Source organism: Methylopila turkensis, from assembly GCF_027922325.1.
GTDB lineage: Bacteria > Pseudomonadota > Alphaproteobacteria > Rhizobiales > Methylopilaceae > Methylopila > Methylopila turkensis.
On sequence record NZ_BSFL01000002.1, the window covers coordinates 1 to 55,899 of the forward strand.

53 protein-coding genes, 1 tRNA gene and 1 riboswitch (1 of these 55 only partly in view) are annotated in these 55,899 nt (G+C 70.2%); of the genes, 25 read left to right on the top strand and 29 right to left on the bottom strand.

Annotated elements, in window-relative coordinates:
- Positions 1–226: 226 nt before the first annotated feature.
- Positions 227–1,633, top strand: coding sequence for an allophanate hydrolase (locus PKE78_RS06625; protein WP_271200092.1), 1,407 nt, complete (start codon positions 227–229; stop codon positions 1,631–1,633).
- A 76-nt stretch (positions 1,634–1,709) separates the two neighbouring features.
- Here the strand turns inward: PKE78_RS06625 and PKE78_RS06630 are convergent, their stop codons facing one another.
- A complete protein-coding gene (locus PKE78_RS06630; RefSeq protein WP_271200093.1) occupies positions 1,710–1,982 on the bottom strand; it encodes a hypothetical protein in 273 nt (90 codons plus the stop codon).
- Positions 1,983–2,859: 877 nt separating this feature from the next.
- Here PKE78_RS06630 and PKE78_RS06635 point away from each other — a divergent pair.
- Positions 2,860–3,051 carry a hypothetical protein gene (locus tag PKE78_RS06635; protein ID WP_271200094.1) on the top strand — a complete coding sequence of 64 codons (192 nt, stop codon included), beginning with the start codon at positions 2,860–2,862 and terminating at the stop codon, positions 3,049–3,051.
- Between the two features lie 70 nt (positions 3,052–3,121).
- Here PKE78_RS06635 and PKE78_RS06640 read toward each other — a convergent pair whose 3' ends face one another.
- From PKE78_RS06640 to coxB, 5 genes are all read right to left on the bottom strand, one after another.
- Complete coding sequence (locus PKE78_RS06640) at positions 3,122–4,276, bottom strand: c-type cytochrome (RefSeq protein ID WP_271200095.1); 1,155 nt, start codon at positions 4,274–4,276, stop codon at positions 3,122–3,124.
- A complete protein-coding gene (locus PKE78_RS06645) occupies positions 4,273–4,899 on the bottom strand; it encodes a cytochrome c oxidase assembly protein (protein WP_271200096.1) in 627 nt (208 codons plus the stop codon). Before PKE78_RS06645 ends, PKE78_RS06640 begins: the two co-directional genes overlap by 4 nt.
- Positions 4,896–5,291 (bottom strand): hypothetical protein, encoded by a 396-nt coding sequence (locus PKE78_RS06650; RefSeq protein ID WP_271200097.1) that lies wholly within the window; start codon positions 5,289–5,291, stop codon positions 4,896–4,898. Before PKE78_RS06650 ends, PKE78_RS06645 begins: the two co-directional genes overlap by 4 nt.
- A complete protein-coding gene (gene ctaD / locus PKE78_RS06655) occupies positions 5,288–7,825 on the bottom strand; it encodes a cytochrome c oxidase subunit I (RefSeq protein ID WP_271200098.1) in 2,538 nt (845 codons plus the stop codon). Before ctaD ends, PKE78_RS06650 begins: the two co-directional genes overlap by 4 nt.
- A gap of 184 nt (positions 7,826–8,009) precedes the next feature.
- The gene (gene coxB / locus PKE78_RS06660; RefSeq protein ID WP_271200099.1) at positions 8,010–9,020 is read right to left on the bottom strand and encodes a cytochrome c oxidase subunit II; all 1,011 of its coding nucleotides are present in this window, start codon (positions 9,018–9,020) and stop codon (positions 8,010–8,012) included.
- 55 nt (positions 9,021–9,075) lie between these two features.
- On the opposite strand from coxB, the gene PKE78_RS06665 reads away from it, so the two are divergent.
- The 3 genes from PKE78_RS06665 to PKE78_RS06675 all read left to right on the top strand — a co-directional run bounded on the left by PKE78_RS06665 (position 9,076) and on the right by PKE78_RS06675 (position 11,477).
- Positions 9,076–9,990, top strand: coding sequence for a TIGR02587 family membrane protein (locus PKE78_RS06665; RefSeq protein ID WP_271200100.1), 915 nt, complete (start codon positions 9,076–9,078; stop codon positions 9,988–9,990).
- A complete protein-coding gene (locus PKE78_RS06670; RefSeq protein WP_271200101.1) occupies positions 9,990–10,394 on the top strand; it encodes a TIGR02588 family protein in 405 nt (134 codons plus the stop codon). The genes PKE78_RS06665 and PKE78_RS06670 overlap by 1 nt, the downstream gene beginning before the upstream one ends.
- A gap of 81 nt (positions 10,395–10,475) precedes the next feature.
- Positions 10,476–11,477, top strand: a complete 1,002-nt coding sequence (locus tag PKE78_RS06675; protein WP_271200102.1) for a GlxA family transcriptional regulator — start codon at positions 10,476–10,478, stop codon at positions 11,475–11,477.
- Positions 11,478–11,489: 12 nt separating this feature from the next.
- On the opposite strand, the gene PKE78_RS06680 is transcribed toward PKE78_RS06675, so the two are convergent.
- The 11 genes from PKE78_RS06680 to PKE78_RS06730 form a co-directional block, all read right to left on the bottom strand.
- On the bottom strand, positions 11,490–12,623 hold the full coding sequence (locus PKE78_RS06680; RefSeq protein WP_271200103.1) for a carboxylate-amine ligase: 1,134 nt from the start codon (positions 12,621–12,623) through the stop codon (positions 11,490–11,492).
- A 57-nt stretch (positions 12,624–12,680) separates the two neighbouring features.
- Positions 12,681–13,385: an ABC transporter ATP-binding protein gene (locus PKE78_RS06685; protein WP_271200104.1), complete on the bottom strand. Its 705-nt coding sequence runs from the start codon at positions 13,383–13,385 to the stop codon at positions 12,681–12,683.
- Positions 13,378–14,187, bottom strand: coding sequence for an ABC transporter ATP-binding protein (locus tag PKE78_RS06690; RefSeq protein ID WP_271200105.1), 810 nt, complete (start codon positions 14,185–14,187; stop codon positions 13,378–13,380). Before PKE78_RS06690 ends, PKE78_RS06685 begins: the two co-directional genes overlap by 8 nt.
- The gene (locus tag PKE78_RS06695) at positions 14,184–15,227 is read right to left on the bottom strand and encodes a branched-chain amino acid ABC transporter permease (RefSeq protein ID WP_271200106.1); all 1,044 of its coding nucleotides are present in this window, start codon (positions 15,225–15,227) and stop codon (positions 14,184–14,186) included. The genes PKE78_RS06690 and PKE78_RS06695 overlap by 4 nt, the downstream gene beginning before the upstream one ends.
- Complete coding sequence (locus tag PKE78_RS06700) at positions 15,224–16,096, bottom strand: branched-chain amino acid ABC transporter permease (RefSeq protein WP_271200107.1); 873 nt, start codon at positions 16,094–16,096, stop codon at positions 15,224–15,226. The genes PKE78_RS06695 and PKE78_RS06700 overlap by 4 nt, the downstream gene beginning before the upstream one ends.
- A 144-nt stretch (positions 16,097–16,240) precedes the next feature.
- Positions 16,241–17,347 (bottom strand): ABC transporter substrate-binding protein, encoded by a 1,107-nt coding sequence (locus tag PKE78_RS06705; RefSeq protein WP_271200942.1) that lies wholly within the window; start codon positions 17,345–17,347, stop codon positions 16,241–16,243.
- 77 nt (positions 17,348–17,424) lie between these two features.
- The gene (locus tag PKE78_RS06710; RefSeq protein ID WP_271200108.1) at positions 17,425–18,630 is read right to left on the bottom strand and encodes a xanthine dehydrogenase family Fe-S subunit; all 1,206 of its coding nucleotides are present in this window, start codon (positions 18,628–18,630) and stop codon (positions 17,425–17,427) included.
- The gene (locus PKE78_RS06715) at positions 18,627–19,475 is read right to left on the bottom strand and encodes an FAD binding domain-containing protein (RefSeq protein ID WP_271200109.1); all 849 of its coding nucleotides are present in this window, start codon (positions 19,473–19,475) and stop codon (positions 18,627–18,629) included. The genes PKE78_RS06710 and PKE78_RS06715 overlap by 4 nt, the downstream gene beginning before the upstream one ends.
- Positions 19,472–21,856: a xanthine dehydrogenase family protein molybdopterin-binding subunit gene (locus tag PKE78_RS06720; protein WP_271200110.1), complete on the bottom strand. Its 2,385-nt coding sequence runs from the start codon at positions 21,854–21,856 to the stop codon at positions 19,472–19,474. The genes PKE78_RS06715 and PKE78_RS06720 overlap by 4 nt, the downstream gene beginning before the upstream one ends.
- Positions 21,853–22,716: an alpha/beta hydrolase gene (locus PKE78_RS06725; protein WP_271200943.1), complete on the bottom strand. Its 864-nt coding sequence runs from the start codon at positions 22,714–22,716 to the stop codon at positions 21,853–21,855. The genes PKE78_RS06720 and PKE78_RS06725 overlap by 4 nt, the downstream gene beginning before the upstream one ends.
- Before the next feature lie 17 nt (positions 22,717–22,733).
- A complete protein-coding gene (locus tag PKE78_RS06730) occupies positions 22,734–24,020 on the bottom strand; it encodes an amidohydrolase/deacetylase family metallohydrolase (RefSeq protein WP_271200111.1) in 1,287 nt (428 codons plus the stop codon).
- Between PKE78_RS06730 and PKE78_RS06735 the strand changes: the two genes are divergently transcribed.
- Positions 23,986–24,660 carry a MarR family winged helix-turn-helix transcriptional regulator gene (locus PKE78_RS06735; protein WP_309299095.1) on the top strand — a complete coding sequence of 225 codons (675 nt, stop codon included), beginning with the start codon at positions 23,986–23,988 and terminating at the stop codon, positions 24,658–24,660. The genes PKE78_RS06730 and PKE78_RS06735 overlap by 35 nt on opposite strands.
- A gap of 28 nt (positions 24,661–24,688) precedes the next feature.
- Here PKE78_RS06735 and PKE78_RS06740 read toward each other — a convergent pair whose 3' ends face one another.
- On the bottom strand, positions 24,689–26,080 hold the full coding sequence (locus tag PKE78_RS06740; RefSeq protein WP_271200112.1) for an aminotransferase-like domain-containing protein: 1,392 nt from the start codon (positions 26,078–26,080) through the stop codon (positions 24,689–24,691).
- Between the two features lie 128 nt (positions 26,081–26,208).
- Here PKE78_RS06740 and PKE78_RS06745 point away from each other — a divergent pair, with 128 nt between their 5' ends.
- The 15 genes from PKE78_RS06745 to PKE78_RS06815 all read left to right on the top strand — a co-directional run bounded on the left by PKE78_RS06745 (position 26,209) and on the right by PKE78_RS06815 (position 42,013).
- Positions 26,209–27,069, top strand: coding sequence for a DMT family transporter (locus tag PKE78_RS06745; RefSeq protein WP_271200113.1), 861 nt, complete (start codon positions 26,209–26,211; stop codon positions 27,067–27,069).
- 85 nt (positions 27,070–27,154) lie between these two features.
- Positions 27,155–27,526 carry a DUF971 domain-containing protein gene (locus PKE78_RS06750; protein ID WP_271200114.1) on the top strand — a complete coding sequence of 124 codons (372 nt, stop codon included), beginning with the start codon at positions 27,155–27,157 and terminating at the stop codon, positions 27,524–27,526.
- 31 nt (positions 27,527–27,557) lie between these two features.
- The gene (locus tag PKE78_RS06755; protein WP_271200115.1) at positions 27,558–29,297 is read left to right on the top strand and encodes a fumarate reductase/succinate dehydrogenase flavoprotein subunit; all 1,740 of its coding nucleotides are present in this window, start codon (positions 27,558–27,560) and stop codon (positions 29,295–29,297) included.
- 12 nt (positions 29,298–29,309) lie between these two features.
- Entirely contained in the window at positions 29,310–29,543 is a 234-nt protein-coding gene (locus tag PKE78_RS06760) for a 4Fe-4S dicluster domain-containing protein (RefSeq protein ID WP_271200116.1), read from the top strand.
- Positions 29,544–29,691: 148 nt separating this feature from the next.
- Positions 29,692–30,654 (top strand): HEAT repeat domain-containing protein, encoded by a 963-nt coding sequence (locus tag PKE78_RS06765; RefSeq protein WP_271200117.1) that lies wholly within the window; start codon positions 29,692–29,694, stop codon positions 30,652–30,654.
- Between the two features lie 244 nt (positions 30,655–30,898).
- The gene (locus PKE78_RS06770; protein ID WP_428981241.1) at positions 30,899–31,693 is read left to right on the top strand and encodes a Crp/Fnr family transcriptional regulator; all 795 of its coding nucleotides are present in this window, start codon (positions 30,899–30,901) and stop codon (positions 31,691–31,693) included.
- A 434-nt stretch (positions 31,694–32,127) separates the two neighbouring features.
- Complete coding sequence (locus tag PKE78_RS06775) at positions 32,128–33,489, top strand: nitrous oxide reductase accessory protein NosL (RefSeq protein WP_271200118.1); 1,362 nt, start codon at positions 32,128–32,130, stop codon at positions 33,487–33,489.
- 4 nt (positions 33,490–33,493) lie between these two features.
- On the top strand, positions 33,494–34,384 hold the full coding sequence (locus PKE78_RS06780; protein ID WP_271200119.1) for an ABC transporter permease: 891 nt from the start codon (positions 33,494–33,496) through the stop codon (positions 34,382–34,384).
- Entirely contained in the window at positions 34,381–35,289 is a 909-nt protein-coding gene (locus PKE78_RS06785) for an ABC transporter ATP-binding protein (RefSeq protein ID WP_271200120.1), read from the top strand. The genes PKE78_RS06780 and PKE78_RS06785 overlap by 4 nt, the downstream gene beginning before the upstream one ends.
- 48 nt (positions 35,290–35,337) lie before the next feature.
- Positions 35,338–35,676 (top strand): ferredoxin FdxA, encoded by a 339-nt coding sequence (gene fdxA, locus PKE78_RS06790; protein ID WP_271200121.1) that lies wholly within the window; start codon positions 35,338–35,340, stop codon positions 35,674–35,676.
- A 206-nt stretch (positions 35,677–35,882) separates the two neighbouring features.
- The gene (locus PKE78_RS06795; RefSeq protein WP_271200122.1) at positions 35,883–36,656 is read left to right on the top strand and encodes a ferredoxin--NADP reductase; all 774 of its coding nucleotides are present in this window, start codon (positions 35,883–35,885) and stop codon (positions 36,654–36,656) included.
- 58 nt (positions 36,657–36,714) lie between these two features.
- A riboswitch (cobalamin riboswitch) is annotated at positions 36,715–36,916 on the top strand.
- 110 nt (positions 36,917–37,026) lie between these two features.
- Positions 37,027–39,249, top strand: coding sequence for a TonB-dependent receptor (locus PKE78_RS06800; RefSeq protein ID WP_271200123.1), 2,223 nt, complete (start codon positions 37,027–37,029; stop codon positions 39,247–39,249).
- A 4-nt stretch (positions 39,250–39,253) separates the two neighbouring features.
- A complete protein-coding gene (locus PKE78_RS06805; protein ID WP_271200124.1) occupies positions 39,254–40,036 on the top strand; it encodes an ABC transporter ATP-binding protein in 783 nt (260 codons plus the stop codon).
- Positions 40,033–40,980 (top strand): ABC transporter substrate-binding protein, encoded by a 948-nt coding sequence (locus tag PKE78_RS06810; protein ID WP_271200125.1) that lies wholly within the window; start codon positions 40,033–40,035, stop codon positions 40,978–40,980. Before PKE78_RS06805 ends, PKE78_RS06810 begins: the two co-directional genes overlap by 4 nt.
- Positions 40,967–42,013, top strand: coding sequence for a FecCD family ABC transporter permease (locus PKE78_RS06815; protein WP_271200126.1), 1,047 nt, complete (start codon positions 40,967–40,969; stop codon positions 42,011–42,013). Before PKE78_RS06810 ends, PKE78_RS06815 begins: the two co-directional genes overlap by 14 nt.
- A 28-nt stretch (positions 42,014–42,041) precedes the next feature.
- On the opposite strand, the gene PKE78_RS06820 is transcribed toward PKE78_RS06815, so the two are convergent.
- The 4 genes from PKE78_RS06820 to PKE78_RS06835 form a co-directional block, all read right to left on the bottom strand.
- Positions 42,042–42,548, bottom strand: a complete 507-nt coding sequence (locus PKE78_RS06820; RefSeq protein WP_271200127.1) for a DUF2059 domain-containing protein — start codon at positions 42,546–42,548, stop codon at positions 42,042–42,044.
- Positions 42,545–43,276, bottom strand: coding sequence for a ribose-5-phosphate isomerase RpiA (gene rpiA, locus PKE78_RS06825; RefSeq protein ID WP_271200128.1), 732 nt, complete (start codon positions 43,274–43,276; stop codon positions 42,545–42,547). The genes PKE78_RS06820 and rpiA overlap by 4 nt, the downstream gene beginning before the upstream one ends.
- A 53-nt stretch (positions 43,277–43,329) precedes the next feature.
- Positions 43,330–44,781: an NAD-dependent succinate-semialdehyde dehydrogenase gene (locus PKE78_RS06830; RefSeq protein WP_271200129.1), complete on the bottom strand. Its 1,452-nt coding sequence runs from the start codon at positions 44,779–44,781 to the stop codon at positions 43,330–43,332.
- Positions 44,782–44,857: 76 nt separating this feature from the next.
- Entirely contained in the window at positions 44,858–45,220 is a 363-nt protein-coding gene (locus tag PKE78_RS06835) for a hypothetical protein (RefSeq protein WP_271200130.1), read from the bottom strand.
- A 179-nt stretch (positions 45,221–45,399) separates the two neighbouring features.
- On the opposite strand from PKE78_RS06835, the gene gph reads away from it, so the two are divergent.
- Both gph and PKE78_RS06845 read left to right on the top strand, forming a co-directional pair.
- Positions 45,400–46,092 carry a phosphoglycolate phosphatase gene (gene gph, locus PKE78_RS06840; RefSeq protein WP_271200131.1) on the top strand — a complete coding sequence of 231 codons (693 nt, stop codon included), beginning with the start codon at positions 45,400–45,402 and terminating at the stop codon, positions 46,090–46,092.
- 80 nt (positions 46,093–46,172) lie between these two features.
- A tRNA-Val gene (locus PKE78_RS06845) sits at positions 46,173–46,247 on the top strand.
- An 86-nt stretch (positions 46,248–46,333) separates the two neighbouring features.
- Here the strand turns inward: PKE78_RS06845 and PKE78_RS06850 are convergent.
- The 6 genes from PKE78_RS06850 to PKE78_RS06875 form a co-directional block, all read right to left on the bottom strand.
- Positions 46,334–47,164 carry an SDR family NAD(P)-dependent oxidoreductase gene (locus PKE78_RS06850; protein WP_271200132.1) on the bottom strand — a complete coding sequence of 277 codons (831 nt, stop codon included), beginning with the start codon at positions 47,162–47,164 and terminating at the stop codon, positions 46,334–46,336.
- Positions 47,165–47,204: 40 nt separating this feature from the next.
- A complete protein-coding gene (locus PKE78_RS06855; RefSeq protein ID WP_271200133.1) occupies positions 47,205–50,306 on the bottom strand; it encodes an efflux RND transporter permease subunit in 3,102 nt (1,033 codons plus the stop codon).
- Positions 50,303–51,388, bottom strand: coding sequence for an efflux RND transporter periplasmic adaptor subunit (locus PKE78_RS06860; protein ID WP_271200134.1), 1,086 nt, complete (start codon positions 51,386–51,388; stop codon positions 50,303–50,305). Before PKE78_RS06860 ends, PKE78_RS06855 begins: the two co-directional genes overlap by 4 nt.
- Before the next feature lie 277 nt (positions 51,389–51,665).
- Positions 51,666–53,051, bottom strand: a complete 1,386-nt coding sequence (locus PKE78_RS06865) for an MATE family efflux transporter (protein ID WP_271200135.1) — start codon at positions 53,049–53,051, stop codon at positions 51,666–51,668.
- Positions 53,048–53,632 carry a TetR/AcrR family transcriptional regulator gene (locus PKE78_RS06870; RefSeq protein WP_271200136.1) on the bottom strand — a complete coding sequence of 195 codons (585 nt, stop codon included), beginning with the start codon at positions 53,630–53,632 and terminating at the stop codon, positions 53,048–53,050. The genes PKE78_RS06865 and PKE78_RS06870 overlap by 4 nt, the downstream gene beginning before the upstream one ends.
- A gap of 311 nt (positions 53,633–53,943) precedes the next feature.
- Positions 53,944–54,267, bottom strand: coding sequence for a hypothetical protein (locus tag PKE78_RS06875; RefSeq protein WP_271200137.1), 324 nt, complete (start codon positions 54,265–54,267; stop codon positions 53,944–53,946).
- A gap of 301 nt (positions 54,268–54,568) precedes the next feature.
- On the opposite strand from PKE78_RS06875, the gene PKE78_RS06880 reads away from it, so the two are divergent.
- Together PKE78_RS06880 and yddG are read left to right on the top strand one after the other, a co-directional pair.
- Positions 54,569–54,718, top strand: a complete 150-nt coding sequence (locus tag PKE78_RS06880) for a lmo0937 family membrane protein (protein WP_271200138.1) — start codon at positions 54,569–54,571, stop codon at positions 54,716–54,718.
- A gap of 100 nt (positions 54,719–54,818) precedes the next feature.
- A complete protein-coding gene (gene yddG / locus PKE78_RS06885; protein ID WP_271200139.1) occupies positions 54,819–55,712 on the top strand; it encodes an aromatic amino acid exporter YddG in 894 nt (297 codons plus the stop codon).
- Here the strand turns inward: yddG and PKE78_RS06890 are convergent.
- On the bottom strand, positions 55,698–55,899 hold the final stretch of the coding sequence (locus PKE78_RS06890) for a cupin domain-containing protein (protein WP_271200140.1). Its footprint extends 260 nt past the window's final position; 202 of the gene's 462 nt are visible here — the last part of the coding sequence; its start codon lies off the right edge, out of view; it ends in the stop codon at positions 55,698–55,700. The genes yddG and PKE78_RS06890 overlap by 15 nt on opposite strands.

The window sequence follows — 55,899 nt, forward strand, 5'->3', positions numbered from 1 at the left end:
ACGGCCGCCCAAACAGGCGGCCGTTTTGCTTTGACCACGCCAGCAGGAACAGCGCCGACGGAGGTCTAAATCCGTCTCCCCTCGCCTCGCCCAACGCGGCAAAGCCCCGCAATTAGTTGCTTCGCCGGCAGGCTCCCTGCGGGACAATGGCTTAAGACCGCCGGCCCCGATCGGGCGCCGGCGCGCGGCCCATGCGCCGCCGGTCATGCGCGTTGGGAGCAAAAGTTTGGACATCGGTTCTGTCGCGTTCGACTTCGCGTCCGTCCGGGCGAGGCTGGCTGAAGGAGCCGATCCCGTCGCGCTGGTCGCGGAGAGCTGCCGCCGCGCCTCGGCCGTCGCCGACGCCGGCATCTTCACCGCGCTGACGCCGCCGGAGACCGCGCTCGAAAACGCCCTCCGGCTGGCGGCGGAGGCGCGCGCCGGACGCGACCTGCCGCTGCTCGGCCTGACCTTCTCGGTCAAGGACAACATCCATGTGGCCGGGATGGTCACCACGTCGAACTGTCCGGTGTTCGCGATCGATCCGCAGGAGAGCGCGCCGACGGTGACCGCGCTCGAACAGGCTGGCGCGGTGCTGATCGGCAAAAACACCATGGACCAGTTCGCGACCGGGCTGAACGGCACCCGTTCGCCCGATCCGCTGTGCCGCAACGCCGTCGACCCGGTCTACATCCCCGGCGGATCGAGCTCGGGCTCGGCGGTCGCGGTGGCGCGCGACATCGTCTCGTTCGCGCTCGGGAGCGACACCGGCGGCTCGGGCCGCGTGCCCGCCGCCTGCAACGGCGTCGTCGGGGTGAAGCCGACGATCGGTCTCGTCAGCATGCGCGGCCTCGTGTTCAACAGCCGCTTCTTTGACTGCGTGCCGGTGTTCGCGCGCAGCGTCGCGGACGGCGCCGAGATCCTGCGCCTGATCGCCGGCTTCGATCCGCTCGACCCCTGGAGCCGGACCGACGCCGGCGCGATCGACCTTAAGCCCCTGCCCCCGGCTTCCGCCCGACTCGCGGTTCCGCGGGCCGACCAGCTCCGGTTCTTCGGCGACGCCGCGTCCAAAGCCGCCTTCGCCGCGAACCTCGCGGCGCTGCGCGGCCTCGGGCACGAGCTGGTCGAGATCGACTTCGCGCCGTTCGAGGAGGCCGGGCGTCTCGTGTTCCAGTCCGCCATGGTGGCGGAGCGTCTGGTGGACTATGGCGCGGTCGTCGCCGAGCGGCCGGAGGGCGTGCACCCGGCGGTGCGCGCGGCGATCGAGCCCGGGCTCTCCTATTCGGCGCGCGACGCCTTCGAGGCGCTCTACCGCATGCGGGAGCTCAAGCGGGTCGCGGAGATCGCGCTCGCCGACGTCGCCGCGCTGGTGGTCCCGACCGTGCCGACGATCTTCACGATCGACGAGATGCTGGCCGAACCGATCGCCCGCAACACGATCATGGGGACCTACACCTATTTCGTGAACCCCATGGATCTCTGCGCCGTCGCGACGCCGGGGGCGCCGCGCGCGGACGGATTGCCGTCGTCGGTGAGCTTCGTCGGTCTCGCGGGACGAGACGGCGTGGTCGCCGGCCTCGCCGCAGGGTTCGAGCGCACGATGGCTGGAGCGCTGAAGCAACCGTCGGCCGGTCTGCGCCGCATACGGGACTGACGACGCCATCTGGGAACCAGGCCCCGCCTTCCGCGAACCGCGCGCCGTGAATTCACGCCCGGCCCGCAAAGCAGCTTCAGCGATCGCAATACGTAATCAAGCTGAAGTCCGAATCCTGCAACGCCTGATTGCCGCTCCTGTACGAGTAAACCGTCAGCGTATTCTGATATGTGGTGATGGTGTAATTGATGTCGAATGCATTCGTGGAGGTCGCGACGCTCGCGCAACCTGTCACATCGCGCCCGAACGTGACGTAGTAGATGCCGACCGCGGCTCTCGTAGACGAAACGACGCCGGCTCCCCCGAGCGACTCCCCTGAGATCGCCACGCGGGCGCTCATCAGCGCCATGCCGCGATCGGTCGAAGACGGCGTGGTGGCCGCTCGCGCTCCGCCCGACGCGGAGGGAGGGTTGACGCCCGGGGGCTCCGATTTCGTCTGCCCATAGACAGGGCCCGTAAGGCTCACGATCGCGAGCGCCGCGAAAAGTCTGTTCATACGTTTCCCCCGTACGTTTGGGCGCAGGATCGGGGGAAGCCTCACGTCATGCAAGCCAAAAGATGGCCAAAGATCGCCGACGCCCAGATAAGACGGCGTAGCCTTCGGGCGGAACGTCGAACGACGAAAGCCGATCGTGAGCGGGCGGCGAAGGCTGACGCGACGCCGGCGGACACCGCCCACGCGCTCCGCAAAAACATGCCGCCTATCGGGAAGTAGTTCCCTGGCGAAGCAGGCGGCGACGCGCTAGCAGCGGTCTCCTCCTGCCGCTTCGGGCTCCATGATCGCGACCGTTACCCTGCTGGATGGCGAAAGTCCGCCTGAGGGCGAAAGCTACCTTGTCGTCGAGTGGCGCACGAGCGGCGCCGGCGTGCAGATCGTCCGGGAGCCGCACGGCCTTCGCTATCTCGTGGCGCCCGACAAACACGCCTTCTGGACGGTCGAGGCCCGGCATCTCGCCAAAAGAATGAAGCTCGGGCGCCTCTACTATGTTGGTTATCCTCGCTCGCCGAGCCGGAGCGCAGGCGCGGGCGATCGGGGCTCCGCCTCGGAACGCCCAGCGGACCTTCGCGTTAGCGTACGACAACCATAAACCGACGACGCCGCTGAGCGTCGTGCAGGGCTCGTCGCGCGCGGCCGGCTGTCGCCGCGTCCAGATCAAAGGCTCGCTCGACGTCGCGATCGTCAAAATCGGAGAGCAAGCGCCCTCCGCCCACAGGAGCGACGACCTATGCGACAACCTCAAAAGCCGTACCGCATCCGGAAGCTTCACGATTTTGGCGACCGGTGCTGGGGCGTTGTCGACGCCAACGGCGCTCTCGTCGATGTCGACGGGCTGTCGATGAAGCTGCAGCGGGAGGAAGCCGAGATCCTCGCCGCGAGGCTCAACGACCCCGAGGACGTCGCGCCGCTCGAAACCTAGCAGACGCTTCGGATCGCTCCCCGAGCGCGTATCGCCGGCGTGTCACGGCCGGCGGCTTCCCGAGCGTAACTCAGCGTGACGGCGCCTCCGGCGGCTGCGACGCGTAATAGGCCGCGACCGCCTTGATGTCGGCCTTGGTCATCCCGAAGGCGATCTTGCGCATGATCTCGCGGAACGGTCCGCCGCCGCGGGAGTCGTCCTCCTTCTCCCAGAGCAGAAGCTGCGATTCCAGATAGCTCGCATGCTGTCCGGCGAGCCTGGGATAGGCCGGGTTGCGGGCCGAGGCCGAAGGCCCGTGGCAGGAGGAGCAAGCCGGCGTGCCGGTGTCCCGCACGCCCTCGCGCGCGATTTTTTCGCCGCGCGCGACGAGCGCGGGGTCGGGCGATCCAGCTCCCTCCGGCCGTCCCGGCGTCTGCGCGGCGTAATGCTCGGCGAGCGCCGCGATCTCGGCGTAAGGGATGCGCGCGGCGGCGGTCTGCATGATCCCGCTGTGGCGCGTCCCTTGCGCGTAAGCCGACAGGGCGTCGTACAGATAGTCTTCGCTCTGGCCGGCGATGATGGGGAAGGCGTCGCCGTCGCGCCCCATGCCGTCGCGGCCGTGGCAGCGCGCGCAGTCCGCGAGCACGTCAGGCCGCGGCGCCGGCCCCTGAGGGCCGTGGGCGATCGCGACCAGTCCGCCGACCGCCCCGTCATTCTCCTCGCCCATGGCGAGCCGGGCGTAATCCTGGTCGGACATGCCCGGAAGCTTGCGCAAGAAGGCGACCACCGCCCAGGCTTCGTCCTCGCGCTCCTCGCTCGAGACCCAGGCCGGCATGCCGCTGAACTTCACGCCGTGCTTCACGATCCAGAACAGATGCTTGGGCTCCCAGGTCGGGACCTTCTTCTCGAGATCGGGCGCGACCGGCGACATTTCGTGGATGATCGGCGAGCGCGGCCGCCCCGGCGCGCCGTGGCAGCTCGCGCAGCCGCTCGCGTAATGCCCGGCGCCGCGGGCGATCAACGCGGGCGAATCGAGATTGTCCGGGGTCTCCACGGCGATGGTGCGCGTCTTGACCGAGTTGATCATGACGTAGTGCAGGAACCAGTCCGTGATCGCCCAGTGCGGCGTGGTCGCCGCAACGTTGAACAGGCCGGACCATGCGAAGGCGAGCGCGCCGACCGCGACCGCGCACGCCGCGAGCGCGGCGCGCAGGGGCGTGACGAGGACGTTGATGCGCCACTTCATCGGCCCGCTCCCGGTTCGGCGGCCCGGTCCTCGCGTAGCAGCCGGGCCGCGAGCGCGAGCCCGCCGGCGAGATAGACCCCGCCGCCGACCAGCAGCATCACGATTCCGCCGAGATGCTGCTGGTGCAGCGCCTCCGCCGCGCCGCCGTGGTGGGCGGCGTAGAGCGGGACGGTGGTGGTCGACAGCAGCACGCCGAGCAGCGTCATGTGGATCGAGGTCAACAGCATGCCGATTGTCCCTTGCGCCGCGGCGGGCCGGGAGCCGCCGTGGCCCAGGCATGCGATCCAGAGCCAGAGTCCGGCCAGCAGAAACGACCCCTGCTCGGCGACATAAAGCAGGCCGTGCGAACGCGCGAGGTCATGGGCCGCCGGCGCGTGCCAGCCCCACACCACCACGAGCTCGACGAGCGAGACCGGAACCGCCGCGAACAGGGCCGGCCGCGCGACGGAGGGGTCCGAGCGCGTACCAACGAGCCCGAGCGCCAGCAGCGGCGCGGCGACGGCGACGACCGTCATGTGGCTGGTCATATGCGCCGCGAAGCCATGGCCGAAGGCGGCCTCCGGCAACGGCGACCATGCGAAGGCCAGCGCCGCGCCGCCGGCGACCGTCAGCGCGCCCCTCATCGGCAGTCTCCGATGAACACGGCGGGCAGCGCCACGAAGATCACGCCGATGAAGGACAGACCGCACAGCAGGACGGTCGCGAAGCCGAGGAACTGCTGGCGGTCGTCGAAGGTCGCGTCGTCATAGGGCGGCTCGGCGTCGCCGTCGCCCCAATGCCTCCAGGCCTGTCGGCTCGACCACGCGATCGCCGCGAGCGCCGCGACGGTCGCGACCGCGATGACGATCCGGGCGGTGGTTATGTCCGGCCAGCCGCCGCCCGTGAACACGCGCGCATCCGCCATGGCCTTGGCGCATTCGACCGAAGCCGCGACGTAGCAGACGAGGAAATGAACCGCCCAGACGGTCGGCGCGGTGATCAGCGTGATCAGGTTGGCGCGGGTCGAGGCGATCATCGGACGGCCAGCGGAAACAGCGCCAGCACCGCGACGGTGACGGCCATGGTGATGAGCGCGAAATGCCAGAACAGCACGACGTTGTGGATGTCGATGTCGTGCTCGGCGGTGAGCTTGCGGCCGACCGAACGCGCGAGGCAGTAGAGCGTCATGATCACCCCGACGCCGAGGTGGACCGCGGTCCAGATCGCGATGATCCAGACGGTCGCGGGATAGACGTGGGAGGTCGGATCGAGGCCGGTGGCGTGCGGGCCCCAGAGCAGCGCCGCGCCGCCGCCGATCGCGAGCACGACGGAGCCCGCCAGCCAGAAGCGCAAGGCGCCTGGGCTGTCGGCCGCGTTGGCGCGGCGGGCGAGCAGCATCGCGCCCCAGGAGGCGAGGACGAGCGCCATGGCGACGGCCGGCCAGAACTGTCCCGGCCCGACGCCCGCGGCCGGCGGGAACGCGCTGGCGTGGATCGTCCAGTAGAAGAAGTAGCCGAAGATCAGGCTGGCGAAGGCCGACATGTCGCCGATCATGGTGATGAACATCGCCCACCAACCGACCGAGTCCGGCCCGGAGACATAGAGCGGCAGCTTCAGGCCGAGGCCGACGTCCTTCTCCTTCTTCTCCGGGATGATCGCGGTTCCGGTCCAGAGCCAGATCACGATCGCGATCAGCGCCGCGATCGAGAAGCCGATCGTCAGCGTCCAGGCGTAGAACGTCGCCGCGATGAAGGCGCCGCCGGTGAGGAAGGCCGCCCCCATGGTGATGAAGGTGTTGCTCGGCACGCGCAGGCACTGGATCGGCCGCGCGTCGAGCACGGAGGTGATCAGGGTCTCGCGTTTTCCCTCCTCGGCGTCCGGCAGGTAGAACCGCCCCTCATCGTAGTCCCGCACGAAGTTCGGCTGCTGCCAGATGGGGTAGCGCGTCGAGATGATCGGCACGGTGCGTACGCCCCAATCGCGACCCGGATTCTCCGACAGCCACTCCAGCGTGCCGGCGTTCCAGACGTTGCGCGGGGCGTAGGGCTCCTTCGACTTCGGCCGGAGGATGTCCCAGGCGACGACCAGCACGCCGGCGGCGAACACGAAGGCGCCGACGGTCGAGACCAGGTTCAGCGTCTCGAAGCCGAGGCCTTCGGCGTAGGTGAACACGCGGCGCGGCATGCCGCGCAGGCCCGTAATGTGCATCGGCAGGAACGTGACGTTGAAGCCGACGAACAGCAGCCAGAAGCCGATCTTGCCGAGCCGGTCCGACAGCCGACGGTCCATCACGAAGGGGTAGTAGTAGTAGATGCCCGCGATCAGCGGGAAGAACATGCCGCCGATCAGCGTGTAGTGCAGGTGCGCCACCACGAAATGGCTGTCGTGCGCCTGCCAGTCGAACGGCGCCAGCGCGACCATGACTCCCGTCAGCCCGCCGAACACGAAGATCGCGAGCGCGCCGACCGCGTAGAGCATCGGCACGGAGTAGATCACTCGTCCGGCGAGCAGCGTCGCCAGGAACACGAAGATCTGCACGCCGGTCGGGATCGCGACGGCCTCCGACGCCGCCGAGAAGAAGGCGAGCGAGATCGACGGCAACCCGGTCGTGAACATGTGGTGGACCCACAGGCCGAACGACAGGAAGCCGGTGCCGATCGCGGCCAGCACGATCCAGGAATAGCCGAGGATCGGCCTCTGGGCGAAGGTCGGCACGATCATCGCGAGCAGCGCGATGGCGGGCAGGAAGATGATGTAGACCTCCGGGTGGCCGAAGATCCAGAACAGATGCTGCCACAGCAGCGGATCGCCGCCCTTGGAGGGATCGAAGAACGGCCAGCCGAACATCCGCTCCATCTCGAACAGGATGTCGCCGGCGATCAGCGGCGGGAAGGCGAACAGGATCATGCCGGCCACCACCAGCACGTACCAAGCATAAAGCGGCATCAGATTGATGCGCATGCCCGGCGGACGGCACTTCAGCGTGCCGACGATGAGCTCCACGGCCGCCGCGATCGAGGCTACCTCGATGAAGGAGAGCCCGAGCAGCCAGACGTCGGCGCCGATGCCGGTCTGCTTGTGGTCGGTCGAGAGCGGCGGATACATGAACCAGCCGCTGTCCGGCGCGGCGTTGAAGAAGATCGAGCCGCAGACGAACACGCCGCCGAGCAGGAAGCTCCAGTAGCCGAAGGCGGACAGCCGAGGGAACGGAAGGTCGCGCGCGCCCAGCATCTCGGGAAGGATGAGAATCGCGACCGCCTCGAAGATCGGGATCGCGAACAGGAACATCATCGCCGTGCCGTGCAGCGTGAAGACCTGATTGTAGAAGGTGGCGGAGAGGAAATCGTTGTCCGGCACGGCGAGCTGCGCGCGGATCAGCAGCCCGAGAACGCCCGCGAACAGGAAGAAGGCGAGCGCCGTCGCCGTGTACCAGATTCCGACCTCGGAATTGTTGACCGCCGACCAGTAGCGGAAGCCCTTCGGCGTCTCCCACACCTTCTCGAGCCGCGCTTCCTGGGCCTTGCGGAGTTCGGGATCGTCCTGTGGGGAGGCGAGCGCGGCGTCGGTCATGGATCGTTCCTGCGCTGCGGCTTTACGTGGAGGCCGGGCGCCCCCTCACCCGCCGCTGCGCGGCGACCTCTCCCCGCTGGGGAGAGGTGCGCAACGGCGCCGTTTGTCACCTCTCCCCAGCGGGGAGAGGTCGGAGGGCGCAGCCCTCCGGGTGAGGGGGCGTTACGCACGGACAGATCCCCGCTCACTTCAGGCTCCCGAGATAGCCTGCGATCGCCTGCAGTTCGTCCGGCTTCAACGCGCCATAGGCCGGCATCTTCGCCCGCGGCTTCAGCGTGTCGGTCTCGCGGATGAAGCGCGCGACGTTGTCCGGCGTGTTCGGCATGAGACCGGCGCCCACGGTCGGGCGCTCGCCGAAGCGGGTCAGGTCGGGACCGACGACGCCCTTCGCCTCGGTCCCCGAGACCGCATGGCAGGCGCCGCAGCCGTTGTTGAGAAACAGCTCCGCGCCCCGCGCCTGTTCGGAGGCCTGCGCGGCCGGGCGCGCCTGATCCTTCAGCCACGCCTCGAAGGCGTCCTTCTCCATCGCCACGACGTCGAAGGCCATCAGCGCGTGGCTCGCGCCGCAGAACTCCGCGCAGACCCCGCGATAGACGCCGGGCTTCTCCGCCTGCAGCACCAGCCGGTTCTCGCGGCCCGGGATCATGTCGACCTTGCCGCCGAGCGAGGGGATCCAGAAGGCGTGGATCACGTCCGGGGCGGTCAGCGCGAACTCGACGCGCTCGCCGACCGGCAGCCTGACCTCGTTCGCCGAAGCGACGGCCGCGCCGTCCTGCGGGCGATAGGTCACCCGCCACCAGAACTGCTCGCCCGAGATGTCGATCCGCAGCCCCTCGCCCGGCTCGCGCAGCGTCCACATCATCCCAAGGCCGTAGACCAGCAGACCGGCCAGCACGACGGTCGGGAACCCGACGCCGCCCCACAGGATGAGCCTCAGTCCGACCTTCTCCTCGTGCGGGTCGGGCCGGATGCGGGTGGCGTAGACCGCGATCGCCATGACGATCGCCCAGACCACGCCAGCGCCGATGGCCATGACCCAGAACAGGGTCGCGACCTCGCGCGCCTCGAAGCCCGCCGGGTCGAGCGCCGACTGGACGCCCGAACAACCGCCGAGGACGAGCGCTCCGGCTGCGACCGCGAGAATGCGCCAATGACGGCCGCGAGCTGCGATGGTCTTATCCCCCTGCGAATCCAAGCGCCCGCCCCGGAACCTTGTGATGATTCTAGAACCGGCGAGGGACTTTACCGCCTTGACGATCGATCACGACAGCGCGATCTGCGCCGACACACCGGTGAGGACCATGGCCGCGGACACCAGAAGCGCAACGCGACCCGGCGAGGTCGAGCGGGAATTCCTCGCCAATCTCGGCCGCGCCGCCGGCGGAGCGATCGTGTTCGCGCTGCCCGTACTGATGACGATGGAGATGTGGTCGCTGGGCGCCAGCCTGGAACGGTGGCGGCTTGCGGTCATGCTGCTCGGCGCGCTGCCGCTGCTGGTTGGCCTGTCGCATTTCGTCGGCTTCGAGGAGACCGACACCTGGGTGGACGACCTGCGCGACGCCTTCATCGCGATCGCCGTGGGCTTCACCACGTCGGCCGTCGTCCTGACGCTGCTTGGCCTCATCGGACCGGACCGGTCGTTCGACGAAACGCTCGGGTCGATCCTGATCCAGACCGTGCCCGCGAGCTTCGGCGCGATCATCGCGCAAGGGCAGCTCGGCCAGACCGACGCGGCCGACGAACGCGCAAACCGCAAGGCCGGCTACGGCGGCGACCTGCTGTTCAACGCCGCCGGCGCCGTCTTCCTATCGTTCAACATCGCGCCGACGGAGGAGATCGATCTGATCGCGGCGTCGATGACCCCCATCCACGCCATCGCGCTGGTGATCGTCTCCGTGCTCGCGATGCACGCCATCGTCTATGTCGTGCGCTTCGCCGGCCAGTCGCGGCTGAGACCGGAGGGGCACGGCTTCTGGAGCCTGTTCGTGCGCTACACATTGCCGGGATACGCCATCGCCCTGATCTCCTGCGCCGCGATGCTGTGGGTCTTCGGCCGGCTCGACGACTACGGCGCGAGCTCGGCGCTGCGCCTCGTCGTGGTGCTCGGCTTTCCGGCCGCGGTCGGCGCGGCCTTCGCGCGGCTGATCGTCGGAGGCCAGAGCTGATGGCGGATACCGAGTCCCGGCCGCAGAAGCCGGAAGTCGCGCGCGTCGAATGGGCGGTCGGCGCTCTCGGCGCCACGATCGTCATCGCGGTCTTGGGCGTCCTGGCCTACGAGGCCGCAGTCTACCGCGACGGCGCGCCAGCCCTGGTCGCGCAAGTCGTCGACGTGACCGCGACGGAGGCGGGCCATGTGGTGCGGTTCCGCACGGAGAACCACGGCCCCTCGACCGCAGCCGAAGTGGTCGTGCGCGCGACGCTGACCCAGGGCGACCGCACGCTCGAGGAGGTCGAGACGACGCTCGACTACGTCGCCCGGAAGTCGAGCCGCGAAGCCGGCGTGATCTTCAAAGCCGATCCGGCGACCGCGACGCTGGATCTGCGGGCGACCGCCTACCGGAAGCCCTGAGCCCGATCCCAGCGGAAGCTCCAGATGAGGAGAACGGATTGGAAGTGGCGTCATCGGCCGAATCCAGGCCATAATTGACGCATGGCCGCCGCGTCCCCCGCCCCCATCGCCGAAATCGGCGTGCTGATCTATCCCCGCGCTCAGCTCGGGGCCGTGCACGGGCTCAGCGACCTGTTCTCGGTCGCGAACCTGATGGCGCGAAACCGCGACGGCGCCCGGGCGGCCCAACTGCGGATCAGCCACTGGACCGGTCGCGAGGACGGCGGCGTCGAACGGACGCTCGACAGCCATCCCGGGCTCGCCGGCGAGCCCGATGTCGTCGTCATGCCGCCGGCCGTGATCGCCCCGATCACGGCCGAGGAGGCGAAGCCGCTCGCGATCTGGCTGCGCGAGCGCCACGACCGCGGCGCGACGCTCTGCTCGGTCTGCGCCGGCGCCTTCCTGCTCGGCGAAACCGGCCTGCTCGAAGGCCGCCCCGCTACCACGCACTGGCATTTCGCCGAGGATTTCGCGACGCGGTTTCCGGACGCGCGCATGGACATCGACAAGCTCGTCATCGACGACGGCGACCTGATCACGGCGGGCGGGCTGATGGCCTGGACCGATCTCGGCTTGAAGCTCGTTGACCGGCTGCTCGGGCCGAGCGTGATGCTGGAGACCGCGCGGTTCCTGCTTGTCGACCCGCCGGGCCGCGAGCAGCGCCACTACAGCCTGTTCTCGCCGCGGCTCCGGCACGGCGACGAGGCGGTGCTGAAGGCCCAGCACTGGCTGCAGGCGACCGGCGCGCGGGACGCGTCGCTCGCCGCCATGGCCGAGAAGGCCGGGCTGGAGCCGCGCACCTTCCTGCGCCGGTTCCACAAGGCCACCGGCATGAAGCCGACGGAGTATTGCCAGCATCTGCGCGTCGGCAGGGCGCGGGACATGCTGGAGACCACCGCCCGCCCGGTCGAGCAGATCGCCTGGGACGTCGGCTACGAAGATCCGGGCGCGTTTCGAAAGGTGTTCGTCAAGGTGACCGGGCTCGGCCCACGCGAGTACCGCCAGCGCTTCGGACTGGCCTCGGTCCGCGCCGAGGCGGCCTGACGGGAGCGGACGTTAGAACTCCCCTCGCCCCACGGTCACCGCCGCCAACGTCCGGATGACCTCGCGCAAGGCGTGCGTGTCGGAGGTCGTCCGCTCCTTGGCCGCGCGGAACAGCGCGCGCTGGCGGTCGGCGCTGGTCCCGCCCGCGGCGATGGCGCGGCAGCGCGCGATCCAGTCCGTCGACCCGAGCGCCGCGGCGTCGCTCTCGACCAGCGCCAGCACGGCGTCGAGCTGCTCCCCCACCGTGCGCGTTTCGCCGGAGCGGGCGTCGATCAGGCGGGCCTCCAATCCGTGCTGCTGCACCTGCCAGAGGTTCGACGCGCAGACGCCGCGATCGACGACGCCGACCTCCGCGTTGATCTCCGGCCGCCGCACGAGGCAGCGCGTCAGCGCCTGGTAGAGCGCCGCCAGCGCGACCGCGTCGTCGACGCGGGTGCAGCAGTCGCAGACCCGGAGCTCGACGGTCGGGAAGCGGACCGACGGCCGAATGTGCCACCACAGGAAGCTGGCGTCGTCGATGACGCCGCCGGCGACCATAAGCTCCACGAACCGCCGGTACTCGTCTTCGTCGGCGAACATTTCCGGCAGGCCCGTCCGCGGCCATTGCGCGAAGGCGGTCAGGCGGTAGGAGTGCAGCCCGGTGTCGCGGCCCTGCCAGAACGGCGACGACGACGACAGCGCGAGCATCAGCGGCAGAAACGGCGTCAGCCGGTTCATGAGACGCACGCGGCCGTCGGGCTCCGGCGTCTCCACATGGGTGTGCATGGCGCAGATCATGGCGCGCGGCGCGATGACGCCGAGCTCCGCCAGCAGCCGCTGGTAGCGCTCCTTCTCCGTGGTGTCCTGGTCGCGGGCGCGGGCGAGCGGATGGCTGCCGGCGGCGAGCAGCAGGAGGCCGTGCTCCTCCGCCACCTTGGCGAGCCCAAGCCGCGCGGCCAGAAGCTGGTCGCGCGCCTCCTCGAAGCTCGTGGTCGGCTCGGTCTGGACCTCGACCTGACCCTTCAGGAACTCGTGCGAGGCCGGCTTCACCTCGGCCCCGCGGGCGCGGTGGAACGCGTCCGCGACGTCCGCGTCGGGCGTCGCGCCGGTCTCCGCGTCCGCCAGGAAATACTCTTCCTCGATCCCGAACCGAAACACGGCGTCCATGGGCGGCGCTCCAACGACCACCGCCGTGTTATAGGGCGCGCCGCGCCGGCCGCGTCGTCAGCCGCCGAGATAGGCCTCGCGCACATGCGGGTCGGCGATCAGCTCCGGCCCGAGGCCCCGCTTCACCACGCGGCCGGTCTCGATGAGATAGGCGTGGTCGCAGAGCTCGAGCGCGGCGAAAGCGTTCTGCTCGACCAGAAGCACGGTCGCGCCGCCGTCGCGGATCGCCTTGATGATGCGGAGCGTCTGCTCGACGATCGTCGGCGCGAGGCCGAGCGAGGGCTCGTCGAACATCACGAGCTTCGGACGGCTCATCAGCGCCCGGCCGATCGCCAGCATCTGCTGCTCGCCGCCGGACAGCGTTCCCGCCGACTGGTGGCGACGCTCGGCGAGGCGCGGAAAGTCGGAATAGACCCGGTCGTAGTCCTCCCGGACCTGGATCGGATCCTTCCGAAGATATGCGCCCATCGCGAGGTTGTCGGCGACGCTCATGTAGGGGAACACGCGCCGGCCCTCGGGGCAGTGCGCGATCCCGAGGCTGAGGATGCGGGCGGGGTCCGCCCCGGCGATGTCCTCGCGGCGAAAGCGGATCGTGCCCGCGCGCGGCTTCACCAGCCCTGAAATCGTCCGCAGCGTGGTGGACTTGCCGGCGCCGTTGGCGCCGATCAGCGCGACGAGCTCGCCCTCGCCTACGTCGAGGCTGATCCCCTTCAGCGCCGCCACCGGCCCGTAGCCGCATTCGAGGTCGCGGATCTCAAGCATGGGCGGCCTCCCTTTCGGCCTCGCGGGTCGCGGCGCTCTTGCCGAGATAGGCCTCGATGACCGCGGGATCGGCGCGGATCTCGGCCGGCGTCCCGTCCGCGATCAGCTTGCCGTGGTTCAGCACCACGATGCGGTCCGAGACCTCCATCACCATCGGCATGTCGTGCTCGACCAGCAGGATGGTGACGCCCTTGTCCCTGACCGAGCGGATCAGGCGCACGAAGTTCTTGGTCTCGGACGCGTTCATGCCCGAGACCGGCTCGTCCAACAGCAGCATCGACGGGTCGGTGGCGAGCGCCAGCGCGACGCCCACGAGCCGCTGCTCGCCATAAGACAGCGAGCCCGCGCGCTCCTCGGCGCGAGCGCTCAAGCCAACCCACTCGATCAGCTCGCGCGCTTTGGCGCGGCGCGCGGCCTCGCCGGCGCGCTCCTTCGGCAGATTGAAGATGGCGTCGAGCAGGCTGGCGCCGCCGTCCTCGCGGTGCAGGCCGATCAGCACGTTGTCGAGCACGGTGTCGTCGGGAAACACACTGGTGCGCTGGAAGGTGCGGGCGAGACCGAGCCGGTTGATGCGGTTCGGGGGGAGGCCGGCGAGGCTCGCGCCCTTGAAGCGCACCTCGCCCGTGGTGGGCTTCAGAAAGCCGGTGACCACGTTGAACGCGGTGGTCTTGCCGGCGCCGTTCGGGCCGATGAGGCTGAGGATCTCGCCGGGACGGACGTCGAAATGCAGGTCGGAGATCGCGACGAGCCCGCCGAAGCGCACGCCGACATGCTCGACCGAGAGGATGGGTTGGTCGCTCACCGCTGGCCCTCCAGTTGGGGCTTGGCGGCCGGCGCCGCCCCGTGCGCGCGGCGCGCCCTGCGGGCCGCGAACCAGTCGTCGACGTAGGGCGCGATGCCCCGCGGCATCAGGAACAGGATCAGGATGAGCACCGCGCCGTAGACGATCCACTGCGCCTCGGGCGCCATGTAGGGCCGCAGCGCCACCGGCAGCGTCCCGAAGATCAGGCCGCCGATCACGGGGCCCGCGAGCGCGCCCTTGCCGCCCGAGACCACCATGATGACCATGGTCACGGTGTAGGCGAACAGGAACACGTCCGGATCGATGATGCGGAAGTAGTGCGCGTAGAGGCTGCCGGCCGCGCCGGCGATCGCGGCGGAGAAGGTGGCGGCGACGGTCAGCGTCTTCGTGGCGTTGACGCCGACCGACATGGCGAGCTGCTCGTTCTCCTTCAGGCCCCGCATGGCGCGGCCGAAGCGCGAATGGACGAGCCGCGCCACCACGAGATAGGCGAGCGTCGCGACGCCGAGCATCAGGTAGTAGTTCTGGACCTTGGTGCGGAGCGTCAGCTCGCCGAGGCCGGGAAAGCCGAGCTTCATCTGCGGGATCGAGGTGAGCGCGAGCGGGCCCTGCGTCAGCTCGATCCAGTTCAGCGCGACGAGCCGCACCACCTCGGCGAAGCAGATCGTGACGATGACGAAGTAGGCCCCGCGCACCCGGAACGACAGCCGGCCGACGACATAGCCGAAGAAGCCGGACACCACGATCGCGACCAGGAAGCCGATGAAGGGATGCCAGCCCTCGTGGATCACCCGGACGTCGCCGAACAGGCCGACGTCGAAGCCGAGCGCGGTGAGCGCGCTGGCGTAGGCGCCGATGCCGAAGAAGGCGATGTGGCCGAGGCTGAGCTGGCCGGTGTAGCCGAGCAGCAGGTTCAGGCTGATTGCGCCGATGGTGAAGATGCCGCCGGTGATCAGCGCGTTGAGGAGATACGGGTCCTTCAGGCCGAGCGGCAGCAGGGCGAGGACGACGAGGACGACGGGCGGGAGGTAACGGGTCATCCGACGCGCTCCGCGCGGGCGAACAGGCCGGTGGGCTTCATCAGCAGCACCGCGATGATGATCAGGAAGCCCATGGCGTCGCGGTAGCCGGACGAGACGTAGCCGGCGCCGAACTCCTCAGCCAGCGCCAGCACGAAGCCGCCGATGGTGGCGCCCGCGATCGAGCCGAGGCCGCCGAGGATGACGATGGCGAAGGCCTTCACCGCGGCGAGGTCGCCCATCTGCGGGAACACGACGTAGACCGGCCCGAGCAGCGCGCCGGCGGCGGCCGCGAAGCTCGATCCGAGCGCGAAGGTCGCGGTGTAGATCAGTCGCACGTTGACGCCCATCAGCGCCGCGGTGTCGGCGTCCTGGAAGGTGGCGCGCATGGCGCGGCCGAGCCTCGTGCCGTTGATCATGGCGTAGGCCAGCGCGATCAGGGCGGCGGCGGCCAGCAGCACGAACAGGCGCAGCCACGAGATCGACACGCCGGCGAACTGCAGCGGCGCGTCCGGGAACGGCGACGGGATCGCCTTGGCGACGCCGCCGAAGATCCAGAGCGTGCCGGACTGCAGGATGATGCCGGCGCCGATCATCACCAGCATGGTGGTGTCGATGTCGGCGCCCCGGAGCGGCCGGAGCAGCGTGAGCTCGAGCAGCGCGCCGAGCGCGAGGCCCGCGACGATCGCGAACGGAAGCGCCAGGAAGAAGTTCATCCCAAGCGCGGTCGAGGCGAGATACATCGCGTAGGCGCCGAAGGTGTAGAGCGCCCCGTGGGTGAAGTTCACCACGTTCATGATGCCGAAGATCAGCGTGAGGCCGATCCCGAGCAGCGCGTAAGCGCCGCCCAGCACCATGGCGTTGACGAGGTGTTGCAGGAACTGGTCCACGGGAGCTCCGTTCGTGAAGTTCGCGGCCGTCATGCCCGGCGAAAGCCGGGCATCCACGACTTGGGCGTAGGGCGTTCGCCGCGAGGACGTCGTGGATGCCCGCGGAGGCGGGCGTGACGGCCGTGTGGTTTCAGGCCGCTGGGATCAGAGCTTCACTTCGGCGATCTGGCCGTCGGAAATCTCGATCAGGTAGACGCCCGGCTTGGACTGTCCGCTCTCCTTGCCCTCGGGGCCGGACTTCACGAACTTGATCGGGCCGTTCAGGCCGGTCAGCTCGACGTCCCAGAACGCCTTCTGGATCGCCTTGGGCTCGACCGAGCCGGCCTTCTCGATCGCCGCGGCGATGGTGCGGACGCCGTCATAGCCGCGGAAGCTTTCGGTCGTTCCCGCAAACGGATAGCCGCGCTTCTTCCACTCGGCGAGGAAGTATTCGGTCGCCTTCGGATCCGGGGTCTTGTCCGGGGACCAGGGCAGGAAGGTCGTGAGATGCATGGTCTTCTCGGCCGCCGAGCCCGCCTGCGCCACGATCTGGTCCGGGTTCTGCGAGCCGCCGGTGGTGACGACCCGCTTCTTCACGCCCGTGGCCGCCATCTGCTTGAACAGCAGCGTGAGCTGGTCCACCGCCGCGGTGATCATGATCGTGTCGGCGTCGGTGCCTTTGATCTTGGCGAGCTGGGCGCTCATGTCCTGCGCCGCGGCGTCCATGGTCTCGGTCAGCCCGACCTCGACGCCCTTACCCTTCAGCATCTTGCCGAAGTCGGCCGCCGCGCCGCGGCCCCAGTCGTTGTTGATGACGAGGAAGTCGACCTTCTTGATCCCGAGCTTCTCGACCATCGGCGCGAACATCTCGGCCTCGAGCGCCGAGGGCGGCGAGATGCGGAACACGAACGGGTTTCCGGACGTCGTGATCTTGCCCGAGGACGAGGTCTCGACCAGCATCGGAATCTCGTACTCCTCGAGCTTCGGCATCACCGCGAGGGTGAGGCTGGAGCCCCAGGCGCCCATCATCACCGGCGTCTTGTCGGAGGTGATGAGCTTCTCGGCGACCGCCGCCGCCTCGGTCGGGTTGGACTTGTTGTCCTCGATCACGAGCTGGATCTTCTTGCCCAGCACGCCGCCCTTGGCGTTGATCTCGTCGGCGGCGATCTTGGCGCCGTTGACGACATAGGCGCCGGAGGCCGCGAACGGCCCGGTCAGCGGCTGGTTGACGCCGATCTTGACCGTCTCCTCCGCGACGGCGGGCGCCGCCATCAGTCCGAGTGCCAGGGCGGCGATCGATGCTATGCGGTGCGTCGGCATGGCCATCTCCAAGTGTTTTCGAAACATGCTCATCGGCGCGCCCGGAGGCGCGCCAGCCAGGACGCGATCCGGCCGAACAGCAGTCCGGTCGCGAGGCGTAGGGGATTGAGGCCGGGCGAACCGGGTCCGGCGTCCGGCGCGCGGCCGGCGAGCCGCGCCTCCAGATTGCGGGCGAAATCGGCGACGAGCCGGCCGGCGATGTCGCGCACGAGGCCGGGCCGGCCGAACTGGGCGATCGGCCCCTTCAGGGCATAGCCGACCGTCAGCCGCACCTCCGAACCGCCGTCCGGCCCGTCGACCACGCGGTAGCGGATTTCGCCCTGCGCGCCCGAACGACCGTCCGCGCCGGCGCCGAGGATGCGGCCGGAGCGCTCCGCCTCGTCGCGCGCGATCGTCGCCGCGCCCCGGAAGGCGACGGCGATCGGGCCGAGCGCGACGCGGATGCCGCCTTCGGCGCGGTCGGGCGAAGGCATGGCGTCGACGAAGGCGCCGGGCAGACACTCCGCCACCGCGCGCACGTCGCCGAACAGCGCGAACACCCGTTCCGGCGGGAAGGCCACGACGAAGCTTTGCTCGAACGTGTGAGCGGGCGCGAAGTCGGACACCGCGACGGCCGAGGTCGACGGAGCGGCGATGGGCTCGATCGGCGCGGCGGGCTCACGGGGCGCCGCCGTCGCGCAGCGCGCCCCGACTGGCCCAAGCGCCCGCACCTCGCCGGAGACCGGCTCGATCCCGCGCGCGCGGCGGTCCGCGATGACCTGCTGGATCGCGCGGACGATGCCGAGATAGCCGGTGCAGCGGCAGAGGTTTCCGGCGAGGGCGACGCGGATGCGGCGCTCGTCGGGCTCGGCCAGGCGGAGCGCGAGATCGCGCGCCGTCACCAGCATGCCCGGCGTGCAGAAGCCGCACTGCAACGCGTGCTCGCGGTTGAAGGCGGCGCGTAGCTCGGCCATCAGCGCGTCGTCGTCGAAGCCCTCGATGGTGACCACGTCCGCGCCCTCGCAGGTCGCGGCGAAGGTCAGGCAGGACCGCGCCGGCTCGCCGTCGACCAGCACCGTGCAGGCGCCGCAGACGCCGTGCTCGCAGCCGAGATGGGTGCCGGTGAGATTGAGGTCCTCGCGCATGAAGTCCGCAAGGTGCGTGCGCGGCTCGACCTCGGCCGCGACGGCGCGGCCGTTGACGGTGAGCGCGACCGGCGTCGCGCCCGCGCGGCGGAGACGGACGGGGGCGTTCACGCTGCGCTCCTGAGGGCCGGAGGCGTCGCGTCGAAGGCCTGCGCCAGCGCGCGGCCCAGCGCCTCCAGATGGATGTGCCGGTCGACGGCGTCCTCGACGCCCCCGGCGGCGAGCCGCCGGCCGGCCTCCTCGCGATCGAGGCCCGACGATCGGTCGAACAGCGCGAGCGCGTCCTCGATCACCAGCGGCGGCGCGTCGATCGCGCCGGCGACGGCGCGGGCGGTTCCGCGCTCGGGATCCACCAGCGCCGCGCCGATCGCGTGCGCGAATTCACCGATCTTGCGGGCGTGCTTGACGTAGCCGAAGCGGGCAGCCGCCGAGACCAGCGGAATCCGTACGGCGACGAGCAACTCTCCCGGCTGAAGCGCCGTCGCGAGCGCGCCGGTGATAAAGGCTCCAATCGTGAGACGTCGCCGTCCCGAGCGCGAGGCGATCTCGACCTCCGCCCCGAGCGCCGAAAGCGTCGAGACCCAGTCGGCCGCGGGGTCGGCATGGGCGAGGCTGCCGCCGATCGTGCCCCGATTGCGCACCGCGCGATAAGCGATGCCCGACGCCACCCGCGCCAGCATGTCCCGCCCGACGTCCGGCGCGCGGCCGTCCTCGAAATCGGCGTGGGTGACGCAGGCGCCGAACACGAGGGCGTCGGCCTCGCGGTCGATGCGGCGCAGCTCCGGAATCCCCGCGATGTCGACCAGAAGGTCGGGCTCGACCAGCCGAAGGTTCAGCATCGGCCCGAGCGACTGGCCGCCGGCCAGAACCTTCACGAGGCCGGCGGTCGCGCCGAGCGCCGCCAACGCCTCGGACAGGTCGCGTGGGCGAACAAGATCGAAGCGCGCCGCCTTCATGCCGCGCTCCTCTGCGCGCCGCGCGCCTCGGAAACGCTTTCGCGCGCGGACAGAACCGCCTCGACGATGCGGCGCGGCGTGACGGGCGAAACGAGCATCTCGACGCCGAGCGGACGCAGCGCGTCGTTGATGGCGTTCGCGAGAGCCGCCGGAGGCGCGATGGCGCCGCCTTCGCCGATCCCCTTCACGCCGAAGCGGGTGTAGGGCGACGGCGTCTCCATATGGTCGATGCGCGGGCTTGGAACCTCGGCCGCGCCCGGCAGCAGGTAGTCGGCGAAGGTGGACGCCAGCGGCTGCCCGCTCGCGTCGAACGGCATCTCCTCCAGCAGCGCGGTGCCGACGCCCTGCGCCAGCCCGCCAAGAATCTGGCCGTCGACGACCAGCGGGTTCACCAGCACGCCGCCATCCTCGACGATGACGTAGTCGAGGATCTCGACGCCGCCGATCTCCGCGTCGACCGCGACCACGACCGCGTGAGCGGCGTAGGAGAAGGTGCCGCTGTCGCGGACGGGCTTGTAGCCGGCCGTCACCTCAAGCCCGCCGCCATGCGCGTCGGCCGGCAGGTCCTGCGGGCGCCGGTACCAGACGCGCGCGATCTCGGCGACCGTGGCGTCGCCGTTCGGGCCGACGACGGCGCCGGCCTCGAACCGGACGTCCGCGGGATCGGCCTGCAGCAGATGGGCGCCGATCGCGGTGAGGCGGCCCACGAGTTCGGTCGCGGCGGCGGCGACCGCGCCGCCGGTCATCACCATCATGCGCGAGCCCCAGGCGCCGGTGGAGTACGGCGTCATGGCGGTGTCGCCGTGGACGACGCGGATCTTCGCGACCGGCAGGCCGAGGATCTCGTTCGCGACCTGGGCGAGCGTGGTTTCCAGCCCCTGCCCGTGGCTGTGCGCGCCGATCCGGAGCTCCAGCCCGCCGTCGGGCGTCACGCGCGCGCCGGCCTGCTCGTGGCCCGGCACCATCGGGATGCCCCAGCCGGAATAGACCGAGGTGCCGTGCGCCGCCTGCTCGCAATAGATCGACAGCCCGAAGCCGATGCGCCGCCCGTCCGGCTCGCCCGCCTTCTGCCGCGCGCGCACCGCGTCGACGTCGATCGCCTTCACGGCGCGGGTCAGCGCCTGCGGGTAATCCCCGCTGTCGAAATGCTTTTTCGTGATGTTGTCGAACGGCATCTGCTCGGGCCGCACGAGATTCCTCAGGCGCACCTGCTCCGGCGTCAGGCCGGCTTCGACCGCGACCGCGTCGAGCGCGAGCTCCAACGCGAAGCAGACGCCGGTGCGCGCCACGCCGCGATAGGGAAGGATCGGAGCCTTGTTGGTCGCGACCGACCATGTCCGGCAGCGATAGGCCGGGAAATCGTAGGGGCCGGGCAGGATGCTCGCGACCTGCGCGGCTTCGAGGCAGGCCGAGAACGGATAGGCGGAGTAGGCGCCGCTATCGACGATCGCCTCGCAGTCGACGCCGCGGATCGCGCCGTCGCGGTCGGCGTAGACGGTGATCTCGTAATGGTGCTCGCGGCAGTTCGCCCCCGCCGTCAGGTGCTCGCGGCGGTCCTCGATCCAGCGCACGGGATGGCCGCAGCGCAGCGCCAGCCAGCCAAGGCAGACCTCCTCGGGCAGCAGGATGCCCTTGTAGCCGAAGCCGCCGCCCACGTCGGGCGCGGCCACGCGGATGCGGCCCTCCTCGATCCCGAGGCATTCGGAGAGGCCGGAGCGCACGATGTGCGGCATCTGGCAGGCGGTGTGGACCGTCAGCTGGTCCAGCCGGCGGTCGAGATGGGCGACGACGCCCCTGCCCTCCAGCGGCGCCATGCACTGCCGGCTGGTGGAGATCGAGCGGCTGACCTTGATCGGCGCGTCGAAGGCCTTTTCGATGCCGACGTCCACGAAGGTCTCGAGGAAGACGTTGTCGCCCCAGTGCTCGTGGACCAGCGCCGCGCCTGGCTCGCGCGCGAGACGCATGTCGTAGAGCGCCGGAAGCTCATCGAGATCGAGCTCGACGCGGGCGGCGATGTCCTCGGCCTCGGCGCGGGTCGCCGCCACGCACATGGCGACGAGTTCGCCGACCTGCCGGACCTTGCCGAAGGCGAGCACGGGCTGCTCGGAGACCTTGAAGCCGGGCAGGCCCGAGACCGCGCGGATCGGCGCCACGCCTTCAAGATCGTCGGCGACGAACACCTGCGCGCGGATGTCGTCCGGAATCCGAATCCCGCGGATGCGGGCGTGGGCGAGCGGGCTGCGCACGAAGGCGACGTCCTGCATGCCGGCCATCCGGATGTCGGCCACGTACTGACCGCGGCCGCGCATGAAGCGGTCGTCCTCCTTGCGCGGCAGCCTCGCGCCGACGCCTTCTCCGCGGGCTCCGGGCGCGGCGCTCATGCGGCCTCCGACCGTGCTTTCGCCACGGCGAGGATCGCGAGCGCGGCCTGGGTCAGGGCGCCGTCCGGCGAACGGAGCTCTTCGAGGATCGAGAAATGGTCCGCGCCCGCGATCGGGATCAGCGGACCGGCCGCGCCCTCGGCCGTACGCTTCGCGTGCAGCGCCTGGGCGTCACGGACGAGCGCGGGAACCTCGGCCGTCCCGTAGGCGATCGCCAGCGGCTTGTTCACGACCGGCAGCGACAGCGGCGAGAGCGTCTCGACCTCGCGGTCGGTCAGGTTCAGCGCGGCGTTCAGGAAGGTGTCGCGGATCGGCCCAAGCGCGTAGACGCCGGAGATCGCGAGCCCCGCCCTGACCGAGGAATGACCGAGCAGCATGGTGGTCAGGTGCCCGCCCGCCGACCAGCCGGCGAGCACGAACGGGCCGTTCAGCCCGTGCTGGCGGCCCTCGCGGGCGAGCCAGTCCAGCGCCTCGCCCAGCTCCGCGACGATCTCGGTGAGGCTCGCGTCCGGCGCCAGCGTATGGCTCGGCATCGCGACCGACCAGCCGGCCGCGACCGCGCCTTCGGCGTAATGCGCGAACACCTCACGCGAGTTTTTCTGCCAGTAGCCGCCGTGGATGAAGACGAGGCAGGGCGCGTCGCGATCGGCGGACGGGTAGAGGTCGATGCGGTTGCGGGGTTTCGGCCCATAGGCGAGGTCGAGCTTCGCCCCATGGCGCGAACGCCAGTCCGCCGCGAGCTCGTCGCGCTCGGCCGCCCAGGCCGCGCTGTTCGCGACCGCCGCGACGTTGTTGTAGGCGGCGTCGCGCTCGTCTTGAGACAGCGTCTCCCAGACGTCCTGCGGCGCGGGTTCCGCCATGTGGGCGGCCGGAGCGCTCACGCCGCGATCGCCTGCGGCAGGATCGGGCTGTCGGCGTCGATGCGCTTGCCGGCGCGCAGGCAGAAGGCCGGCTGCAGCAGGCGCTCGGCGATGACGCGGTAGTCCTCGTTGTCGCGCAGCACGAAGCGGCCGCGGACGTCGTCGAGCACGGACACGTCCGCCGTCCTCCCAACCGCGAGCGAGCCCAGCGTGTCCTCCATCTGCAGCATCTTCGCGGGATGCGAGGTGACCATCTTGACCACCTCCTCCAGCGGGATGCCGAGCGTCATCATCGAGCTCATGGCCTGGGTCAGGCTGAAGCGCGCCTGGCCCTTGAAGGGGTGGTTCTCGTCGTCCTCGTGCTCTTCCGGCGTGCCGAGCGGCACAGGGATCTCGGGCACCTGCGTGTTGTAGCCGTGCATGTCGGCGCCGAGCGTGTGCGGGATCACGCCGGCCGCGAGCGCCTGCTTGGCGAGGCGATAGGAGAAGTGCGACCCGTGGCCGACGTCCACCTTCAGGCCACGGTCGAGCGCCGCCTGGATGACGTGGTGCAGCTCGCCCTCGCGGTTCACGAAGCCGCCGGGGTGGCGCGTGAAGGGATGGGCCAGCACGTCGCCCTCCTTCAGCAGCGGGATCACGCGCTCAAGGATGGTGTCGGCGTCCTCGCCGTTCTTCCCGCTCTCGGGCAGGCCCCAGAGCTGGCCGAAATGGACGTAGAGCGGCACCTCGGCGCGGCGCGCGATCTCCGCGGCCATCTCCATGACCTTGATGCCCCAGCGCGCGAAGCCGCCGATCTCGGCGTGGCCCTTGATCCCGCGGACGAGGTCGCGGTTCGCGGTCGCCGAACGCACGGTCGCTTCGATGTCGACGCAGTCGGGGCTGTAGAGGTTGGGGTAGAAATGGCCCTCGAGGCCGCCCACGAGATAGGCGGAGAGGAAGGCCAGCACGTTGGTCTCGGACGGCTCGGCGATGAACTTGCGGAAGCCCGGCAGCGTCATGCAGGACGGACCGCCCTGGTCGATCACGGTGGTGACGCCCGAGCGCACGCCGACCATGTCGGGATCGAGCCCGAAGCGGCCGGTGACGTACTGGTAGACATGGCCGTGGGTGTCGATCAGGCCGGGCAGCACCAGCCTGCCGGAGACGTTGACGACCTCGGCCGCCGCGCTCGGCAGGATCGCCTCCTCGACCGCGGCGATCTTGCCGGCCTTCACCGCGACGTCGCGCACCCCGTCGACGCCGGAGGCCGGACAGATCACCCGTCCGCCCTTGAGCACCAGATCGTACCGTGTCGCGTCCGCCATTCGTTCCTCCATCCCGCAGGCCGCCCGGCTTGCCCGGCGGCGCGAAAAAGCGAAGTATGCTTCGCAATTCCTCATGCAGGCGGCATGCCATCTGGCGAGCGGCTTGCAGGGCGAAAGCCTGGAAGAGCCTTTCAGCGAGACCCTGCGCGTGAGCGAAAACGCCTCAGATTCAAATTGTTACAAAGAAATTTGGCCGCTGATCGAACGTCCCGGATTTCTGGCGCGGCGGCTTCATCAGATCCATGTGAGCCTGTTCGCCGAGCTGTGCGCCACGTTTCGGATGACGCCGCTCCAGTACAGCCTGCTGTCGGCGCTGGCGGTCCTCGACGAGGCCGACCAGACGACGCTGGCGCGGGCCGTGGCGCTCGACCGGACGACGACGACCGGGGCGCTGAAACGCCTTGAATCCAGAGGACTTCTGCAGCGCGTGACCTCGGCGCAGGACCGCCGGGCGCAGGTGTGCCGGATGACCGCCGAAGGGGCTGCGCTGCTCAGCGCGATGGAGGCATCGGCGCGCGCCGCCCACGAGGCCACCGTCGAGGCGCTCAACGCCGACGAGCGCGCCACCTTCCTTGAGTTGCTGAAACGCGTGGTGAGCGCCCATGCCGGGCGCCGCGCGGAAAACCTGCGCGAGAGTTAGGCTCGAAGCGCCCGATTGCTGTGCAGGATCATGTCCGCGCCATGGCGCGCGCCAGCACGTCGTAGACCCGCGGGTCGCCGCACTGCGCCACGTTGAAGCGCATGAAGCTGGACGCGGTGCGCGAGACGCTGAACACGTCGCCGGGCGCCAGCACGACGCCTTCGGCCAGCGCGGCGGTCGCGACGGCTGCGGCGTCGAGGCCGTCCGGCAGGCGGCGCCAGAGGAACACACCTGCCCGCGGTTCGGTCCATGGCGCGAAGCCGAGCCGCGCGAGCTTCGCGTCCACGTCGCGCATCGCGAGCGACAGGCGCCGGCGGAGCGCCTCCACATGCCGGCGGTAGCCGCCGTCGCCGAGCGCGCCCGCGATCAGTTCGGTCGCGGCGGGGCTCGCGGCCCCGAAGCCGGTCGCGACCTGCAGGTCGATCAGCCCCTCTATCCAGTCCGCCCGCGCCGCGATGTGCCCGCAGCGCACCGAGGCCGACAGGGTCTTCGAAAAGCTGCCGATCCGGATGACCCGGCAGAGCCCGTCGAGGGCCGCGAGCCGCGGCGACGGCTCCGGCTCGAAATCCGCGAAGATGTCGTCCTCGACGATGACGACGTCATGGGCCGCCGCCAGGCTCAGCACGCGGTGCGCGACGTGCGGCGACAGGCTCGCGCCGGTCGGATTGTGGAGGCCGGAATTGGTGAGGTAGAGCCGCGGCCGGCGCTCCGCGAGAACCTTCCCGAACGCCGCGAGGTCCGGGCCGTTCGGCGTGAACGGCGCGCCGACGATCTCGACCTGATGGGCGCGCAGCAGCGCGAGGAAGTTGAAATAGCAGGGGTCGTCGACCAGCACCGTATCGCCCGGACGGAGCAGAAAGCGGCAGACGAGATCGATCGCGTGGGTGCCGGAGGCCGTCAGGATGATCTGGTCCGGCGCGGCCTCCACCCCCTGGTCGGCCATGCGGCGCGCGAGCAGACGGCGCAGCGCAGCCGAGCCTCGCGCCCCGCCGTAATCGGCGAGCGTGGCGTCGTCGGCGCGCGCCAGCGCCCGGATCGACCGTCGCAGCTCGGTCATCGGCATCCAGTCCGCCGGCAGCCAGCCGCAGCCGGGCTTCAGCGTCTCCGGGCCGGCGTCGAGCGACTGGCGCGACACCCACAGCGGATCGACGGCGCGGTCGAGCTTCGGCCCGACTTCCGCAAGCGTCAGCGGCGCAGCGCCGCCGACGACATAGAAGCCCGAACCGCGGCGGGACCGGATCAGGCCCTCGGCGGCCAGCCGGTCATAGGCCTCCACCACCGTTGACGGCGACACCCGCATCGCCGAGGCGAAACCGCGGATCGACGGCAGCCGGTCGCCGGGCGCGAGCGTGCGGCTCGTCACCCGCCGGCGGATCGCGTCCATCACCTCGGCCGTGCGCGTCGTCTCGGCTAGGCTCATGCCCGCAGCCCCTAACTGTATGGGTTTAGCCTGCATAACAGTTTCGCCGGATTGTACTGCTCCGTCTCTGGCGGCGCCAGCCCGCTCCCCGCTAACGGTCGACGCCGCGACAGGGCGGGGAGGACGGCATGGGACGGGCGATGGAAGGCTGGGGCAGCGGCCTGATCGGCGTGATCATCTTCAGCGGCTCGCTGCCGGCGACGCGGGTCGCCGTCGGCGGCCTGCCGCCGCTGTTCCTGACCTCGGCGCGCGCGGCGATCGCCGGCGCGCTGGCCGCCGCCCTGCTGCTCGCGCTGCGTCAGCGGCGCCCCTCCCGCGCGGACCTCGTTCCGCTCGCGATCGTCGCGCTTGGCGTCGTCGTCGGCTTCCCGCTGCTGACCGCGATCGCGCTCGAGCGCATCACCTCGGCGCGTTCGATCGTCTTCATCGGCCTGCTGCCGCTCGCCACCGCCCTGTTCGCGGTCGCGCGCGCCGGCGAACGTCCGAAGCCCGCGTTCTGGCTGTTCGCGATCGTCGGTGGCCTGTCCGTCGCGGGGTTCGCGCTCGCGACCAGCGCCGGCGGCTCGCTCGCCGGCGACCTGCTGATGGTGGCGGCGGTCGCGATCTGCGGACTCGGCTACGCCGAAGGCGCCGCGCTGTCGCGCCGGCTCGGCGGCTGGCAGGTCATTTCCTGGGCGCTGGTCGTCGCGCTGCCGGCGGCCGCGCCGTTCGCGCTCGCGAGCGCTCCCGCGACGTGGGACGGCGTCGGCGGCGCGGCGTGGCTCGGCCTCGGCTACGTCTCGGTGTTCAGCATGCTGGTCGGCTTCGCGTTCTGGTACCGCGGGCTTGCGCTTGGCGGCGCCGCCGGCGTCGGCCAGCTGCAACTGCTGCAGCCGTTCTTCGGCTTCGCGCTGGCGGCGCTGCTGCTCGGAGAGCCCGTCGCCTGGCCGATGTTCGTCACGACCGCCGTCGTCGTCGCCTGCGTGGCGGGCGCGAGGCGCTTTGCCTGAGGAACGCCGGCCGCCGGCAACTAATTGCTGTCTCCGTTCCGCGGTTTCCCATCCTCTTGCAGGCACGATGCGAGAGGAGAACGCGATGGAGCATCCGCTCGAACGGATCGCCGGCGGCCAGCCGCCCTTCGATCCGGCGGACACGCCGGCGGAAGCCGCCGTCCGCGACGCCGGCCGGGAGCTCCGGCTGAGCTTCCACGACGGCGACGTCGCCACGCTTTCGGCCGAGACGCTCCGGCTCGGCTGCCGCTGCGCCTGGTGCACCCGCGCCCGCGCCGACGGACGTTTCCCCGCTGCGTTTCCGGGCGTCGCGATCACAGCGATCGAGCCGCTCGGCGGCTACGCCGCGCACATGACCTTCGACGACGGCCACGACCGCGGGATCTACCCGTGGACCTATCTTCGCCGCCTCGCCGCGGGCGAGACCGCCCCGGCGGCTCCCGCGCGCGCCGCCTGAACCGACCCCCGCGAGCCAGACGAGACATCTCATGAGCGAGCCCAAGACCGAGATCATCGAGACCGACCTGCTCGTCATCGGCGGCGGCACCGGCGGCCCGATGGCGGCGATCAAGGCCAAGGAAGCCAATCCGAAGCTGCGCGTCGTCCTGATGGAGAAGGCCAACGTCAAGCGCTCCGGCGCGATCTCCATGGGCATGGACGGCCTGAACAACGCCGTCGTGCCGGGCTACGCCACGCCCGAGCAGTATGTGAAGGAAATCACCGTCGCGAACGACGGCATCGTCAACCAGAAGGCGGTGATGGCCTACGCCACCGGCTCCTTCCCGATGATCCAGTACCTCGACAAGCTTGGGGTGAAGTTCGAGAAGGACGGCTCCGGCGAGTACAACATGCGCAAGGTCCACCACATGGGGACCTACGTGCTGCCGATGCCGGAAGGCCACAACGTCAAGAAGGTGCTGTACCGGCAGCTCCGCCGCCTGCAGGTGGCGGTGACGAACCGCTACATGGCGACCCGGCTGCTGAAGGGCGCCGACGGCCGCATCGCCGGCGCGGTCGGCGTCAACACCCGCACCTCCGAGTTCCTGGTGGTGAAGGCGAAGGCGGTCATCCTCGCCTGCGGCGCAGCTGGGCGCCTCGGCCTGCCGGCCTCCGGCTACATGTTCGGCACCTACGAGAACGCCGCCAACTGCGGCGACGGCTACGCCATGGCCTACCACGCCGGCGCCGAGCTCGCGAACCTCGAGTGCTACCAGATCAATCCGCTGATCAAGGACTACAACGGCCCGTCCTGCGCCTACGTCACCGGCCCGTTCGGCGGCTTCACCGCCAATAACAAGGGCGACCGCTTCATCGAGTGCGACTACTGGTCGGGCCAGATGATGCTGGAGTTCTGGCGCGAGCTGCAGTCGGGCAACGGCCCGGTCTACCTCAAGATGGACCACCTCGCGGAAGAGACGATCTCCGAGATCGAGACCATCCTGCACACCAACGAGCGGCCCTCGCGCGGCCGGTTCCACGAGCGGCGCGGCAACGACTACCGCAAGCAGCCTGTGGAGATGCACATCTCCGAGATCGGCTTCTGCTCGGGCCATTCCGCCTCGGGCGTCGCAGTCGACGAGTTCGCCCGCACGACGGTGCCTGGCCTCTACGCCGTCGGCGACATGGCGAGCGTGCCGCACAACTACATGCTGGGCGCATTCGTGAACGGCGGCATCGCCGGCGCCGACGCGGCCGAATACTGCGCCAACGTCGACCTCGCCGCGCATGACGAGGGCCACCTCGCCGCCGAGAAGGAGCGCGTGCTGGCGCCGACCCGGCGCGAGGACGGGCTGACGCCGCACGAGATGGAGTTCAAGACCCGCCGGCTGGTGAACGACTATCTCGAACCGCCGAAGGTGACCGCCAAGATGCGGATCGGCCAGCGCCGCTTCGCCGAGATCCGCGACGACCTTTCGGCGCTCTGCGCCCGCGACCCGCACGAGCTGCTGCGCGCGCTCGAGATGCAGACCATCCTCGACTGCGCCGACATGGCGGCGGCGGCCTCGCTCTACCGCACCGAAAGCCGCTGGGGCTTCTATCACCTGCGCGTCGACCATCCCGAGACCAACGACGACGAGTGGTTCTGCCACACCGCCCTCTACAAGGACGAGAACGGCCAAATGGCCCACGCCAAGCGCGCGGTCGACCCGTACATCGTGCCCGTCGAGGCCGACGAGATGGCCGCCTACCACCAGCTCCGCGTGAAGACGCCGGCCGCGGCCGAGTGAGGAAACAGAGCCATGCCGATCATCACCCACGCCAAGAGCGCCGCTGTCGTCATCGACGACGCCAAATGCATCGCCGAGAAGGGCTGCACCGTCTGCGTCGACGTCTGCCCGCTCGACATCCTCGCGATCGACGAGGGGCGGCAGAAGGCGTTCATGAAATACGACGAGTGCTGGTACTGCATGCCCTGCGAGGCCGACTGCCCGACCGGCGCGGTCAAGGTCAACATCCCGTACCTGCTGCGCTGAAGCCCCTCGTCATGCCCGCCCGCAGGGCGGGTATCCACGACTTGGCCGGGGCAGCGCTCGACGCCTAAGTCGTAGATGCCCGGCTTCGCCGGGCATGACGTTCGGAGGCTCGGCTGAACGTCGCGCTTAAATTTTGGAGCTTTGCGCCATGCCCGTTTTCGACGCCTTCGACGACGACCTCGACGACCTGAAGGAGCGTGCGGCCGATCCGGACGCCGGCGTCCGGCGCGTCGCCATGATGGAGCTCGCGGAGCAGGTCGGCCCGGAAGCGATCGTGTTGCTGCTGAAGGGTCTGGGCGATCCCGACCCGGAGGTGCGCGCCGCCGCCGCCAAGGCGCTCGACGAGCATGACGGTCCGGAGGTCGTCGAGGGCCTGGTCGGCTCGCTCGAGGATCCGGACGAGACCGTCCGCCTGTCGGCGGCGGAATCGCTCGCCGACAAGAAGGAGCCGTCCTGCGGCCCGCTGCTGATCGAGCGCGCGGAGCACTCCGACCCGTTCGTGCAGGCGGCGGCGCTGCGGGCGCTGCGGGAGCTGACGCTGCCTGACGCGCTCGCGGCGGCGCTCAAGGCGCTGCGCAACCCGGCCCCGGAGGTGCGCCGCGAGGGCCTCGGCGTCATCGGCTGGCTGAAGGCCGAGCAGGCGATGCCGGCGCTGATCGCGACCGCGTCCGACGAGGACCCGACAGTGCGCCGCGCCACCATGTCCGCGCTCGTGTTCGTCCGTCCGGGCGGCCCCGGCGCCTCGACGCTGGTCGCGGGCCTGTCCGACCCGCACTGGCAGGTGCGCGAGGAGGCCGCCGTCTCCGCCGCCAAAATCCGGTTGCCAGAGGCGACCGTCGCGCTGATCGGCGCGCTCGGCGATGACGTCTGGCAAGTGCGGATCAAGGCCGCCAACGCGCTTGGCCGGCTGAAGGCCGAAAGCGCGGTCGACGCGCTCGGGCCCCTGCTCGACAGCGACATACCGAACCTGCGCAAAGAGGCCGCCGCGGCCCTCGGCGAGATCGCCTCGCCCGCGGCGATCCCGGCGCTCGAGCGCGCCATGGACGACCCCGATCCGGACGTGCGCAAGATGATCCGTTGGGCGCTGGGACGCTGCCACGCGGCGGTGTGACCCGGCCGCCGCAGGGCGCCCATCCCTACTCGCAACGACGAACGCGCCGGCCCTCGCCGGCGCGTTTTGCGTTGGGGCCGCCTCCCGGATTTAAATGACTCAATCTATTTATTAGATATATTAAACGCGCCTCGCCCGTGGGGAAGCGCCGCAATTGCGCTCAGTCTGCACGACTTTGAAGCTTTGAATTGGAATCATTCCGTGTTTCGCTGCAGTGCGAATTCGGCTCTCGGAGGACGGTGACGTGCAACCATCGACGGCCGCAGCCTGGCCCCCTCTCCAGTCCGCTCACCCCGCGGTCGCCGCGCCCGCCGCCGCGCTGCTGCTGTCCGATGGCGAGGCGCAGGCGACGGCGCCCGGCGCGCAGCGCCAGCGCCCCCTGCTTGAAGGCCTGACCGAGAGCGAGCGCCGGCAGGTGCTGGAGCGCGGCCGCAAGCGCGTGCTCTACCGCGGCGGCACGCTGTTCAGCCAGGGCTCGCCCCATGACGGCATCTACCTGATCGAGAGCGGCCGCATCCGCGTGTTCTACGCCGCCCCCTCCGGTCGCGAGATCACGCTCGCCTACTGGTATCCCGGCAATTTCGTCGGGGGACCGGAGGTGTTCGGCGGCGCGCCGCACGTCTGGTCCGGCATGGCCGCGAGCAATTCGAGCGTGGTCCACCTGCCCGGCGCGGCCCTTCGCGACCTCGCGACCCAGATCCCCGCGCTCGCGATCGGCCTGATCGACGGGCTCGTGTTCAAGGGCAAGTGCTATTCGACCATGGCGCAGATGCTCGGCACCCGCTCGATCACCGAGCGGCTCGCCCATCTGCTGCTCCACCTCGCCGATCTCTACGGCGTGCCGGACGACGACGGCGTCCTGATCGCGGCGAGCTTCACCCATGCCGACCTCGCCCATCTCGTCGGCGCCACCCGGCAGTGGGTCACGATCAGCCTGAAGCGGCTCGCCGAGCGCGGCGTGGTCGAGGCGCGGCGCTCGGACATCCTGATCCGCCGGCCGGACGTGCTGGCCCAGATGCGCAGCAGCGGCGACGCCTGAGAGCGTAATGATCGCCGCTTGAACCGCGGCGTCATGTCCGCGGCTTCGTGGGCATCCACGACTTCGGCGTCGAGCTCGTTCATCCCGGAAAGTCGCGGGCGCCCAGTTCCGCCTCGCATGCGTTCGGCGAGGTCGCAGGGCCGTCGAGCGCCCGCTCAACCCGCCCAAACCGTTCACGCTCCCGGCACAGCCGCCCTCCGGCCGCCGCACATGACGGCAGTGGCATGGCGCGCAAACCGGCAGGCCTTGTTTTTTGGCAACTAATCCACCGCCTCACGGCCTCTCCGTTTGAAGCGGAGCCCCCCCGCTTCGATGATCATTGGCGTCAGTCCTGAACGGACGCTTGGTTCTTCGAAGCGAGGTGGGCGATGTCGGCAGTGAAGCGTGCGCGGTGCGCAATCTCCCTCACGGCGCTCGCCGCCGCGGCGGGCCTCATGGCGTCGGGTCCCGCCCAGGCCGAGACCATCCTCGTCGGCATCGGGACGCAGGACACCACCACCAACACGGTCACGACCGGGGTCGTGATCCGCAAGCTCGGCCTGCTCGAAAAGCATCTGCCCAAGGGCGGCAAATATGAGGGCGTCGAGATCAAGCTCGACTGGCAGAACTTCACCTCCGGCCCGCCCGTCACCAACGGCATGATGGCCAACAAGCTGCAGTTCGGCGGAATGGGCGACTATCCGCTGGTGGTGAACGGCTACACCTTCCAGAACAATCCGGAGTCGAAGTCGCAGCTCATCGCGGTCGCGGCCTACAACATCCACGGCTCGGGCAACGGGATCGTGGTCCACAACGACTCGCCGTACTTCGCGCTGGAGGACCTCAAGGGCACGGTCGTCAGCGTGCCCTTCGGCTCCGCCGCCCACGGCATGGTGCTGAAGGCGATGCAGGACGCCAAGCTGCCGAAGGACTTCTTCCAGCTCGTCAGCCAGAGCCCCGAGGTCGGCACGACCAACCTCAAGGAAAAGAAGATCGACGCCCACGCCGACTTCGTGCCCTTCGCCGAGCTGCTGCCGTTCCGCGGCTTCGCCCGCAAGGTGTTCGACGGCGTGCAGACCAACCTGCCGACCTGGCATGGCGTCGTGGTGCGCACCGACTTCGCCGAGAAACACCCCGAGATCGTCAACGCCTACCTGCAGGCGGTGCTCGACGCCAACGCCTGGGTCAAGGAGGACCCGAAGCGGGCCGCCGAGAAGATTTCGGAATGGACCGGGACCGACAAGGAGGTGGTCTACATCTTCCTCGGGCCCGGCGGCATCATGACGCTCGACCCGACCCTCAAAGCCCCGCTGATCGACGCCGCGAAGGAGGACGTGAAGGTCCTGCAGAGCCTCGACCGCATCAAGACGGCGTTCGACGTCGACCCCTGGGTCAACGACGGCTACATCCGCGCCGCCTACAAGGCCCGCGGCCTCGATTACGACGCCGAGGTCAAGAGCACGGCGAACTACGAGGTCAAGGGCGAGGACGCCTTCTGCAAGACCACGATCGCGGAGCCGCGCAAGGCCGGCGAGATCTGGGTCAAGGACGGCGACATCCTGCCGTTCTCCAGCGCCTCGTGCACGCTCGGCGCGCTGCAGGACTACAAGGCCAAGGGGACGGCGATCAACGTGGCCTACGTCTTCGACACGGCGCGCGGCATCAAGCTGTTCGCGGACAAGGCGTTCTACGTCGTGGGCGACAAGAAGGAGCTTGCGCCCTTCATGCTGAAGCAGGACGCCGACGCCTTCGCGGCGTCCTCGGGCGGCAAGGTCGTCACCTTCGACGACGCGCTCGCCGCAGCCGCGCGGGGCTGAGGCCATGGCCGGCGCGACGCTCCCCACCCCGCTGGAGCGGGCCTCCGCGCCGGCTTCGGCCTCGCAGCGCTGCGGCGCGGCGCCCGGGCGGGGCGCGCCCGCCGCGCCGCGCCGGAGCCGGTTCTCGCGCCTGCCGCTGCGCTCGGCGGCGTTGAGCGTGCTCTCGCTCGCGCTGTTCGTGCTGGCCTGGCACCTGCTGACGACCTACCGCGTCAACATCTACGTCCGCTTCATGAACGTGCCCTCGCCGTCCGACGTGCTGGCGAGCGCGCGGACGGCTCTGGCGAGCTCCGCCTTCTTCGACCACGTCTACATGAGCTGCCGGCGCATCCTCTACGGCTTCCTCATCGCCGCCGCGGTCGCGATCCCGCTCGGGCTGCTGATGGGCCGGTTCCGGCTGCTGAAGGAGCTGGTCTTCCCCGTCGCCGAGGTGCTGCGGCCGATCCCGGCGATCGCCTGGGTGCCGATGGCGATCATGCTGTGGCCCACGAACGAGGAGTCGATCGTGTTCATCACCTTCCTCGGCTCGTTCTTCCCCATCCTGCTCAACACGCTGCACGGCATGGCGACGGTCGATCCGGTGCTGGTGCGGGCCGCGCGCTGCCTCGGCGCCAAGGAGATCGCGCTGCTCCGCGAGGTCTATCTGCCGGCGACGCTGCCGCAGATCTTCACCGGCCTCACCGTCGGCATGGGCGTCGCCTGGGTCTCGCTGATCGCGGCCGAGATGATCTCGGGCCAGTTCGGCATCGGCTACTTCACCTGGGAGGCCTACAGCCTGGTGCAGTATTCGGACATCGCGCTCGGCATGATCTCGATCGGAGCGCTCGGCCTCGCCTCGAGCTGGGCGATCCGCATGGTCGGCCGCCTCGTGATGCCCTGGAGCGCCGCCCGATGACCGCGATCCCCCTGAAGCGCCCCGTCACGACCGAAACGCCGCGCGGGACCGCCCCGACCCGGGGCCGGATAGAGATCCGCGACTTCGGCCTGCGCTACGAGACCGCCGCTGGCGCGACCGACGCCGTCTCCAGCGTGTCGCTGACCGTCGAGCCCGGCGAGTTCGTGTCGATCATCGGCCCGTCCGGCTGCGGCAAGTCCACGATGCTGAACGCGCTCGCGGGCTTCCTGAAGCCGACCTCGGGCACGGTCGCCGTCGACGGCAAGCCGATTGACGGTCCCGGCGCCGACCGCGGCATGATCTTTCAGCAGTACTCGCTGTTCCCCTGGAAGACGGTGCGCGAGAACGTCGAGTTCGGCCTCAAGATGAAGGGGATCGACCGCGCGGAACGCGCGCGGCAGGCGCGCACGCTGCTCGGCCTCGCCGGCCTGTCGCAGTTCGAGAACCAGTATCCGGACGCGCTCTCCGGCGGCATGAAGCAGCGCGTCGGCATCGTGCGGGCGCTCGCCACCGGGCCCCGCATCCTGCTGCTCGACGAGCCCTTCGGCGCGCTCGACGCGCAGACGCGGCTGATCATGCAGCAGATCCTCACCAACATGTGGCAGCGGCTGAAGATCTCGGTGCTGTTCGTCACCCACGACATCGACGAGGCGATCTTCCTTTCGGACCGGGTCTACGTCATGACCGCCCGGCCCGGCGCCATCAAGGCGGAGGTCGCGGTGCCGCTGCCGCGCCCGCGCGAGCCCGCGCTGATCATGTCGTCGGAATTCCTGGCGCTGCGCCGGGGGCTGATGTCGCTGATTCGCGAGGAAAGCCTCAAGGCCATGGGCGGCGAGATCAACGACGACGCCATGAAGGGCCTCGCCGCCAATTTCGAGGGCCAGGACATCGCCAGCGCGCTCTGACGCGCCGTCGACGCCGCTCCCCGCAATCACCCGAAGGAAACGCCGACGATGACCTATGTCGTCACGGAGAACTGCATCCGCTGCAAGTACACCGACTGCGTCGAGGTCTGCCCGGTCGACTGCTTCTACATGGGCGAGACCATGCTGGTGATCTCGCCCGACGAATGCATCGACTGCGGCGTCTGCGAGCCGGAATGCCCGGCCGAGGCGATCAAGGCCGACACCGAGCCGAACCTCGAGGGCTGGGTCGCGTTCAACGCGAAATACGCCGCGCTGTGGCCGAACGTGACCGAGAAGAGCGATCCGCCGGCCGACGCTCCGGAATGGGACGGCCGGGCCGGCAAGCTGGAATCGACCTTCGGCCACGCCGACCCCGCGGCGGCGTGAGGTTTTGGTCCTGACGTCGTCCGCCCCCTCACCCGCCATCGCTGACGCGATGTCGACCTCTCCCCGCTGGGGAGAGGTGAAGAACGGCGCCGCTTCCTTACCTCTCCCCAGCGGGGAGAGGTCGGCCCGCAGGGCCGGGTGAGGGGGCGGACGGCATTCCGAGATTTGCCTGAAACCGAACGAAGCCCTGCACGGGACCTGAGCCGATGAGCAAGTACCTCGAAGAACGCGTGACGCATGTAAGGCACTGGACCGACACGCTGTTCTCCTTCCGAACCACGCGCGATCCGTCGTTCCGGTTCCGGAACGGCGAGTTCACGATGATCGGGCTCGAGATCGAGGGACGCCCGCTGGTGCGCGCCTATTCCGTCGTCTCGGCGAATTACGACGAGGAGCTCGAGTTCTTCTCGATCAAGGTGCCGGACGGGCCGCTGACCTCGCGGCTGCAGCACCTGAAAGTGGGCGACCCGATCCTCGTCGGCCGCAAGCCCACCGGCACGCTCGTGCTCGACAATCTCCTGCCGGGCCGGAACCTCTATCTGCTCGGAACCGGCACCGGCCTCGCCCCCTTCCTATCGATCATCAAGGATCCGGAGGCCTATGAGCGCTTCGAGAAGGTCGTGCTCGTCCACGGCTGCCGGCAGGTGAACGAACTCGCTTACGGCGAGACCATCACCGAAACCCTGCCCAAGGACGAACTGCTCGGCGAGATGATCTCCGCCGGCTTGATCTACTACCCGACCGTCACCCGCGAGCCGTTCCGCAACCGCGGCCGCATCACCGACCTGATGGCGAGCGGAAAGCTGTTCGAGGATATCGGCTTGCCCGCAATGTCGATCGAGAACGACCGCTTCATGCTGTGCGGCTCGCCCGACATGATCCGCGACACCCGCCAGCTTCTAGCCGACGGCGGCTATGAGGAAGGCAACCACGGCGAGGCCGGCCATTTCGTGATCGAGAAGGCTTTCGCCGAGAAGTGATGGCCCGGGCGCCGCCAAAGGCGCCCGAAAGGCCGCATTGCGCCACGCGGAAATGCGTCGTAATCGTGGCGGCGACGGTTCCCCTCGGGGATCAAAAGGGAACGCGGTGAGGACGTCTCGACGTTCGAATCCGCGGCTGCCCCCGCAACTGTAAGCGGCGAGTCCATCGTCATCTCAGCCACTGGGTTTCCGGACCCGGGAAGGCGACGACAGGACGACGACCCGTGAGCCAGGAGACCTGCCGTCAGCCGTGGTCACACGCGAGCACATCGGGCGGGGTGTCCTGATGGGTGCGGAACGGCTCCTCGCGTCTGGAGCCGGGAGGCTTCGTTCGCGGTGACGTGCCACTGCCGTCGCCCGGAGCTTCGCATTGTCGACCTTCCCTTCCCTGACGTCCGGGGCCGCGTTCCGACGCGCCTCGCCCTCCCGCACGCTCAGCTCGGCGCTCGGGGGCGCCTCGCTTCTCGTCCTGAGCGCCGCCCTCCCCGCCGTCGCGGAGGACGCCGAAGGCGTCGTCGCGCTCGATGAGATAAAAGTCTCCGGCGAAGCGCGCGGCCTCGCGCCCGGGCCGAACCTCACCGTGTCGACCGGCGCCGGCAGCCGCCTCGGGCTCACCCCGCTGGAGACGCCCGCGAGCGTCGACGTGGTCTCCGGCGACGTGGTCCGCGACCGCGGCCAGTCCTCCATCGCCGAAGCCGTGACGCAGAACGCCGCCGGCTTCAGCTTCATCGGCACGCCCGGCAACGGCTTCGGGGCCTATTCGTCGCGCGGCTTCACCGGCGTGAACTCGGTCACCACGCTATATGACGGCGTGCGGCTCTACCCCGGCAACGGCACGGTCACCTTCCCGTTCGACACCTGGACGGCGGACCGAATCGAGGTGCTGCGCGGCCCGGCCTCGGTGCTCTACGGCGAGGGCGCCATCGGCGGCGCCATCAACGTCATCCCGAAGAAGCCGCTGACCGACGCGCGCCGCAACGAAGCCCGCGCGGTGGTCGGCACGGACGGCCAGGTCGGCCTCGCCGCCGGCAGCGCAGGACCGATCAATGAGAGATTCGCCTACAGCTTCGACGTGGCGGCCAGCCGCGGCGACGGCTGGATGGACCGGGGCGACTACAAGAACCTCGCCTTCTCCGGCGCGCTGAACTGGCGGCCGACCGACGAGCTCTCCGTCACGCTCAGCCATGACGGCGGCCACAACCAGCCGAGCCGCTACTTCGGCACGCCGCTGAAGGGCGCCGGCAAGGTGGAGAAGGACTGGATCGGCGAGAACTACAACGTCCGCGACGGCGTCATCCGCTTCAACGACAACATCACCCAGCTCAAGGCGGAGTGGACGCCGAACGAGACGGTGGCGCTGCGGGCGGTGGGCTACTACGTCACCAGCAACCGTCTGTGGCGCAACGCGGAGGGCTACGCCTGGAATCCCGCGACCGGCCTGATCGATCGCGCGGACGGCGACTGGATCGCGATCAAGCACGAGCACGAGCAGATCGGCGCGCGGGCGGACGCCACCCTCCGGAGCGAGCTGTTCGGCATGGCGAACGAAGCGACCATCGGCTTCGACGTCAACCGGTTCCGGTTCAGCCGCCTGAACAACTCCCCTTACGCCGGGCCGGGCGGCGACACGTCGCTGCCGCCGACCGGTTTCGATCCGGGCGAGTACGGTTCGACGAGCCGCTATGACCGCGAGTACCGCGCCACCACCACGCAGTACTCGTTGTCGTTCGACGACCGGCTGAAGCTCACCGACCAGCTCTCGCTGGTGGCGGGCCTGCGTTACGACCACCCGGAGATCGACTACCGCAATCTCCGCACAGGCGCTAAGGCCAACCCGACGCTGGATTCGATCTCTTGGCGCGTCGGCGCGGTCTATGAGCCGGTGAAGAACCTCGCCTTCTACGCCCAGTATTCGGAAGCCGCCGACCCGGTGAACTCGCTTCTGTCGCTGACGCCCGCGCAGTCCGACTTCAAGCTCTCCAAGGGCCGGCAGGTCGAGGCCGGCGTGAAGCAGAGCCTGTGGGACGAGCGCTTCGAGTGGACGCTGTCGGCTTTCTACATCGAGAAGAAAGACCTGCTGGCGCGCAATCCGAACGACGCCACGGTCACGCAGCAGGTGGGTCAGCAATCTTCCCGTGGCGTCGAGGCCTCCATCGGCATGGAACTCGGACATGGATGGCGGATCGACGCCAACGGCACGATCCTCGACGCACGCTATGACGACTTCATCGAAGGCGTCTTCAACCCTGTCACGCAGAAGACCGATCCGGTCAGTCGCAAGGGCAACACGCCGAACGCCGTGCCGGAAAAGCTGGCCAACGTCTGGGCCACCTGGCGCTTCGCGGAGAATTGGAAGGCGCAGGCCGGCCTGCAATACGTGGGCAAGACCTACACCTCGGCCAGCAACGACTACAAACGGCCGGCTTACGCGCTGGTGAACGCCGGGCTGCAGTGGAAGCCGACGGGCTATGCCACGCTTGACGTCCGGGTGAAGAACCTCACCGACAAGACCTACGCCTACGCGGGCGGCGACTCCCAGTGGTACTTCGGCGCGCCGCGCACCGCCGAACTCGCGCTGCATCTCAGGTTCTGACGCCATGGCCGCGCCTGTCCGGCTGGAGGTGGAGAATCTGGCGTGGGGGCCTCCGGGCCGCCCCCCGGTGGTGTCTGGCGTAAGCTTCGCGCTCGCTCCCGGCGGCCGCCTGGCGGTGGTCGGGGCGAACGGTGCGGGCAAATCCTCGCTGCTGCGCTGCCTCTACCGGGTCAACCGGCCGCGGTCCGGAACGGTGCGGCTCGACGGCGACGACCTCTGGTCGCTCGCCCCCCGCTTGGCGGCGCGGCGGGTGGCCGCCGTGCTGCAGGAGACGCCGCCGGACTTCCCCTTCACCGTGCGGGAGATGGTTGAGGCCGGCCGCACGCCCCATGCGGCCAGCCTCTTCGCCGGCGACGCCTCGGCCGCGGTGGTGGCGGAGGCCATGGCGCGCATGGAGATCGCCCATCTCGCCGGACGCCGCTTCGCGACGCTTTCCGGCGGCGAGAAACAGCGGACGCTGATCGCCCGCGCGCTGGCGCAGGAGCCGGGGCTGCTGGTGCTGGACGAGCCCACCAATCATCTCGACATCCGCCACCGGCTGGAGGCGATCCGGCTTCTGAAGGGGCTCGACCTCACGATCGTCGCCACGCTGCACGATCTCGACTTCGCGGCCGACATGGCGGACGCGGCGCTCGTGCTGGACGAGGGGCGCCCCGCCGCGTTCGGCCCGGTGCGCGAGACGCTCCAGCCGGACCTGATCCGCCGCAGCTTCGGGGTCGAGGCCGAGGTCACGTCCTGGCGTGGCGGGCTGCGCTTCGCCTACAGCCTGCCGGAGGACAAGGCGTGATCCGGGCCCGAGCGACGGCCGGCGTCCTGCTCGCGCTTTGCGCCGGGCCCGCGGCGGCGCATCCGGTCACGGTGCGGAGCTGCGACCGGCTGGCGACCTACGACCGGCCGCCCGAACGCGCCGTCTCCTACGATTCCAACCTCACCGAGATGATGCTGGCGCTCGACCTCACCGACCGCATGATCGGCTACATCGGCTCGCGCGAGCGGGTGCGGGCGTCCGCGGAGCTGTTCCCCAAGGCGGCCCGCTTGCGCCAGATCCAGCGCCAGTACCCCACGCGCGAAGCGCTGCTTGAGGCCGGGGCCGACTTCTACTTCGCCGGCTGGAGCTACGGCATGCGCGCCGGGGGCGAAGTGACGCCGGCGACGCTCGGCCGGCTCGGGATCCCCGTCTACGAGCTGACCGAAAGCTGCGTCCGCATCGGGCGGCGCGAGAAGCCGACGCTCGATTTTCTCTACCGCGACCTGCTCAACCTCGGCCGCATCTTCGCCGTCGAGGACCGGGCCGAGGCGCTGGTCGCGGGCTATCGCGCCCGCGTGGCGGCGGTCGCCGGACGGGTGGCGGACGCCCCGTCCCGCCCGCGGGTGTTTCTCTATGACGGCGCCGGCCGGGCGGCGGGCACCGCGGGCGGCCACGCCATGCCGACCGCGCTGATCGAGGCGGCCGGCGGCGTCAACATCGCCCACGACGTCGCCGGCAACTGGACGCGCATAAGCTGGGAGAGCGTGATCGAGCGCGACCCGGACGCCATCGTGGTGCTGGACCACGGCGGCGGCAGCGCCGCGCAGAAGATGGCCTACATCCGCGCGCGCCCCGGCCTGCGCGATCTGCGCCCCCTCAAGGAGAACCGGGTGCTGATCCTCGGCTACGACGAGCTGACGCCCGGCCCCCGCAACGTGACGGCGGTGGAGAAGATCGCGGAGTTCCTGCATGGCGCGCGCTGACCGCCGGAGCGCCGGGGTCGGCGTCGCCCTCCGTTTCGCGGCGGTGGCGGGCTGCGGGCTGCTGCTGATCGCGGCCGCCATGGCGGCGTCCCTCATGCTTGGCGCGGCTCGCATCCCTCAAGCCGAGATCGTCGCCATCGTGCTGGAGCGCTTCGGCCTCGCCGGCCCGGGCGCCTCGACGCCGGGGCGGGCGGCGATCGTGTGGGAGCTGCGCGCGCCCCGCGCGGTGCTGGCGGCGATCGTCGGCGCGGGGCTTGGCATGGTGGGCGCGGCGATGCAGTCCGCCACCCGCAATCCGCTCGCCGATCCGCACCTTCTGGGCGTCGCCGCCGGCGCGGCCTTCGGCGCCAATCTCGCGATCCTGCATGTGGGCGACGCATTCGGCCCGGCCACCACGCCGCTGTTCGCCTTTCTCGGCGCGCTGGGCGCGACGCTGACCGTGCTCGCGGTGTCGCGCGCGACCGGCGCCGGGAGCGCGGACCGGTTGATCCTGACCGGCGTTGCGGTGGCCTTCGTGGTGACCGCCTGCGCCAACATGCTGATCCTGTTCGCGGATCAGCGCTCGGCGGCGAACGTCGTGTTCTGGACGCTGGGCGGCTTCGGCGCGAGCGACTGGTCCACCGTGCCGGTTCCGGCGCTGGCGCTTGTTCTCGGCGGAGCGTTTTTCGTGGCGAAGGCGCGGGACCTGAACGCCCTCGCCATGGGCGACGAGACCGCCGCCACGCTCGGCGTCGAGGTGGAGCGGGCGCGCCTCGCCCATATGGTGGTCGGGGCCTTCGTCACCGGCGTGATGGTGTCGGTGTCCGGCATGATCGGCTTCGTCGGGCTGATGACGCCCCACGCCGCGCGGCTTCTGCTCGGCGGCGACAACCGGCTCGTGCTGCCGGCGAGCGCGCTCATCGGCGCGCTCGCTCTGGTCCTGGCCGACATGGCCGCCCGCACGGTGATCGCGCCGGACGACATGCCGGTCGGCGTCGTCACCGGGATCGTGGGCGGCCTCGTGTTCGTGGCGCTGCTCGGGCGCCGGCCATGAGCGCGGCCGCCGCGCGACGGCGCCTCGCTCAGATGTCGTGGCCCTTCTTGCGCATCTCTTCGCGCATGCGCGTCACCACGTCCTGGCTCATCTGGCGGCTCCAGGCGTTGGTCCTCTCGTAGGACGCCTGCAGCACGCTCGGCAGGATGGTCACGAGCTTCTTGCCCGAGGCCGTCTCGTAGAAGGCCTTGATGTCGGCGAGCTCAGCGTCGGTGAAGCGCTCGGCGTAGACGGTGGCGACGTCGTTGATCAGCTGCTCGCGGCGCTTCTCGAACTCCGGCTCGAGCACCTTGATGACCTCGTCGAAGTCCTTCGACAGCTCGGGCCGGGTGCGGACGAAGGTGCGTTTGGCCTCGTCGAGGAAGATCGGGATGATGCCGTCGAAGCTGCTGGCGGCGCCGGACACCTCGATGACGTCATGGGCGAGCTTCAGCTTCGCGGCCTGGTCGGCCTGCGCGAAGGCGGCGCCGGTCGACGCGGCGAGGGCGAAAGCGGCCGCGACGCCGACGCGGCGCAGGGTGGCGTGGAACGTCATGCGGTTCTCCTGCGGGCTTCGGTCCCGGCCGGCTTCGCCTCGATGGCGGTGACCCCGTCGGCCCCCGCGATCAGCGCGAGGTCGGCGAGGCCGATGAAAAGTCCGTGCTCGACGACGCCGGGGATCGCCGACAGCGCGGCGGCCAGCTCCTCGGGACGGTCGATGCGGCCGAAATGGCCGTCGAGGATCGAGTGCCCGCTGTCGGTCACGATCGGACAGGCGTCCTCGGCGCGGCGCAGCTCCACCTTCCCGGACAGGCCGAGTTCGGCCGCGGCGCGCTCCACGGCGCGGCGGGTCGCCTCCTTGCCGAACGGCACGACCTCGATCGGCAGCGGGAAAGCGCCGAGGGTCGGCACGACCTTCTTGGCGTCGGCGATCACGATCATCCGCTTGGACGCGAAGGCCACGATCTTCTCGCGCAGCAGGGCCGCGCCGCCGCCCTTGATCAGGCGCAGCTCGGGATCGACCTCGTCGGCGCCGTCCACGGTGAGGTCGAGCTCCGGCTCCTCCTTCAGCGTGGTCAGCGGCACGCCGAAGCGCTCGGCGAGCTCGCGGGTGGACTCGGAGGTCGGCACGCCGACCACGTGGAGGCCCTCCGCGACGCGCGCGCCGAGCAACTCGACGAACAGCGCGGCGGTGGAGCCGGTGCCGAGCCCGAGCTTCATGCCGGGCTGGACGTGCGCGAGCGCGGCCTCCGCCGCGGCGCGTTTGAAATCTTCGGTGGTCACGACGTCGAAATCCTTCTGGCCGGCGGGGCCGGCCGCAAGCAGGCGTTGGCCTTTCAGCCGGCGAGGCCGGCCACGAGCAGATACTTGATGTCCACGAACTCGTCGACGCCGCGCTGCGAGCCTTCGCGGCCCTGCCCGCTTTCCTTGACTCCGCCGAACGGCGCCAGTTCCGTCGATATCAGACCGGAGTTGATGCCGACCATGCCGTATTCAAGGGCTTCGCCGACCCGGAATATCCGCCCCACGTCCCGCGCATAGAAGTAGGCGGCGAGGCCGTACTCCGTGGCGTTGGCGTAGTCGATCACCTCGCCCTCGGTCTCGAAGCGGAACAGCGGCGCGACCGGGCCGAAGGCCTCCTCGCGGGCGATCGCCATGTCCTGGCGGACGCCGCCGACGACGGTCGGCTCGAAGAACGTGCCGCCGAGCGCGTGGCGGCCGCCGCCGGTCAGGACCTCCGCGCCCTTCGCGGTCGCGTCGGCGAGAAGGCGCTCGACCTTGTCGACCGCCTTCGGCGTGATCAACGGCCCCTGGGTGACGCCGTCCTCGACGCCGCGCCCGACCTTCAGCTTCGCGACCGCCGCCACCAGCTTCTCGGCGAAGGCGTCGTAGACGCCCGCCTGCACGTAGATGCGGTTCGCGCAGACGCAGGTCTGGCCCATGTTACGGTACTTCGAGACCATCGCGCCTTCGACCGCCGCGTCGAGATCGGCGTCGTCGAAGACGATGAAGGGCGCGTTGCCGCCGAGCTCCAGCGCGACCCGCTTCACGGTCGAGGCGGACTGGCGCATCAGCAGCTTGCCGACCTCGGTCGAGCCGGTGAAGGACACGACGCGCACCGCCGGATGGCTCGTGAACACCTCGCCGATCGGCTTGGCGTCGCCGGTGACGACGCTGAGCGCGCCGGCCGGCACGCCGGCCTGCTCGGCGAGCTTCGCAAGGGCGAGCGCCGTCAGCGGCGTCTCCATCGCGGGCTTCACCACCACGGTGCAGCCCGCGGCGAGCGCCGGCGCGCATTTGCGGGTGATCATGGCCGCCGGGAAGTTCCAGGGCGTGATCGCCGCGACCACGCCCGCCGGCTGGCGCAGCACCAGGATGCGGGCGTCGGCGCGGTGGCTCGGCAGCGTGTCACCGTTGATGCGCTTCGCCTCCTCGGCGAAGAACTCGACGAAGGAGGCGGCGTAGTCGATCTCGCCCTTCGCCTCGGCGAGCGGCTTGCCCTGCTCGCGCGTCATGATCAGCGCGAGATCGTCGCGGTTGGCGACGATCAGATCGTACCATCGGCGCAGGATCGCCGAGCGCTCCTTGGCGAGCTTCGCCGCCCAAGGCTTGAACGCGCGGGAGGCGGCTTCGACCGCCGCGGTCGCGGCCTCCGCGCCGAGATTGGGAACCCGGCCGACGACCTCGCCGGTGGCGGGGTCCGTGACCTCGACCTCGGGCTCGCCGGTCCAGGCGCCGTCAACATAGGCGCGGTCGATCAGCAGAGTTGGGTCGGAAAGACCGTCCATGGCGCGCACGAACTCCTGTGTTTCGAGGCGGGGCGGTTTAACACGCGCGCGCCGGGCCCGGCCAGACCCCCGCCGATCAGCGCGCCATCGGCGTGCAGACCACCTGTTCGCCAAGCACGTAGCACACGCTCATGCGGCCCGTGCGACGGTCGACGCGGAACACCCCGGCCTCCTTGGCGTGGTTGGTGGCCGCGAGATCGTAGACGCCCGGCTCCTGCGGCCCGGCGCCCTCGCCCGCGGGGAAGCAGAGCGTGACGCCGACCGCGCCTTCCTTCACCGCATACTGGCAGGAGCCGACCTCGCCGGTCTCCCGGTCGACCCGGTACATCCGGTTGAGGTCGGTCTGCGGCGCGGCGAGAAAAGCGAACTCCTGCGCGCTCGCCGCCCCGGCCGAAAGACAGGCCAGCGACGCGAGCAGCACGGTGCGGACGACGGACATGGGACGGCCTCCTTCATCGGGCGGGACCCGGCCGACGAGGCGGCGAATCCCGTCCGGCAGGTTAGCAGCCGCCGCCCCCGCCGGCATGATCGCCCGGACGCCAGCCTTGCGGCGGCGGCGGCGGCGGCGGTAATCAGCGCCCAATCGCCCTTCCCCCGCCCGTCAGGACATCCCACGCCATGCCCCTTGCCTCCCCGCCCGCACCGCTGACCGTGGTGTTCGACCTCGACGGCACGCTGGTGGAATCCGCGCCTGACCTCGTCGAGGCGCTCGCCGCGGCCATGGCGGCGGAAGGGCTGCCGCGGCTGCCGGCCGACGAGGTGCGCGGCATGATGGGCGCCGGCGCGCGGGCGCTGGTCGAACGCGGCCTGCGCGCCGAGGGCGTCGACCTGCCCGAGGAGCGGATGCTCGAGCTCTACCGCGTGTTTCTCGACCATTACGACGCCCACATCGCCGACCGCAGCCACCTGTTCCCCGGCGCCGAGGCCGCGCTCGACCGGCTCGCCGCCTCGGGCGCGAAGCTCGCGATCTGCACCAACAAGCTCGAGCGCTTCGCGGTGAAGCTGCTCGGCGAACTGGGCGCCGCGGACCGCTTCGGCGCGATCGTCGGCGGCGACACCTTCGGCGTCGCGAAGCCCGACCCTAAGCCGCTCATCGGCGCGATCGAACGCGTCGGCGGCGACCCGGCCCGCGCGGTGATGATCGGCGACAGCGCGACCGACGTCGAAACCGCGAAGGCGGCCGGAATTCCGAGCGTGGTCATGAGCTTCGGCTACACCACGACGCCCCCGCGCGAGCTCGGCGGCGACGTCGTGATCGACCATTTCGACGAGCTCGACGACGCCCTGCGCCGCCTCGGCCTCGCCGCCTGAACGCCGCTTCGACCGCGCGTCTGCGATCTGACCATTGAAATCCGGTTCGATCCGGCGTAAACGACCGTCCTCGCATCGGCGCCCGAATAGCTCAGCGGGAGAGCACACCCTTCACACGGGTGGGGTCACAGGTTCGATCCCTGTTTCGGGCACCAACCTTTTCAATGGCTTAGCACGCATTTGGAGAAGTTCCCTCAGGTTACTCTTGACCTAGAGGGTTTGGATTTGCGTCAGCATCGATTTAGGCAGCCGACGCGGGTTTGGGCCGCATGCTCGCCATGGCCCGGCCCATGATCGCCGCGCGCGCCCGCCGCGGGAGCGGCGTGAGCGACCAGCCGAGAAGCTTCGCGACGAAGCCGGGGCGAACCGTCCCCGATCGACCGAGCGCGGCGATCGTCGCGCGCGCCACATCCTCGGGCGAAGCGGCGAAACCCATCTTCATATTGGCGCGGCTGGCGAAGCCGGTGTGCGTCGGCCCCGGAGCCGTGGCCAGCACGTCGACGCCTCGCGGCTTCAGCTCCTCCCCGAGTCCTTCCGCGAAGGTCTGCACGAAGGCTTTCGTCGCGGCGTAGTTCGCGGCGCCCGCCGCGCCCTGGAAGGCGAGGACGGAGCTGAACAGGACGAGGCCGCCTCGGCCGCGCTTCGCCAGCCGATGGCCGAACACGGACGAAATCTCGACGACCGCGCGGCAGTTCAGGTCGACCATGTCGAGCTCGGTCTCGAGCCGGGACTCGAGCAGGTCGCCGGACGTGCCGAACCCCGCGGCGGCGATCACCAGCCCGACGTCGAGATCGGCCGTCGCCCGATCGAGCTGCGCCGCCCCTCCCCGGGGACCGAGGTCGTTCGCCACCACGCGCGTCTCGACGCCCGTCCGGCCGAGATCGGCCGCGAGCGCGTCGAGCGCCTCCTGCCGCCGTGCGACCAGCACGAGGTTGAAGCCGCCCATCGCCAACCGCTCGGCGATGGCGCGCCCGATCCCGTCGGAGGCCCCGGTCACGAGCGCCCATGGTCCGTACCGCCGGAGATGCTTGCTCGGCGGCTTGGCGGCGGCGGCGGGCGCTTGAAGGCTCATGGAGGTTCTCCGATCGGTCAGGGTCGAGGGGGCCTTCGTCTCAGGCGCGCGCAGGCGCCGCGATCGGCGCCGGGCTCTCGCCCTTCTCCGGGCGGATGCGGAACCAGATCGCGTAGAGGGCGGGCAGGAAGAGCAGGATGAGAACGGTGCCGGCCGCGGTTCCGCCGATCAGCGTGTAGGCGAGCGAGCCCCAGAACACCGAGAGCGTCAGCGGCGTGAAGGCGAACACGGCGGCGAGCGCGGTCAGCACCACCGGCCGGGCCCGCTGGACGGTCGCCTCCACCACCGCATCGTAAGGGCTCATGCCCTCCGCCTCGTTGGTGTGGATCTGCCCGATCAGGATGAGCGTGTTGCGCATCAGGATGCCGGAGAGCCCGATCATCCCGAGGATGCCGTTGAAGCCGAACGGCACGTTGAACAGCATCAGCGTCGGCACCACGCCGACGAGCCCGAGCGGGGCGGTGAGGAACACCATCCACATGGCCGAGAAGCTGCGGACCTGGAGGATGAGGGTGAGCAGGATGAAGCCGACCATGATGGGGAAGATCGGGACGAGCGCGGCGTTGGCCTTGGCGGACTCCTCGGCGTTGCCGCCGATCTCGATGCGGTAGCCCGGAGGCAGCGCCGCGATCGTGGGCGCAAGCGCCTTGAACACTTCCGCCGTGACCTGCGGCGGCTGCAGGCGCTCGTCGATGTCGCTCTGGACCGTGATGGTCGGGATGCGGTTGCGCCGGCGCGTCACCGGGTCTTCCGGGCGCGCCTCGACGTGGCCGATCTGGGCAAGCGGCACCGGCGCTCCCTCGCGGTTCACGATGGTGAGGTCGCCGAGCCGGCCGAGATCGGGAGCCGCGCCGAGATCGCTCCGCACAACGAGCGCCACCGCCCGGATGTCCTCGCGGACCTGGGCGACGGTGACGCCCCTGAGCAGGACCTGGAGCTGATCGGAGACGCCCGCGGTCGTCAGGCCGATCGCCTGGAGGCGGTCCTGATCCAGCACGAAGCGCGCGGTCGGGGCGCGCTCGCCCCAGTCCTGGTTGACCGTGCGCGTGTTGGGATTGGCCGTCATCACGGCCTGGACCGTGTCGGCGATCCCGCGCAGGACCTGCGGGTCCGGGCCCATGACCCGGAAGGCGACCGGGTAGCGCGTGTAGGGGCCGAACACGAGTTGCGAGACTCGCACCTGCGCCTCCGGCGCGAGGCCGTCCGCGATCTCCCGCCGCGCCTTCAGCTTGAGCGCCTCGCGCTCCTCCTCGCCGCCGGTCAGCACGACGATCTTGGCGAAGGATGGGTCGGGCAATTCGGGATTGTAGGAGAAGAAGAAGCGCGGCGCGCCGGCCCCGACATAGGCCGTGACGATCCTGGCCTCCGGCTGCTTGAGCAGCCAGTCCTCGACTTTCGCGGCGGTGCGGCTCGTGACGTTGATCCCCGTGCCTTCGGGCATCTGCACCTCGAGCAGAACCTCGGGCCGGTCGGAGGTCGGGAAGAACTGCTGCTTGAGCGCGCCCATGCCGACCACGGAGACTGCGAACGCCGCGGCCGTCAGACCCGCGACCAAAAACTTGCGCCGGACGGACCAGCGCACGAGGCTCCGGAAGCGCTCGAACATCGGCGTGGCGTAGAGCTGACCGTGCGCCTCGCCGGGGAGCTTCTTGATGTCGGGCAACAGCTTCACGCCGAGATACGGCGTGAAGGCGACCGCCACGACCCAGGACGCGAGCAGCGCGAAGCCGGTCACCCAGAAGATGTTGCCGGCGTACTCGCCCGCGCCCGACGCCGCGAAGCCGACGGGCAGGAAGCCGAACACCGTCACGACGGTGCCGGCCAGCATGGGCGCCGCGGTGTGCGACCAGGCGTAGGTCGCGGCCTCGACGCGGCTCAGGCCCTCCTCGAGCTTCACCACCATGATCTCGATCGCGATGATGGCGTCGTCGACCAGAAGGCCGAGAGACAGGATCAGCGCGCCGAGCGTGATGCGGTCGAACATGCGGCCGGTGACCATCATGATCACGAGCACGATCGCGAGCGTCAGCGGCACCGCCGCGGCGACGACCACGCCGACGCGCCAGCCGAGGCTCATCAGGCACACGATCATCACGACGGCGAGCGCGACGTAGAACTTCAGCATGAACTCGCTGACCGCCTCGTCGATGTTGACCGCTTGGTCCGACACCTTGGAGATCGTCACGCCGACGGGAAGGTCGGCGCCGAGCGTGGCCTCGGCCTTCTCGAGCGCCGCGCCGAGATCCAGCCCGTTCCAGCGCTCCTTCATGACGACGTTTAGGAGAAGGGCCTCCTCGCCGCCGTTGCGGACGAGCAGCGTCGGCGGGTCCTCGTAGCCGCGTTCGACGGTCGCGATGTCGGAGAGCTTCAGCGTGCGGCCGTTCGAGACGATCGGCGTGTCGCGGATGCGGTCGAGGCTGTCGAGCGCGCCGTCGAGCCGGACGAACACCTCCGGCCCGGAGGTCTCGACCGAGCCCGCGGAGGTCACCGCGTTCTGGCGCTGGAGCGCGCCAAAGACGTCGTTGGGGCTGACGCCGAGCGTCGCAAGCCGGGCATAGGAGAAGTTGACGAAGATCCGCTCCGGGCGCTCGCCCATGATGTCGACCTTCTTCACGCCCGGAACCTGCAGCAGGCGCTGGCGGAGGGTCTCGGCGTGGCGCACGAGCTGGCGCTCGGGCAGGCCATGACCTTTAAGCGCGTAGACCGCGAAGGCGACGTCGGAATACTCGTCGTTCACGAAGGGCCCGAGCGCGCCCTGGGGGAGCTTCGTCCTGAGGTCGCCGAGCTCGAGCTTCTTGCGGGCCTCGTAAAACTGAGCGGCGACCGCCTGGGGAGGCGTGGAATCCACGAGGCTCATGGTCAGCAGGGCGAGGCCCGGGCGCGTCAGCGTCTCGACCCGGTCGTAGTACTGAAGCTCCTGGAGCTTCTTCTCGATCGGATCGGCGACGAGATCCTGCATCTCCTGCGCGGTCGCGCCGGGCCAAACCGCCGTCACCGTCATGACCTTGATGGTGAACAGCGGATCCTCGGCGCGGCCGAGCTTCAGATAGGCGACCGCGCCGGCGACGATCGTCGCGATGATGAGGAAGAGCGTGATCCCGCGCTCCCGGACGGCGAGCGCGGACAGGTTCCAGCCGCTCATTGCATCGCGGCCTTGTTCCCGGCCACGCGGATCGCCTCGTCTTCGCGCAGGAACCGGCCGCCTGTGGCCACCACCGTCTCGCCCGTCGCGACGCCCTCGGCGAGGGTCGCGAAGTCCGCGCCGAGGCGGGCGATCTTGACCGGTCGCCGTTCGAGCTTCGAGCCCGCGATCACGGTCCAGACGAAGGCGCCCGAGCCGTCGTCGTTCAGCGCCGACAGCGGAACGCGCGCGCCGCCCGCGGCGCCCTCGATCGTGACGCCCACGGTCACCGTCGCGCCGAGCGGCGCTTTGGCGGCGTCCCCGCCCAGCACGTAGCGCGCCTCATAGGTCCGGGTGCGGGGCTCGGCGGCGTCGGAAAGCTGGCGCAAGGTCGCGGCGCCTTTCAGCTCGCCGCCGTAGAGCGTCGCCTCAGCCCGCGACCCGATCGCGGGCCGGATCGCCTCGGGAAGGCTGATCGAGGCCTCGCGCGATCCGCTGCGGGCGATGCGCAGCACCACCTGGCCCGCGGAGACGACCTGTCCGGGCTCGCCCAGGGTCTCGACCACGACGCCATCCTCGTCGGCCACGAGGACCGAGTAGGCGCTCTCGTTCCGCGCCATCTGGGCCTGCGCCTTCGCGGCCTCGAGCTGGGCGTTCGCGGTATCGAGCGCGGCCTTCGCCTGCTCGTAGCGCTGCTGCGTCGACCATCCGGCTTTGCGGAGCTCGCGGTAGCGGACCTCGTCGGCGGCGGCCTGCTGCTGCACGGCCGCAGCCGACGCCACGGCGCGCTCACGCGACGTGATGGCGAGGTCGAGATCGGTCCGGTCGATCCGCATCAGCGGCTGCCCGGCCTTCACGGTCACGCCCGTGTCCACGAGGCGCTCGACGATCTTTCCCGAGACGCGGAAGCCGAGGTTGCTCTGGACCCGCGCGGCGACGACCCCCGTGAAGGACCGGCGCAGCGCCCCCGCCGGCTCCACCGTCGCGGTCTGAACCACGCGAGCCGCCTGGCGCGGGTCGGCTTGCGCCTCCGGCTTGCAGGCGCCGAGGGCGAGCGCCGCGGTCGCGACCCCCAGGAGGCCGGCAGTGCGGGCGGTGATCATCGGCTTCGTCCCCGAGGTCCCTTTACAAATTACGATCATCATATAAAAAGATCGGGCGTCGCCCGCAAGCGGATTCTTCGCCTCCTCCTCCGAGGCTCGGGATCCACGCGCGGCTTCGCTGCTGCGGCCGGCGCCGGCGCGGGTGCGCCTCGCGACCCATCGGATCCGGGTCGGGGTCGGCCGCAGCGACCTGCTCACGCGGCTCCGACGTCCGTGGCGAGCTTGAGCGCGTTTGCTGAGATCCGTTCCGTGTTCGCGAAGCCTGGACGGCTCAGGCTCAGGCCCGGCGGCGCCAGTCCGCAGCGGCCGTGAGCGCGCCCATCGCCACGCCGTAGAACACGAGGCCGATGGCCACCGCCGCGAACACGGTCCACAGCGGCGCGCCGAGCGCCGCGGCGAGCACGGCCCCGCCGATCGCGATCGCCGTTCGGCCGAGCGTGACGGCGAGCGGTCCGCCCAGCCGTCCCGCGCCTTGGGCCGCGAAGTAGAGCGCCATGCCGAAGGCGAAGAAACCGTAGGTCGGCCCTGCGATCGTCAGGTAGCTCGATCCGGCCGCGATCATTTCGGGCTCCGCGCCGAAGATCCCGAGCCACGCCGCCGGCGCCGCGGCGGCCGCCAGCCCGACGGCTTCGGCGGCGATGAAAGCGAAGGCCGCGCCCGTGAACGCGATCCGCTTGGCGCGCGCGGCGTCGCCCGCGCCGACGTTCGTGCCGACCAGCGGCACCAGCGGCGCGCCGAGGCCGAAGGACAGCGGGATCAGCAGGTATTCGAGCCGCGCGCCCGTGCCGTAGCCGGCGAGCGCCTCGGCGCCCGCCATTCGGCCGGCGACCGCAGTCACCGTGATGAAGATGAGGTTGGTCTGGACCGACGTCAGCGAGGCGAGCGCGCCGACCTTGAGGATGTCGGCGAAGAACCGCCATTCGAGAGGGCCGCGCTTCAGCCGGACGAGACTTCGCCCCGAAAGCACGTGCCAGGCGAGGTAGCAGCAACCGAGCGCGTTGAAGACGACGATGGCCAGCCCGCCGCCCGGCACGCCGAGCCCGGCCAGCGGTCCGTAGCCGTAGATCAGCAGCGGCGAGAGCGGGACGATCAACAGCACGCCGAAGCACGTCACGCCCGCCGGCACGAGCATGTCGCCCGTGCCCCGCAGCGCGCTCGCGAGCGCGTTCATGATCCAGAGCAGCACGTTGCCCGCGAAGACGACGTTCGAATAGGCCACCGCCGCCTCGAGCGCGCCGCCCTCGGCGCCCAGCATGGCGTAGAACGGCCGGCCGAAGGCGAGCGCGAGCAGAGAGAAGGTCGCGCCGATCGCGCCGAACAGCACGACGCCATGGAACGCGACGCGATCCGCGTCGTCGCGCCGGCCGGAGCCGAGCGCCCGCGCCACAGCCGACGACACGCCGCCGCCCATCGCGCCGACGGAGAGCATCTGCATCAGCATGAAGGGCGGAAACACCAGCGCCATGCCGGCGAGCGCATCCGGCCCGAGCCGGCCGACCCAGTAGGTCTCGATCAGCCCGGTCGCCGCCTGCAGCAGCATGACGACCAGGTTCGGCCAGGCCATCCGCAGGATCAGCGGCGCGATCGGCGCCTCGAGCATGGCGCGGGTGCGCGGGTCGAGCGCGGAGGTGAAGACGGGCGAAGCGGCCGCTTCGTCGCTCACGCCGCGAACGTCTTCTTCAACCGCTCGCGGCAAACGTCGATCACGCGATCCGACAGCGCCTCGTCGTCGCGGCAGGCGCGGGCCAGCACGATCGCGCCGATCATGCCCGCGTAGAGGCCGAGCATGTCGTCGAGAGCCTGGTCCCCGCCTCCCAGCGCCGCGCCAAGACGCTCGGCGGAGGCCCGAGCGCCGTCGGCCATCGCCTTCTGCACCACAGCCTCTCCGCGCGAGGTCTCCGCCCCAAGCGCCGCGACCGCGCAGCCGACCTCCGGATGGTCGCGATGCTCGGGGTTGACGTAGGCGTCGATCACGTCGGCCACGCGCTCGCGGCCGTCTTCGTCGCCGCGCCGGGCGACCGACACGAGGTGGTCGACGGTCTCGCTCAGCGAGCGCTCGACCGCCTCGGCGATCAGCGCGTCCTTGGAGCTGAAATGCGCGTAGAAGCCGCCATGGGTCAGTCCGGCCTCCTTCATGAGGGCCGGCACGCTGACGCCGTCGACGCCGTCGCGCCGGAAGAGCGCGGCGGCGCGCGACAAGATCCGCTCTCGCGTCGCGGCCTTGTGCTCCTTGCTCAGCGGCATGCGCGTGTCTCCCTTTGCGCGCCGCCGTCCAAACGGACGGGCGGCGCTCGTGGTATGTCGAATATAATATAATGTGACGCTTGTCATCTGAAAGCGCGCAGCCGGCCCGTCATAACTGGCCGTGGCGTTTCGGTCCCGGCGGCCCAGCCCCTCGCGCTGGACCGAGACGGGCGCTTCGGGAAGGGGAAAAAGCTCGCCGGCCGAGGATCGCATGAGCGCACGGCGCGGCGCGCCGCGAACCCTCGCCGGTCAGCGCCAGGCGGCTGATCGCCCCTGATCGATTGGCGGGATCGCCGTCGTGGCGAAGGACATCACTTGTAGCAATACACGATCATCTGGAAGGCGGCGGAGTAATATTCGCCGGACGGGACGTACAGGATCACGACATCAGCCGTCGAGCCTGTCGACAACGATGTGAATGTCATACCGGTGTTGTTCTGGCTGGTCGGGATGACCGTGCAGCCTTCAATGTTTCGACCGAACTCCACGAGGTAGCGACCGGGCCCGACCGACCGCGCCGAAACGGCGCCGGCGCCGTCGATCAATGCCCCGGCCGCGGTGACGCGGGCGCTCATCAGCGCCATGCCGCGATCGACGGGCGCCTGCTGCGCCTGCCCCGGCGCCGCCGCGGACATCCCGGCCGCGACGACGAGCGCTGTCAGAACTCTCATGATTCCACCCGACCCAGTAACGCGATCCCTGAGCGAACATCGCGGGATGCCCGGCAAGGCGCAAGCCAAAACAATACCAATACCATGCCCTCGCCGCAGCATCGCCCCTGACGCGCCGCCCTCGCGGACGATTGGAGATGGGGCCACCCTCACAAGCGCTCATGCGCGGGGCTTGGCGGCCCGACGCGGCGGGCTATATCCGCGTCCCCCGCCCCCGCCGGATCGCTCCGCTCCGGGCCGGCGGCCTTGTAGGGAGTAGGACGCCATGCCGTGGGCTTTGATCGCGATCCTGGTGGTCGTCTGGGCGCTGAGCTTCATCGTGTTCAAGGTCAGCGGCGCGCTGATCCACCTGCTCCTGCTCGCCGCGGCGGCGATCCTGATCTACCGGCTCGTGACAGGACGCAGCGCGGTCTGATCCAGCTGCCGGCTTAACCGGCCCGCGAAGCCGCGCTACACCGCCCTCGCCTTACGTCGACGAGAGGCTTGTCCATGCGCGCCGCAGCGCCGATCCGTCCATGAACCGCGCCACTTTGACCGGCGGCGGGGCGATCCTGCTCTGGGCGACGCTCGCGCTGTTCACCGCGGCGACCGGCGCGACGCCGCCATTCCTGCTGACCGCCCTCACCTTCGCGATCGGCGGCCTGCTCGGGCTCGCCGTCGCGGCGCTCCGGCCCGGCGGCCTCGCGGCCCTCCGGCAGCCCTGGTCCGTGTGGCTGCACGGCGTCGGCGGCCTGTTCGGCTTTCACTTCTTCTACTTCACCGCGCTCAAGCTCAGCCCGCCGGCGGAGGCGAGCCTGGTCGCCTATCTCTGGCCGCTGCTGATCGTGCTGTTCTCGGCGCTGCTGCCGGGCGGCGGCCTGACCGTGCGCCACGTGATAGGCGCCGCGCTCGGGCTCACGGGCGCGGCGACGCTGATCGCGGCGCGCTCCGGCGGTCTCGGCTTCGAGGCGGCGCATCTGCCAGGATATGCCTCGGCCGTCGCCTGCGCGGTCATCTGGGCGGCGTACTCGGTCAGCTCGCGGCTGTTCCACGCCGTGCCGACCGAGGCGGTGGCGGGCTTCTGCCTCGGCACGGCGACGCTCGCCGCGCTCTGCCACCTCATGCTCGAACCGGCGGTCTGGCCCGCGGGCGCCGCCGAATGGGGCGGCGTGATCGCGCTCGGCCTCGGGCCGGTCGGCGCGGCGTTCTACCTCTGGGACGTCGGCATGAAGCGCGGCGACGTGCGGCTGCTCGGCGTCGCAGCCTACGCCGCGCCGGCGCTGTCGACGCTGCTGCTGGTCGCGACCGGCTACGCCGAGGCGACGCCGGCGCTCGCCCTCGCCTGCGCGCTCATCGTCGGCGGCGCGCTGGTCGCGACCTTCGGCGGACGGCGCACGCCGGTCGAGGGCGGAGACTCACCCCCCGCCTGACGGCCGCGGCGTCGGCCGCCAATCCGGAGGCGCGAGCTCGAAGCCGGCGAAGTCGAAGCCCGGCGCCACCGTGCAGCCGACCAGCGTCCACGCCCCGAGCGATTCGGCTGCCTGCCACCAGCCGGCGGGCACCACCACCTGCGGCGCCTCGCCGGCCAGCAGGTTGGTCCCGAGCCGATGCGCTTCG

Excerpts from the sequence above, each read along its gene's own strand:
- PKE78_RS06630 (WP_271200093.1), bottom strand. The coding sequence starts at position 1,982 with ATGGCGCTGATGAGCGCCCGCGTGGCGATCTCAGGGGAGTCGCTCGGG.
- PKE78_RS06635 (WP_271200094.1), top strand. The coding sequence starts at position 2,860 with ATGCGACAACCTCAAAAGCCGTACCGCATCCGGAAGCTTCACGATTTT.
- PKE78_RS06640 (WP_271200095.1), bottom strand. The coding sequence starts at position 4,276 with ATGAAGTGGCGCATCAACGTCCTCGTCACGCCCCTGCGCGCCGCGCTC.
- PKE78_RS06645 (WP_271200096.1), bottom strand. The coding sequence starts at position 4,899 with ATGAGGGGCGCGCTGACGGTCGCCGGCGGCGCGGCGCTGGCCTTCGCA.
- PKE78_RS06650 (WP_271200097.1), bottom strand. The coding sequence starts at position 5,291 with ATGATCGCCTCGACCCGCGCCAACCTGATCACGCTGATCACCGCGCCG.
- ctaD (WP_271200098.1), bottom strand. The coding sequence starts at position 7,825 with ATGACCGACGCCGCGCTCGCCTCCCCACAGGACGATCCCGAACTCCGC.
- PKE78_RS06670 (WP_271200101.1), top strand. The coding sequence starts at position 9,990 with ATGGCGGATACCGAGTCCCGGCCGCAGAAGCCGGAAGTCGCGCGCGTC.
- PKE78_RS06675 (WP_271200102.1), top strand. The coding sequence starts at position 10,476 with ATGGCCGCCGCGTCCCCCGCCCCCATCGCCGAAATCGGCGTGCTGATC.
- PKE78_RS06680 (WP_271200103.1), bottom strand. The coding sequence starts at position 12,623 with ATGGACGCCGTGTTTCGGTTCGGGATCGAGGAAGAGTATTTCCTGGCG.
- PKE78_RS06685 (WP_271200104.1), bottom strand. The coding sequence starts at position 13,385 with ATGCTTGAGATCCGCGACCTCGAATGCGGCTACGGGCCGGTGGCGGCG.
- PKE78_RS06695 (WP_271200106.1), bottom strand. The coding sequence starts at position 15,227 with ATGACCCGTTACCTCCCGCCCGTCGTCCTCGTCGTCCTCGCCCTGCTG.
- PKE78_RS06705 (WP_271200942.1), bottom strand. The coding sequence starts at position 17,347 with ATGGCGGCGCCCGCCGTCGCGGAGGAGACGGTCAAGATCGGCGTCAAC.
- PKE78_RS06715 (WP_271200109.1), bottom strand. The coding sequence starts at position 19,475 with ATGAAGGCGGCGCGCTTCGATCTTGTTCGCCCACGCGACCTGTCCGAG.
- PKE78_RS06720 (WP_271200110.1), bottom strand. The coding sequence starts at position 21,856 with ATGAGCGCCGCGCCCGGAGCCCGCGGAGAAGGCGTCGGCGCGAGGCTG.
- PKE78_RS06725 (WP_271200943.1), bottom strand. The coding sequence starts at position 22,716 with ATGGCGGAACCCGCGCCGCAGGACGTCTGGGAGACGCTGTCTCAAGAC.
- PKE78_RS06730 (WP_271200111.1), bottom strand. The coding sequence starts at position 24,020 with ATGGCGGACGCGACACGGTACGATCTGGTGCTCAAGGGCGGACGGGTG.
- PKE78_RS06740 (WP_271200112.1), bottom strand. The coding sequence starts at position 26,080 with ATGAGCCTAGCCGAGACGACGCGCACGGCCGAGGTGATGGACGCGATC.
- PKE78_RS06745 (WP_271200113.1), top strand. The coding sequence starts at position 26,209 with ATGGGACGGGCGATGGAAGGCTGGGGCAGCGGCCTGATCGGCGTGATC.
- PKE78_RS06750 (WP_271200114.1), top strand. The coding sequence starts at position 27,155 with ATGGAGCATCCGCTCGAACGGATCGCCGGCGGCCAGCCGCCCTTCGAT.
- PKE78_RS06755 (WP_271200115.1), top strand. The coding sequence starts at position 27,558 with ATGAGCGAGCCCAAGACCGAGATCATCGAGACCGACCTGCTCGTCATC.
- PKE78_RS06760 (WP_271200116.1), top strand. The coding sequence starts at position 29,310 with ATGCCGATCATCACCCACGCCAAGAGCGCCGCTGTCGTCATCGACGAC.
- PKE78_RS06765 (WP_271200117.1), top strand. The coding sequence starts at position 29,692 with ATGCCCGTTTTCGACGCCTTCGACGACGACCTCGACGACCTGAAGGAG.
- PKE78_RS06775 (WP_271200118.1), top strand. The coding sequence starts at position 32,128 with ATGGCGTCGGGTCCCGCCCAGGCCGAGACCATCCTCGTCGGCATCGGG.
- PKE78_RS06780 (WP_271200119.1), top strand. The coding sequence starts at position 33,494 with ATGGCCGGCGCGACGCTCCCCACCCCGCTGGAGCGGGCCTCCGCGCCG.
- PKE78_RS06785 (WP_271200120.1), top strand. The coding sequence starts at position 34,381 with ATGACCGCGATCCCCCTGAAGCGCCCCGTCACGACCGAAACGCCGCGC.
- fdxA (WP_271200121.1), top strand. The coding sequence starts at position 35,338 with ATGACCTATGTCGTCACGGAGAACTGCATCCGCTGCAAGTACACCGAC.
- PKE78_RS06795 (WP_271200122.1), top strand. The coding sequence starts at position 35,883 with ATGAGCAAGTACCTCGAAGAACGCGTGACGCATGTAAGGCACTGGACC.
- PKE78_RS06805 (WP_271200124.1), top strand. The coding sequence starts at position 39,254 with ATGGCCGCGCCTGTCCGGCTGGAGGTGGAGAATCTGGCGTGGGGGCCT.
- PKE78_RS06815 (WP_271200126.1), top strand. The coding sequence starts at position 40,967 with ATGGCGCGCGCTGACCGCCGGAGCGCCGGGGTCGGCGTCGCCCTCCGT.
- PKE78_RS06820 (WP_271200127.1), bottom strand. The coding sequence starts at position 42,548 with ATGACGTTCCACGCCACCCTGCGCCGCGTCGGCGTCGCGGCCGCTTTC.
- PKE78_RS06830 (WP_271200129.1), bottom strand. The coding sequence starts at position 44,781 with ATGGACGGTCTTTCCGACCCAACTCTGCTGATCGACCGCGCCTATGTT.
- PKE78_RS06835 (WP_271200130.1), bottom strand. The coding sequence starts at position 45,220 with ATGTCCGTCGTCCGCACCGTGCTGCTCGCGTCGCTGGCCTGTCTTTCG.
- gph (WP_271200131.1), top strand. The coding sequence starts at position 45,400 with ATGCCCCTTGCCTCCCCGCCCGCACCGCTGACCGTGGTGTTCGACCTC.
- PKE78_RS06850 (WP_271200132.1), bottom strand. The coding sequence starts at position 47,164 with ATGAGCCTTCAAGCGCCCGCCGCCGCCGCCAAGCCGCCGAGCAAGCAT.
- PKE78_RS06855 (WP_271200133.1), bottom strand. The coding sequence starts at position 50,306 with ATGAGCGGCTGGAACCTGTCCGCGCTCGCCGTCCGGGAGCGCGGGATC.
- PKE78_RS06860 (WP_271200134.1), bottom strand. The coding sequence starts at position 51,388 with ATGATCACCGCCCGCACTGCCGGCCTCCTGGGGGTCGCGACCGCGGCG.
- PKE78_RS06870 (WP_271200136.1), bottom strand. The coding sequence starts at position 53,632 with ATGCCGCTGAGCAAGGAGCACAAGGCCGCGACGCGAGAGCGGATCTTG.
- PKE78_RS06875 (WP_271200137.1), bottom strand. The coding sequence starts at position 54,267 with ATGTCCGCGGCGGCGCCGGGGCAGGCGCAGCAGGCGCCCGTCGATCGC.
- PKE78_RS06880 (WP_271200138.1), top strand. The coding sequence starts at position 54,569 with ATGCCGTGGGCTTTGATCGCGATCCTGGTGGTCGTCTGGGCGCTGAGC.
- yddG (WP_271200139.1), top strand. The coding sequence starts at position 54,819 with ATGAACCGCGCCACTTTGACCGGCGGCGGGGCGATCCTGCTCTGGGCG.